Origin of the sequence: Rothia sp. HC945 (assembly GCF_051370785.1) — a bacterium.
GTDB lineage: Bacteria > Actinomycetota > Actinomycetes > Actinomycetales > Micrococcaceae > Rothia.
Map to the genome: position 1 here is coordinate 57672 of NZ_JBFCSN010000003.1, position 57671 is coordinate 115342.

50 protein-coding genes and 1 riboswitch (2 of these 51 cut by a window edge) are annotated in these 57671 nt (G+C 64.3%); of the genes, 23 read left to right on the forward strand and 27 right to left on the reverse strand.

Translation table 11 applies throughout. The features are described from left to right. Positions 1-237 carry the final stretch of a response regulator gene (locus tag AB0Y14_RS10285; protein WP_436589169.1) on the forward strand. Its footprint begins 531 nt before the window's first position, so 237 of the gene's 768 nt are visible here — the last part of the coding sequence; its start codon lies off the left edge, out of view; the stop codon is at positions 235-237. Positions 238-260: 23 nt separating this feature from the next. Here the strand turns inward: AB0Y14_RS10285 and asnB are convergent, their stop codons facing one another. Continuing rightward, entirely contained in the window at positions 261-1814 is a 1554-nt protein-coding gene (gene asnB / locus AB0Y14_RS10290; RefSeq protein WP_436589170.1) for an asparagine synthase (glutamine-hydrolyzing), read from the reverse strand. Between the two features lie 79 nt (positions 1815-1893). Here asnB and AB0Y14_RS10295 point away from each other — a divergent pair, with 79 nt between their 5' ends. Beyond that, positions 1894-2670 (forward strand): IclR family transcriptional regulator, encoded by a 777-nt coding sequence (locus tag AB0Y14_RS10295; protein ID WP_436589171.1) that lies wholly within the window; start codon positions 1894-1896, stop codon positions 2668-2670. Between the two features lie 36 nt (positions 2671-2706). On the opposite strand, the gene AB0Y14_RS10300 is transcribed toward AB0Y14_RS10295, so the two are convergent. Continuing rightward, positions 2707-3720: a zinc-dependent alcohol dehydrogenase gene (locus AB0Y14_RS10300; protein WP_436589172.1), complete on the reverse strand. Its 1014-nt coding sequence runs from the start codon at positions 3718-3720 to the stop codon at positions 2707-2709. 71 nt (positions 3721-3791) lie between these two features. Continuing rightward, a complete protein-coding gene (locus AB0Y14_RS10305) occupies positions 3792-4808 on the reverse strand; it encodes a 2-keto-3-deoxygluconate permease (RefSeq protein WP_436589173.1) in 1017 nt (338 codons plus the stop codon). Positions 4809-5138: 330 nt separating this feature from the next. Between AB0Y14_RS10305 and otnK the strand changes: the two genes are divergently transcribed. The 5 genes from otnK (at position 5139) to mgtE (ending at position 10257) form a co-directional block, all read left to right on the forward strand. Further along, complete coding sequence (otnK, locus tag AB0Y14_RS10310; RefSeq protein ID WP_436589174.1) at positions 5139-6461, forward strand: 3-oxo-tetronate kinase; 1323 nt, start codon at positions 5139-5141, stop codon at positions 6459-6461. Next, on the forward strand, positions 6448-7245 hold the full coding sequence (locus AB0Y14_RS10315; protein WP_436589175.1) for a DeoR/GlpR family DNA-binding transcription regulator: 798 nt from the start codon (positions 6448-6450) through the stop codon (positions 7243-7245). Before otnK ends, AB0Y14_RS10315 begins: the two co-directional genes overlap by 14 nt. A 64-nt stretch (positions 7246-7309) precedes the next feature. Further along, the gene (gene otnC, locus AB0Y14_RS10320; RefSeq protein ID WP_436589176.1) at positions 7310-7930 is read left to right on the forward strand and encodes a 3-oxo-tetronate 4-phosphate decarboxylase; all 621 of its coding nucleotides are present in this window, start codon (positions 7310-7312) and stop codon (positions 7928-7930) included. Between the two features lie 85 nt (positions 7931-8015). Next, positions 8016-8603 (forward strand): PepSY domain-containing protein, encoded by a 588-nt coding sequence (locus AB0Y14_RS10325; protein WP_436589177.1) that lies wholly within the window; start codon positions 8016-8018, stop codon positions 8601-8603. 295 nt (positions 8604-8898) lie between these two features. Then, the gene (mgtE, locus tag AB0Y14_RS10330; RefSeq protein WP_436589178.1) at positions 8899-10257 is read left to right on the forward strand and encodes a magnesium transporter; all 1359 of its coding nucleotides are present in this window, start codon (positions 8899-8901) and stop codon (positions 10255-10257) included. A 417-nt stretch (positions 10258-10674) separates the two neighbouring features. On the opposite strand, the gene AB0Y14_RS10335 is transcribed toward mgtE, so the two are convergent. The 3 genes from AB0Y14_RS10335 to AB0Y14_RS10345 all read right to left on the reverse strand — a co-directional run bounded on the left by AB0Y14_RS10335 (position 10675) and on the right by AB0Y14_RS10345 (position 13720). Next, positions 10675-12216 (reverse strand): sulfatase-like hydrolase/transferase, encoded by a 1542-nt coding sequence (locus tag AB0Y14_RS10335; protein ID WP_436589179.1) that lies wholly within the window; start codon positions 12214-12216, stop codon positions 10675-10677. Between the two features lie 236 nt (positions 12217-12452). Continuing rightward, positions 12453-13274, reverse strand: coding sequence for an NAD-dependent dehydratase (locus AB0Y14_RS10340; protein WP_436589180.1), 822 nt, complete (start codon positions 13272-13274; stop codon positions 12453-12455). After that, a complete protein-coding gene (locus AB0Y14_RS10345) occupies positions 13271-13720 on the reverse strand; it encodes a MarR family winged helix-turn-helix transcriptional regulator (RefSeq protein WP_436589181.1) in 450 nt (149 codons plus the stop codon). Before AB0Y14_RS10345 ends, AB0Y14_RS10340 begins: the two co-directional genes overlap by 4 nt. 81 nt (positions 13721-13801) lie before the next feature. On the opposite strand from AB0Y14_RS10345, the gene AB0Y14_RS10350 reads away from it, so the two are divergent. Further along, positions 13802-14221: an organic hydroperoxide resistance protein gene (locus AB0Y14_RS10350; RefSeq protein ID WP_436589182.1), complete on the forward strand. Its 420-nt coding sequence runs from the start codon at positions 13802-13804 to the stop codon at positions 14219-14221. A gap of 23 nt (positions 14222-14244) precedes the next feature. Here the strand turns inward: AB0Y14_RS10350 and AB0Y14_RS10355 are convergent, their stop codons facing one another. Next, positions 14245-15279: an alpha/beta hydrolase family protein gene (locus AB0Y14_RS10355; RefSeq protein ID WP_436589183.1), complete on the reverse strand. Its 1035-nt coding sequence runs from the start codon at positions 15277-15279 to the stop codon at positions 14245-14247. A 373-nt stretch (positions 15280-15652) separates the two neighbouring features. On the opposite strand from AB0Y14_RS10355, the gene AB0Y14_RS10360 reads away from it, so the two are divergent. Next, positions 15653-18928, forward strand: coding sequence for an LPXTG cell wall anchor domain-containing protein (locus tag AB0Y14_RS10360; protein ID WP_436589184.1), 3276 nt, complete (start codon positions 15653-15655; stop codon positions 18926-18928). A gap of 96 nt (positions 18929-19024) precedes the next feature. Next, positions 19025-19759 (forward strand): class F sortase, encoded by a 735-nt coding sequence (locus tag AB0Y14_RS10365; protein ID WP_436589185.1) that lies wholly within the window; start codon positions 19025-19027, stop codon positions 19757-19759. Positions 19760-19775: 16 nt separating this feature from the next. Here the strand turns inward: AB0Y14_RS10365 and AB0Y14_RS10370 are convergent, their stop codons facing one another. After that, positions 19776-21224 carry an APC family permease gene (locus AB0Y14_RS10370; RefSeq protein ID WP_436589186.1) on the reverse strand — a complete coding sequence of 483 codons (1449 nt, stop codon included), beginning with the start codon at positions 21222-21224 and terminating at the stop codon, positions 19776-19778. A gap of 254 nt (positions 21225-21478) precedes the next feature. On the opposite strand from AB0Y14_RS10370, the gene AB0Y14_RS10375 reads away from it, so the two are divergent. Next, entirely contained in the window at positions 21479-21868 is a 390-nt protein-coding gene (locus AB0Y14_RS10375; protein ID WP_436589187.1) for a VOC family protein, read from the forward strand. 50 nt (positions 21869-21918) lie between these two features. Then, the gene (locus tag AB0Y14_RS10380) at positions 21919-22464 is read left to right on the forward strand and encodes a CE1759 family FMN reductase (protein ID WP_436589188.1); all 546 of its coding nucleotides are present in this window, start codon (positions 21919-21921) and stop codon (positions 22462-22464) included. A gap of 46 nt (positions 22465-22510) precedes the next feature. Here AB0Y14_RS10380 and AB0Y14_RS10385 read toward each other — a convergent pair whose 3' ends face one another. The 4 genes from AB0Y14_RS10385 to AB0Y14_RS10400 form a co-directional block, all read right to left on the reverse strand. Beyond that, positions 22511-23674 carry a M20 metallopeptidase family protein gene (locus AB0Y14_RS10385; RefSeq protein ID WP_436589189.1) on the reverse strand — a complete coding sequence of 388 codons (1164 nt, stop codon included), beginning with the start codon at positions 23672-23674 and terminating at the stop codon, positions 22511-22513. Beyond that, a complete protein-coding gene (locus AB0Y14_RS10390) occupies positions 23671-24807 on the reverse strand; it encodes an amidohydrolase family protein (RefSeq protein ID WP_436589190.1) in 1137 nt (378 codons plus the stop codon). Before AB0Y14_RS10390 ends, AB0Y14_RS10385 begins: the two co-directional genes overlap by 4 nt. Further along, a complete protein-coding gene (locus tag AB0Y14_RS10395; RefSeq protein WP_436589191.1) occupies positions 24797-26095 on the reverse strand; it encodes a glutamine synthetase family protein in 1299 nt (432 codons plus the stop codon). The genes AB0Y14_RS10390 and AB0Y14_RS10395 overlap by 11 nt, the downstream gene beginning before the upstream one ends. Before the next feature lie 139 nt (positions 26096-26234). Then, positions 26235-27137, reverse strand: a complete 903-nt coding sequence (locus AB0Y14_RS10400) for a MurR/RpiR family transcriptional regulator (protein ID WP_436589192.1) — start codon at positions 27135-27137, stop codon at positions 26235-26237. A 161-nt stretch (positions 27138-27298) separates the two neighbouring features. On the opposite strand from AB0Y14_RS10400, the gene AB0Y14_RS10405 reads away from it, so the two are divergent. Then, a complete protein-coding gene (locus AB0Y14_RS10405; RefSeq protein ID WP_436589193.1) occupies positions 27299-28726 on the forward strand; it encodes an APC family permease in 1428 nt (475 codons plus the stop codon). Positions 28727-28737: 11 nt separating this feature from the next. On the opposite strand, the gene AB0Y14_RS10410 is transcribed toward AB0Y14_RS10405, so the two are convergent. The 8 genes from AB0Y14_RS10410 to thiO all read right to left on the reverse strand — a co-directional run bounded on the left by AB0Y14_RS10410 (position 28738) and on the right by thiO (position 36435). Next, complete coding sequence (locus tag AB0Y14_RS10410) at positions 28738-30054, reverse strand: Nramp family divalent metal transporter (RefSeq protein ID WP_436589194.1); 1317 nt, start codon at positions 30052-30054, stop codon at positions 28738-28740. 225 nt (positions 30055-30279) lie between these two features. Further along, positions 30280-31014: an HAD hydrolase family protein gene (locus AB0Y14_RS10415; RefSeq protein ID WP_436589195.1), complete on the reverse strand. Its 735-nt coding sequence runs from the start codon at positions 31012-31014 to the stop codon at positions 30280-30282. Positions 31015-31143: 129 nt separating this feature from the next. Beyond that, positions 31144-31725 (reverse strand): hypothetical protein, encoded by a 582-nt coding sequence (locus tag AB0Y14_RS10420; protein WP_436589196.1) that lies wholly within the window; start codon positions 31723-31725, stop codon positions 31144-31146. Between the two features lie 36 nt (positions 31726-31761). Continuing rightward, positions 31762-32439 (reverse strand): hypothetical protein, encoded by a 678-nt coding sequence (locus AB0Y14_RS10425; protein WP_436589197.1) that lies wholly within the window; start codon positions 32437-32439, stop codon positions 31762-31764. A 533-nt stretch (positions 32440-32972) separates the two neighbouring features. After that, entirely contained in the window at positions 32973-34124 is a 1152-nt protein-coding gene (gene moeB, locus AB0Y14_RS10430) for a molybdopterin-synthase adenylyltransferase MoeB (protein WP_436589198.1), read from the reverse strand. Beyond that, positions 34121-34951 carry a thiazole synthase gene (locus tag AB0Y14_RS10435; protein WP_436589199.1) on the reverse strand — a complete coding sequence of 277 codons (831 nt, stop codon included), beginning with the start codon at positions 34949-34951 and terminating at the stop codon, positions 34121-34123. The genes moeB and AB0Y14_RS10435 overlap by 4 nt, the downstream gene beginning before the upstream one ends. Before the next feature lie 12 nt (positions 34952-34963). Continuing rightward, entirely contained in the window at positions 34964-35203 is a 240-nt protein-coding gene (thiS, locus tag AB0Y14_RS10440) for a sulfur carrier protein ThiS (RefSeq protein ID WP_436589200.1), read from the reverse strand. After that, positions 35200-36435 (reverse strand): glycine oxidase ThiO, encoded by a 1236-nt coding sequence (thiO, locus tag AB0Y14_RS10445; RefSeq protein WP_436589201.1) that lies wholly within the window; start codon positions 36433-36435, stop codon positions 35200-35202. The genes thiS and thiO overlap by 4 nt, the downstream gene beginning before the upstream one ends. Before the next feature lie 175 nt (positions 36436-36610). Here thiO and AB0Y14_RS10450 point away from each other — a divergent pair, with 175 nt between their 5' ends. Both AB0Y14_RS10450 and AB0Y14_RS10455 read left to right on the forward strand, forming a co-directional pair. Beyond that, the gene (locus tag AB0Y14_RS10450) at positions 36611-37393 is read left to right on the forward strand and encodes a thiamine phosphate synthase (RefSeq protein ID WP_436589202.1); all 783 of its coding nucleotides are present in this window, start codon (positions 36611-36613) and stop codon (positions 37391-37393) included. Positions 37394-37462: 69 nt separating this feature from the next. Then, positions 37463-38848 carry an NAD-dependent succinate-semialdehyde dehydrogenase gene (locus AB0Y14_RS10455; RefSeq protein ID WP_436589203.1) on the forward strand — a complete coding sequence of 462 codons (1386 nt, stop codon included), beginning with the start codon at positions 37463-37465 and terminating at the stop codon, positions 38846-38848. 143 nt (positions 38849-38991) lie between these two features. On the opposite strand, the gene AB0Y14_RS10460 is transcribed toward AB0Y14_RS10455, so the two are convergent. Then, positions 38992-40227 carry an ABC transporter permease gene (locus AB0Y14_RS10460; RefSeq protein WP_436589204.1) on the reverse strand — a complete coding sequence of 412 codons (1236 nt, stop codon included), beginning with the start codon at positions 40225-40227 and terminating at the stop codon, positions 38992-38994. A gap of 66 nt (positions 40228-40293) precedes the next feature. Between AB0Y14_RS10460 and AB0Y14_RS10465 the strand changes: the two genes are divergently transcribed. Continuing rightward, positions 40294-40890: a TetR/AcrR family transcriptional regulator gene (locus AB0Y14_RS10465; RefSeq protein WP_436589205.1), complete on the forward strand. Its 597-nt coding sequence runs from the start codon at positions 40294-40296 to the stop codon at positions 40888-40890. Positions 40891-40959: 69 nt separating this feature from the next. Here the strand turns inward: AB0Y14_RS10465 and metE are convergent, their stop codons facing one another. After that, positions 40960-44310 carry a 5-methyltetrahydropteroyltriglutamate--homocysteine S-methyltransferase gene (metE, locus tag AB0Y14_RS10470; protein ID WP_436589206.1) on the reverse strand — a complete coding sequence of 1117 codons (3351 nt, stop codon included), beginning with the start codon at positions 44308-44310 and terminating at the stop codon, positions 40960-40962. A 119-nt stretch (positions 44311-44429) separates the two neighbouring features. Further along, positions 44430-44535: riboswitch (SAM riboswitch) on the reverse strand. Positions 44536-44934: 399 nt separating this feature from the next. Here metE and AB0Y14_RS10475 point away from each other — a divergent pair. The 3 genes from AB0Y14_RS10475 (at position 44935) to AB0Y14_RS10485 (ending at position 48229) form a co-directional block, all read left to right on the forward strand. Next, on the forward strand, positions 44935-45525 hold the full coding sequence (locus AB0Y14_RS10475) for a hypothetical protein (RefSeq protein ID WP_436589207.1): 591 nt from the start codon (positions 44935-44937) through the stop codon (positions 45523-45525). A gap of 1072 nt (positions 45526-46597) precedes the next feature. Continuing rightward, positions 46598-47215 (forward strand): phosphate transport regulator, encoded by a 618-nt coding sequence (locus tag AB0Y14_RS10480; RefSeq protein ID WP_129315641.1) that lies wholly within the window; start codon positions 46598-46600, stop codon positions 47213-47215. 3 nt (positions 47216-47218) lie between these two features. Next, positions 47219-48229 carry an anion permease gene (locus tag AB0Y14_RS10485; RefSeq protein WP_436589208.1) on the forward strand — a complete coding sequence of 337 codons (1011 nt, stop codon included), beginning with the start codon at positions 47219-47221 and terminating at the stop codon, positions 48227-48229. Between the two features lie 39 nt (positions 48230-48268). Here AB0Y14_RS10485 and pstB read toward each other — a convergent pair whose 3' ends face one another. From pstB to pstS, 4 genes are all read right to left on the reverse strand, one after another. Continuing rightward, positions 48269-49048 carry a phosphate ABC transporter ATP-binding protein PstB gene (pstB, locus tag AB0Y14_RS10490; RefSeq protein ID WP_436589209.1) on the reverse strand — a complete coding sequence of 260 codons (780 nt, stop codon included), beginning with the start codon at positions 49046-49048 and terminating at the stop codon, positions 48269-48271. A gap of 28 nt (positions 49049-49076) precedes the next feature. Further along, complete coding sequence (gene pstA / locus AB0Y14_RS10495; RefSeq protein ID WP_436589210.1) at positions 49077-50183, reverse strand: phosphate ABC transporter permease PstA; 1107 nt, start codon at positions 50181-50183, stop codon at positions 49077-49079. Continuing rightward, positions 50180-51202, reverse strand: a complete 1023-nt coding sequence (gene pstC / locus AB0Y14_RS10500) for a phosphate ABC transporter permease subunit PstC (protein ID WP_436589211.1) — start codon at positions 51200-51202, stop codon at positions 50180-50182. The genes pstA and pstC overlap by 4 nt, the downstream gene beginning before the upstream one ends. A gap of 108 nt (positions 51203-51310) precedes the next feature. Next, positions 51311-52414 carry a phosphate ABC transporter substrate-binding protein PstS gene (gene pstS, locus AB0Y14_RS10505; protein WP_436589212.1) on the reverse strand — a complete coding sequence of 368 codons (1104 nt, stop codon included), beginning with the start codon at positions 52412-52414 and terminating at the stop codon, positions 51311-51313. 245 nt (positions 52415-52659) lie between these two features. Here pstS and AB0Y14_RS10510 point away from each other — a divergent pair, with 245 nt between their 5' ends. From AB0Y14_RS10510 to disA, 3 genes are read left to right on the forward strand one after another with little or no spacing between them, the layout of a single operon-like run. Continuing rightward, positions 52660-53859, forward strand: coding sequence for an FUSC family protein (locus tag AB0Y14_RS10510; RefSeq protein ID WP_436589213.1), 1200 nt, complete (start codon positions 52660-52662; stop codon positions 53857-53859). Between the two features lie 30 nt (positions 53860-53889). Further along, entirely contained in the window at positions 53890-55371 is a 1482-nt protein-coding gene (locus AB0Y14_RS10515; RefSeq protein ID WP_436589214.1) for a DNA repair protein RadA, read from the forward strand. 44 nt (positions 55372-55415) lie between these two features. Further along, positions 55416-56486, forward strand: coding sequence for a DNA integrity scanning diadenylate cyclase DisA (gene disA / locus AB0Y14_RS10520; RefSeq protein WP_436589215.1), 1071 nt, complete (start codon positions 55416-55418; stop codon positions 56484-56486). A gap of 74 nt (positions 56487-56560) precedes the next feature. Here disA and AB0Y14_RS10525 read toward each other — a convergent pair whose 3' ends face one another. After that, positions 56561-57391: a hypothetical protein gene (locus tag AB0Y14_RS10525; protein ID WP_436589216.1), complete on the reverse strand. Its 831-nt coding sequence runs from the start codon at positions 57389-57391 to the stop codon at positions 56561-56563. A 67-nt stretch (positions 57392-57458) separates the two neighbouring features. Here AB0Y14_RS10525 and AB0Y14_RS10530 point away from each other — a divergent pair, with 67 nt between their 5' ends. Next, positions 57459-57671 carry the 5' end (the start) of an A/G-specific adenine glycosylase gene (locus tag AB0Y14_RS10530; RefSeq protein WP_436589217.1) on the forward strand. 792 nt of this gene lie beyond the right edge of the window, so 213 of the gene's 1005 nt are visible here — the first part of the coding sequence; its start codon is at positions 57459-57461; the stop codon falls past the right edge of the window.

Here is a 57671-nt window from a genome sequence, read left to right on the forward strand (position 1 = left end):
GGGCTCACTACCCGTGAGTGGGAAGTGGGCCGGCTCGTCGCCCAGGGACTGACCAACTCGGACATCGGGGACGCCTTGTTTCTGTCCCTGCCGACGGTGAAGACTCATGTGGCCCACTTGTTCGAGAAACTCCAGGTGACCAACCGCGTGCAGCTGGCCCTGAAGGTGCTGGAGATCGACGACGCGTGCTGCACAGGTCCTCCCTTTCCGGGACGTTCTCCTTCCCGGCCACGGTAGTTCGCGAACGGCGCGGTGAACGTTCAGGCGACGGCGAATCGGGTCAGGGCGGCGTCAGGACGAACCTCGGGCAGAGCGGATCTGAACATCCGGTAGTAGGCCAGTTCTTCCTTGCTGCGGATCTCGGGGGCGCCGGGTGTCGCGGTTTCCGCGGAGAACTCGGCGTCGTCGATGTCATGACCAACCCGGTCGAGGATCCCTTGGGCTCCGCTGCCGGTCCCGAATTGTTCCTTGCGCCGGAAGAGAAGATGATCCGGGAGCCACCCGCGGAATGCCCTGCGCAAGTGGGCCTTTTCCATTCCGTCGCTCTCGAGCCCCTTGAGACGGGCCGGCAAGGACATGGCATGCGCGATGACATCGCGGTCGAGGAAAGGCACGCGGGCTTCCAGCCCGTGGGCCATCGTGACCCGATCGCACCTCTGAAGGTTGAGTCCGTGCAATCCCTCGATGGTGCGCCTCAACTCCTCGTGGAGTTCCGCGGGCGCGGCGAACTGCTCATGGTAGTACCCGTACCCCGCGAACAGTTCGTCCGCGCCCTCGCCCGTGAGAACGGCTTTGACGTGGCGGGACGTCATCTTGGACAGGAACCAGTTGGGCACAGCGCTGCGGACCAGGCTCGCGTCGAAGGATTCGATGGACCCGACGACGTCGGGCAGGGCTTCTCGAGCGGCGCCTTCGTCCAGCAGTTCCTCGTGGTGGTCCGTTCCCAGGTATTCCGCGGTCTCCCGTGCCGCGAGCAGGTCGGGAGAGGTCCGCGTTCCCACCGCAAAGGTTTTCAGTGTTCTGCCCTCACGAGCACAGTGGTCGGCCGCGATCGCCGCGACCAGACCAGAATCGAGTCCGCCTGAAAGGAAGACCCCGACCTCGACGTCGGCCATGAGGTGTCTCCGCACCGAGTCCGCGACGACGTCGAAGGTGGCCTGCTCGAAGGCTTCGTCCGAACAGCCCTGGCCCTCGCCCGATGCCCCGATTCCGTCTTCCTCCCGATCGGGAATCGCCTCGGCAAAACGATGCAGCCCATCGTGCGGGGTCCACCAGAACCCTGGAGGGAAGACCTCGACCAGTGGCTGCACCTCGGGATCGAAGGCCTTGAGTTCGGAAGCGAAGACGGTGCCTTCCTCGGTGCGCGCCCAATAGAGGGGCTTGATGCCGACGGCGTCCCTCGCCGCCACGAACTCTCCGTCCTCGGTCGCCGCGCAGAGGGCGAACATCCCGCGCAGGCTTTCCAGCGCGGCCGGACCACCGGTTCGCAGGACCGCGAGCGCGGCCGCGGAGTCGGAACGCGAGTTGAATGCCCCCGGCATCTCTTCGCGGAGGCTCTGGTGATTGTAGATTTCCCCGTTGCACACCAGGACCCAGTCGGAGGGACCGCGCGTTCCGCCCAGGGGCTGGTGCCCACTATCGACGTCGACGATCGAGAGCCGACGGTGGCCCAACCACGCCGTATCTCCGACGTGCTGGATCCCGACGTCGTCCGGCCCCCGGTGAGCGAGCTTGTCGAGGGCCCGCTGTCCCATCGTGTCGATGCCTGCCGTCGATTTTTTTGCGTCATTGAAGACGCCCACTATGCCGCACATGGTTTCGACCGTAGGACCTCACGGCCGGAACGAACAACGCCGGTTGCTGTATACGCACGCATGGTGCGAGAATGTGCGCATGGTCGGCGACAATCTCTCCAGCGTGCATCGGGCGCTGACTATCCTTCGGATGCTCGGCGAAGGCCCCCTGGGAGTCCAGGAGGTGGCAACCGAGATGGGCAAGGAAAAGAGCCAGGTCTCCAGGACGCTGAAGGTCCTGGCGGAAGAGGGGTTCATCGAGCGCGACCCCCGGACACTTCGGTACGGCATCGGGTGGCAGGTCCTGGCGCTGGCGACGTCGGCTGGGGACGAGAGGCTCCAGCGTGAGGCGCCTCGGGTGCTCAGGTCACTGGCGCGCGGCGTCGGCGAGCCCGCCTACCTCACGGTGCTGTCCGGCCGCGGCGCCATGACCCTGCTGACCGAGAGAACCTCACGCGGCATCCAGGCCCACGAGTGGGTCGGACGAACCTCTCCCCTGCCTTGCACCTCCGCCGGACGGGCGCTCATGGTCGACATGGACGAAGCGGACCTGCGCTCGGTCCTTGGCGACGACGCCGACCCGCTTCCCGGCACCCGATCGGCGCCACAGGACATACCGGCCCTGATCAGACGCTTGCGACGCGAGCGTGCCCGGGGCTTCGCGGTAGCCCGCGAAGAATCCGAGCCCGGGCTGGTCGCGATTGCCGCACCCGTCCGCAACCACCGCGGAGAGGTGGCCGCCGCCATCAACGTCTCGGCCCCCGCGTTTCGCATGCCTCGAGCAACCATCGAGGCGGCGGCCCCGCTGGTGGTCGCCGCGGCCGACGAACTCTCGGCGGCCATCGGTTCCTCGACCGAAGTCTCGGCGGACCACTGAGCGCTGTGGGCTTGTTCCGGGGTATGGCTCCGTCGGTTACGGCTCCATGATGAGTTTGATCGTCGTTCCGGGACCGTTGGAGGCCATTCGAGTGATGGCCTCCGCTCCTTCGGCCAAGTCCATCCGGTCGGTGACCATGAGTTCCGCGATGTCCGGGCGCTCGGCCAGGAGCTCGGCAGCTACGTCGAAATCTTCTCGGGTGTACATGGCGGTACCCACGAAAGCGATCTCCTGGACCTGGAGTTCACCGACGGGGACGGGGACTTCCGTATTGAACACGGCAACCTGGACCACCGTTCCTCCCGGGGCGCACCGACGGACCGCTTCGGCGACCAACGGAGCGTGTCCTGCCGCCACGAAAACGGTATCGAACAGCTCCCCTCCTTCCGAGACGGCGTCCGGCTGAAGCACGTCTGAGGCTCCCATGGCCTTGAGCATGTCGGAATTCTGCCCTCGCGGTTCGCTGACCGTCACCCGGCCGGGAGAAACATGCTGGAGAACGGCCGTGACCAGCGCGCCGATAGTTCCGCCTCCCATCACCAAGTGGCTGGGCTGCCTCCCCTGCTCAGGCGTGGTCCGGACCTGACGCACGGCGTGGGCCGCAACCGCCAGGGGCTCCACGAGAGCCAGCGCGTAATCCGGTATGCGGTCGGAAACGGGCAACACGGTGTACGACGGCACACGGACGTATTCCGCGAAAGATCCGTCCCATTCGGCTATTCCGAGCATCTGTTTCTTCGGGCACAAGTTGTGTCGACCCGTCGTGCAGTACTCGCAGGTTCGGCAGAAACGCTGAGGCTCGACGACGACACGTTGTCCGACCAAGGTGTCGTCGCCCTGCTCGCCCACTTCCGTGACGACGCCGCCCACCTCGTGCCCTGAGATGAGCGGCGGGAACCTGAACGGGTGCGTCCCGCGGAGCGCGGAAAGATCAGAACCGCACGAACCGGTCGACAGCACATGGACCACGACGTCCTCGGGCCCCGGGCTCGGATACGGGATGTCGACCACGGATGCCGTTCCCTCGAGATCGAATTCAATAGCGCGCATTTCTTCTCCTCATCATTTCTTCAAGCGGTCGGGGCGAAGGCCCGGACTCGAGCCGAGCGGGGCACAATCCTTCACTCGCCCACAACCCCGTTGAGAGCCGGATCTTCGTATTCGTGCGCGGGGTCGATCCCGCGTTTCATTTGCCAGCGGTAGAACAGGGCCGTGACCACCGGGGTGAGTAGTGCCGTGATGACCACGGACCCGGCGACCTGCACAGTCGCCGTCTCGACGATGGAGCTCATGGAGGGGTCGGCCGCGGCCACGACCGCTGGTGTTGCCACGGCGGCTCCGGCCGTGGAGGATTCGGCGACTCCCGCAATGAGGTTTCGGCGCGGTCTGGGGCGTCGGGACAGCACCTGAACCAGCCAGAGCAGAAGAACGGCGAAGCCACCGGAGAGCAACAGGGTGAAGAACCCGAGCAAAATTCCGGAGGGACCCGCAGACGCGATGTCCCGGAAATTGATGCCCGCGCCGAGGGGGAAAGCGAAAAACGGGATCAAGAGCTTTTCCCCACTCTTCAGGAACCCCCGGATATCCGGGTCGAGGTTCCCGAGAACGAACCCCAGAAAAACTGGCGCCAGCACGGCCACGAAGGACAACAGCGGGATATTGGCCATGCCCGCCGCGCCGAGGACGAGCAGCGTGAGAAATGGGCCGTCATTCAGGCAGATGACCGCAACGGCCCCTCGATCTGTTTTGTTCCCGAATTCCTGGGTCAGAGCCGCGTAGAGGCCCGTATTCGAATTGCTCATGGCAGCGACGATCGCGAGCGGCGTCAGCGTCCATAGCGTGCCGTCCGGCATGAAGACGCCGGCGACGATCCCGACCAGGATTGCGGCCAATAGCTTGCCGACGAGAATCGCGAATCCCTTCTCCGCGACGGGTGCGGCCGCGCGGACAGGCAACTGCGCCCCCATGCACACCAGGAAGACGCCGATGACCGCCATCGCACCATCCTTGAACAACGCCTCGGTGAACCCACCGATTTCCAGCGCGCCGGGAGCCAAGGTATTCAGCAGCGCCCCCAGGAGCAGGGGCACAATCATCAGCCCACCCGGTATCTTCTCGACTCTCGCGAGGATTTTCATAGCTCTCCTTTGAGTACCGATGGGCCAAGCGAATCGCGCGGCACTGCGTCGATGCTGATTCGTTCTGTTAGCTGTTCGACAAGTATTCACATTTTCTAACATATGGTCAAGGGTCGGCCTCATTGATCTCACCAGTGATTTCACAGGTCCACCCACCCGGTCACCCCGCAGAAGGTGACGCGACTCGCAGATCAGGGCGGGCAAATGTTAATTGTTGTGATAGCGTGGCAGGTGTTCGCCGGAACATCGCCGGGACACGAACAATCACCGTGTCGTGGCGAACAGTCGACCAGCGAGCGCACAGCTCATATGACCACGGGAGGTACACCCATGAAGCTTCGTCTGGGAGTCATCGCGGACGACTTCACTGGCGCGACCGACATCGCCGGGTTCTTGGTCTCTGCGGGATTGCGTACCGTCCAGCTCAACCAGCCGTCCGTCGAGGAAGTTCTTCGCACCGCCGAAACGTCGGAAGCCGAAGCCATCGTCGTCGGCCTGAAGACACGGTCCGCGCCGCCTCGTCAGGCCGTGGACGCGAGTCTCGAAGCCGCCCGAGCGCTGCGCAACGCCGGCGCGACACGGTTCGTGTTCAAGTACTGCTCGACCTTCGACAGCACGGCACAGGGGAACATCGGGCCCGTCACGGACGCACTTCTCGATGATCTCGATCTCGATTTCACCGTCGTAGTCCCCGCTCTGCCGGTCAACGGCCGAACGGTCTACCGCGGGCACCTCTTTGTGGGCGACGAGCCGCTCAATGAATCCGGGATGCGTCACCATCCGGTAACGCCCATGACGGATTCGAATCTCGTGAGGCTCATGAGCGCACAAAGCAGAGGGCACGCAATCGCTGTCCCGTACGACGTCGTCCGCCAAGGAGCTCAGGCCGTCAGGGCTTCTCTGGACGATGCACGCTCCGGTGGGGCCAGATACGCGGTCCTGGACACGCTCGATGACGACCACCTTCAGACCATTGGCGAGGCCTGCAAGGAATTGGTGCTGGTCACCGGCGGTTCGGGGGTCGGTGGTGCCATAGGTCGAGTGCTCTCCTCAGACATGGGCCGACCCGCATCACAGCCCGCACCCTCGGATTCTTGGACCGGAACCCCCGGCTTCGGCATAGTCCTGTCGGGCTCCGCTTCGCAGATGACCAACCGCCAGGTGGCCCGGTATCGCCAGCTTGCCCCTGCCCTGCCCCTGGACGTCAGCAGAATCATTGCGGACGGTCCCGACTACCTCGAGGAAGTCCTCACCTGGATTGGGGACAACGGCCGGAGCGAGAATCGGCCCGATCCCCTGGTGTACGCCACCGCAGGGGCTGAACATGTGAGAAGCCTCCAGGAGAAGCACGGTGCCGAGGTGACGTCGGAGGCCATCGAAGAGTTCTTCGCTCAGATTGCCCATAGGGTGCTCGAGGACGGTTACACGCGGTTCGTCGTCGCCGGCGGCGAGACCTCGGGAGCCGTGACGCAGGCATTGGGCGTCAGCGCATTCCGTGTGGGGCCCCAGATCGCCCCTGGGGTCCCCTGGACGAAGAGCACTGACGGGCGGCTTGACTTGGCCCTCAAATCCGGGAACTTCGGCGACGAAGATTTTTTCTCGTCGGCGCAGAACACCATGCGGGAAGGACGCGACTTCCATGATCCCCGATGAAAGACGACGCCGCCTGCTCCACATCGTTGAGGAGCGAGGGTCGGTGAGCGTGGCAGACCTGACCGAGCATTTGGGCGTCTCCCACATGACCGTCCGTCGGGACATCAGGCTTCTGGAGGAATCCGGTCGTTTGCGATCCGTCGCGGGCGGAGTCTCTCTGCCGTCCCGTCTGGAGCTCGACGCACCCCATCACGCGAAGATCGGCATGCGACCGGATGAGAAGGACGCCATCGCCAGGGCCGCCGTTCGACTCGTCGCGCCCGCAGACCTGGTTTATCTCGACGCGGGGACCACTACCTTGGCGATCGCTCACCACCTGGCTCGCGAGGCGACGCAGGCGGCGGATCGTGCATTTGCGCCGTCCGTGGTGACCAACGATCTGGCCGTTGCAGGAGCCATTGCCGAACACTCCGGCCTCCGTGTCCACCTCTTGGGCGGACAGGTCGACAACGCCAATCTGGCCACGCACGGAGCGACCACCGCCGAGGAGCTCCGGGGCCTCAACATCGACTTGGCCTTCGTTTCCACATCGTCCTTCGACCTCCGAGGCATATCAGTACCTACCGAGGAAAAACTCGTGGTCAAAAGGGCCATCAGCGAAAGTTCCCGCCGGCTCTATCTGACGACGGACAGCCGCAAGTACGGCAAGGTCGCCGCCTTCAAGGCCATCCCTTTCGAATCGTTCGACGGAATCATCACCGATTCGGATTTTCCCCCTTCGGCCAGGGACCATGCTCGTCAACTGGGTGTGGAGGTCGATTGCCAGTCTGCGGCCGCTCCGTGACCCGCGTGTGCCGGCGGCCGGTATCCTCCGCCTTCTCGACCATCGACTGAAAAGGACGTCACCTGTGGGAACGCACGACATCAAGGAAGAGATTGCGACACTCGGAGCAAGCCTGTTTCACCGAGGGTTCAGCGTGGGCAGCGCGGGGAATATCAGCGCGCGTGCGGACGACGGATTCCTCATGACCCCCACGAACTCGTCATTGGGGCGTCTCTCGCCCTCGAACCTGGCTGTCCTGGATTCTGCGTGGCGCCATACGGGAGGTCCTCGCCCTTCCAAGGAAGTTGTCATGCATCGAGCGATGTACGATGCTCGCCCCTCCGCGCGAGCCGTGGTGCATTTGCATTCGACGTACGTGACCGCGCTGAGCTGCCTCGAGTCCCCGGACGGCGTGATTCCCCCTCTCACCCCGTATTTCGTCATGAGGATAGGCCAGGACGTTCCGACGGTTCCGTACTATCGCCCCGGCTCTTCGGAGATCTACGAAGAGCTCCTGGACGCGGCCCGAACCGGGCCTGCGGTCATCCTGAGGAACCACGGTTCCATGGTTGCCGGCGAATCGCTCGAAGAAGCCGTCAACACGGCCGAGGAGTTGGAGGTCTCCGCCCAATTGGCCTATCTGCTGCTCGACAAACCCAAACGCCCCCTGACCGGGCAGCAGGTACGCGAGCTCACGGGACGGTAGCGGCGAAGGTTCTTGGACACTAGCTCCTTGGCCCCTCCTTGAACTCGCGTTGTAACCTGAAGGGAACCTCGCGAAGGAGAGTGGGATGCGACGAACCATAGTAGTGGGAGCCTCATTGGCGTTGGCCGTGGGCCTCGCCGGGTGCGGAGACGACGACACCGATGCGAAGTCCTCATCGTCATCCAGCGCCAGCGCCAGCGCCTCGGGAGCTTCCTCGGAGGATCTTTCAACCAAGAAGTTCCCCGTCACATGGAATGACGCCCTGAAGACTGCCCAGGAGAAATTCGACGGCGATGTCAGCAAGATCGAGTTGGAAAAGGGCACTTCGGGCAAGTACGAGTACAAGATCGAATTGCTCTCCGATCAGCAGAAGTACGCCATCCAGATTGATGCGGATTCCGGGGACACCGTGAACGAGAAGACAGATGATCTGGACAAGGACGAAGTGCAGTCCGAGCGGAAGTCCGACCGGATCGACATGTCCTCAGTGATCTCGCTCGACGAAGCGATGAAGAAGGCCAAGGAAGTCCAGGACGGCCCGATCAACAAGTGGAAGATCGAGGGCAAGGACCGTGGGCCCCAGTACGAATTCGATATCGACTCGACCGGCGGTTCCGAGGACCACGAAGTCCAGATCGATGCACACAGTGGGGACCACATCAAGGACAACTAGCCCGAATGCCGCGTAATACCGGCTCCGGTCGGCCCGGCCCCCGGTCGCGGCGTGCGGCAATTCATAGGGCACCGGGCCGCACGAACGTGCTACTTTACTCATTGGTTCACAAGCTATCGAACAGGAGGTGAGGCGCAATGGACAGTGAAAGTTCTGGCTATCCGTTACCCCACGCCCCCTCCGGCATCGTCACCAAGGACTGACCGGGTCCATCTGCTGGGGCGGGCACCATCATTGACAGCACCGCCGGGATGCACAGCATCCGTGCGTGCTTTTCCACGCCCAAGGATCCAGCATGAATACCCCACAGACCACAGAAGTCGCAGACACCGTCGCGGACATCCAGCCCTACGTCCAGGCCAAGGACTTCGCGGCGATCGTCGACGCCATCTCACCACTCACGTCCGAGCAGGTCGCAGCCCTCCTGGAACGTCTCCCCGTCAACCACCTGGCCATCGTGTACCGGTTGTTGCCGAAGGAGAAGGCCCTGGAGGTCTTCGAACGCCTTTCGCCCAGAATGCAGGGCGATCTCATTGATGGGCTTCAGGACTCGGAAGTCACCGCACTGTTCGCCGATCTCGATCCCGACGACCGCGTATGGCTTCTCGACGAACTCCCCGCGGCCCTCGCACCCCGGCTCCTTCACGGCCTCTCGACCAAAGACCGGGAACTGACCTCCGGAGTCCTGGGGTACCCCAAGGGCTCGGTCGGTCGACGCATGAGCCCGGAATACGTCTCCACCAGAATCGACCACACCGTCTCCGAAGCCCTCGACCGGGTCCAGCGTCACATTGCCGATGCGGAGACCATCTACACCCTCCCTGTCTTGGATGGAAGCCGCCGCGTCGTCGGCGTCGTGAGCCTCCGCGACCTCATGGGTTCGGAACCGGACCAGACGATCTCCGAGCTCATGCAACCGGCCAAGACCACCTCGGCCTACCAGTCCGCGGAGGAAGCCGCACGCCGCAGCACCAATCTCGGTCTCCTGGCGTTGCCTATCGTGGACAAGGAAGGCCGCTTGGTCGGCATCCTGACCTTCGACGACGCCGTCCGGATCCTCGAGCACGAAGAGACCGAGGACTCCGCTCGCCAGGGCGGCGTCGAGCCACTGAGGCGGCCCTACCTCGCGACGCCCATCCGAGCGCTTGTGAAGTCCCGCATCGTCTGGCTATTCGTCCTAGCCATCGGAGCGACCCTGACGGTCCAAGTGCAGTCCCACTTCGAGCCGACGATCGAACAGGTGACGGCGCTCGCCCTCTTCGTGCCCCTCCTCATCGGAACGGGCGGCAACACCGGCAACCAGGCGGCCACGACCGTGACTCGTGCCATGGCACTGGGCGATATCCAGCCACGCGACCTGCTCAAGGTGCTCCTCCGAGAGCTCGGAGTCGGTTCCTCGCTGGGCGCGGCTCTGGGAATCATCGGGGGCACGATCACGGCCCTCGTGTTCGAGCCCCGCATCGGTGTCGTCATCGGGCTGACATTACTAGCGGTTTGCTCCTTGGCCGCCACCGTGGGAGGCATCATGCCGATGGTAGCCCGTGCCCTGCGCGTCGACCCGGCCGTCTTCTCCAACCCGTTCATCAGCACGTTCGTGGATGCCACGGGCCTGATCGTCTACTTCCTGATCGCCCGAGCCGTACTCCAGATCTGAGTCGAAGCCTGGCGACGGGCTGGCGCCCCTCGGGGCCGGCACGGGGTGTTGTGCTGCATGGGGGTGCACGAGGGGGGGGGTGCTGCACGAGGGCCTGCGCGTCATGCGGGACCGTGTCTGGAGCCCCGCCGAAGGTGGTTGCGGCCCCGCCAAGGTAGTTGCGGTCCCGCAGAAGGTGGCGTTTACCCGATTAGGCGGCGTTTACCTTCGCCAGGTGGGGCTTTAACCCCCACCTGGCGAAGGTAAACGCCACTCGCGCGGGCAACCCCCACCCAAGAACGCCACTCGCGCGGGCAACCCCCACCCAACAGGGCGCACCGGGAGGCCGACGTCGTCGTTGACGCCTGGCCGGACCCAACGAAGAAGGGCCGGGGCTGTTCGCCCCGACCCTTCGATCGTCATTCGCTCCATCGTCGACTACTTCGACCAGGCTCCCGCATAGAAGTCCTTGGACCGAGAGTCCAGGAGGTCGCGGTAGGCATCCGGATCGAGTGCCTGTGCGGAGTCATCAGGGACCTCGTCCGCGAAGGCCGAGACGCCCAGCCCTGCCTTGTGGTCCTTCACCTCGAGGCCCGCGGCCTCGAGAATCGTGGGATACATGTTCAGCTGGTCGATATTGGGCCGCATCTGGCGGTTCTTGTTCTCGCCCGGCACCCAGACCCTGTTGAAGATCGAGCGGTTCGGGTTGTTGTCCAGCTGCTCGTGGAAGGCATCGCCGGCGCTCATGTGCTTCAGGTGGTCACCCATGATCACCACGGCGGTGTCGTCCAGGTAGCCCTTTTCCTTCATGTAATCCACGTAGCCGGCAACCTGATCCATCGAGCAGGCGTACACGGAGGTCACGTCACTGTCGGTGTCCTGCTTGCAGTAGTCGTACATGTGGACGGGCTCGTGCGTGTCCAGGGTCAGCATCGACAGGTTGAACGGCTGCCCGGTCTGCTCGGACTCTGCGTGCAGACGATCGATCTCGTCGCGGGCGTGGGCCATAAGACGCTCGTCGCTCAGGCCCCAGTCGCTGCGGAAGTTCTTGGCGTCCTCTCCCATGGAGCGCCAGGTGTTGAGATCTTTCTCCTCGTCGAAACCGTGGCTGCTCAGGAACTTGTCCTTGGAGGCGAAGGAACCGTTGGCTCCGCCCAGGAACTCGCTCTTGTAGCCATGGTCGGCCAGCACGTTGCCGGCGCAGTTGAGTCCGCCGAGGTAGTTGTCCTGGGTTCCCTCGGACTGCCCGATAGAGCTGCCGCTGCCGATGATTCCGGGGCCCTTGAGCGGGACGCCGCACTGGGTCGAGGTCAGACCGGCCATGGTCCATCCTCCGCCCTCGTACTGCTGGAAGTTGTCCACGCTCTTCCAGCCCTCAGACTCCTGGGTCGAGTTCTGGAGCGAGGAGAACGCGTTCTTCTCAAACAGGCTCTCGTCCGTCAGCGTTTCTTCGCCGGACTCGAGGTAGATGGTCACCACGTTGTTCTTCTTGGAGTCGTCGGTGATCTGGGGCTCGGCGTAGTAGTCATTCATGTCGTACTTTGAGCTGGCGGACTTGATGTAGTCGCCCATGCCGACGGTCGTGGCAAAGGCCGACCCTCCGCCGACCGTCAGGGCGACGACCAACACGGTGGAGATCGACCGCCGGATCCACGGCTTGCGCCGCTTCGTGTGCTCCAGGCCGTTCTTGCGAAGTTTGCGGAGCCGGAGGTGGCGGAACACCGCGATGCCGATCGTGATCAGAACCGGGAGGACGCCGATGCCGAAGATGCCCATCCACACAATGGCGCCTCCGCCTCCGTCCGTCTGCACGGACACCAGGTTGAGGAGCATCTGCCCCACCGAGATCTTGCCCCAGAAAAAGCGAATACCCAGCCCCGCGATGAGCAGGACCAGACTGAACCAGATCAAGATGTAGACCAGAATGCCGCCGATGACGGCGCCTGCACGCCGGCTTACTTCGACAAACCGACCGGACATGTTTTTACCTCGCGTTCGCTGACTGAGTGGCTCCCCCAAATTCATGGCCGCATGTAGTAAAAGGGCACATTCAAGGATCTTGGCAACAATACACTACCCGTTTACGCGCCATTTACCCATAGTCGGCGTGTTCTTGGGCACGTCAGCGGCCTGAATCCGAAAGGACCCGAGCCTCCGCAGTGCGCTCCACGCGGTGCAGGGCGGCGGTCCGGGCACCCGCTTCCTCCCGGTCGGTGTCACCCCAGAAGTGAGGCGTATCCCTCTCGATACGAGGGGTAGCGGAAGTCCGTCAGTGACCGCACCAGCGAGCCATCGATTGACTTGCCTCGACCTCCCCCGCTCCCGGAGGCGTCGGGCGGAGCCGGAACCCCCAGAAGTCCGGCGATGTGATCGGCAACGTCCCCCAGGGGCGCCGGGCTGTGATCGACCGCGTGCACCAGGGCCGGAGGATTTTCGGCTCCAAGGACGGATTCGATGACCGAGACGAGATCGTCCCGGTGGATGCGATTGGTCATGCGATTCCGCACCACGGGCTCGCCGCGAGCAACTCGGTTCGCCAATGCTGTTCGGCCGGGCCCATAGATCCCAGCGGGCCGCACGATCACGATGCGCGGGAAGAGCTCCATGGCAAGGAGTTCGGCAGCCCTCAGGATTTTTGCCGTCTCCCGACTCGGCGAGGGATCGGTCGCTTCGGTCACGGTTTCGCCGTCGTTCTGCCCGAAAACTCCGGTCGAGGACACCAGGACGACGAGCGGTTCGACCCCGCCCGGGCCCCGAGGAAGCGCCCGCCTCAGGCCGCGCAACCCGTTCAGGTACGTTCTCTCATAGGCATCCGCGTCGGGCGAGTCCGCCGTCAGCGTGACGACCACGGCGTCGGCCCCCGGAAGGTCCCCTTCCCGCGCGCCCGTCAGGTCCAGAGCGAGACCCGAGATCTCGGAGGGAAGCAGGTCGGCTCGACGTCGAACGCCCGTTGCACTCCACCCGTGGGCGACCATTCTCAAGCCCGTGGCGATTCCGACGTCGCCGCACCCGGCGAGAAGAACATGCTTGCGCGTCATTGGCGTCCGGCACCGAAAGCTTCGGCAACACCGTTGAGCTGGTTCTTGAAATCGTTGTAACCGTCGAGATCGAGCGAGACCGTGGCCCAAATCTTCTCCGGCACTCCCTCGGCGTCGTGCCGAAGCGCGGCGCCTGCCTCGGTCAGAGCAATGAGGCGACGACGTTCGTCTTCCGGGTCACGAAGCCGCTCGAGCAGTCCCCGTTGTTCCAGGCGGCGGAGGACCGGAGTCAGCGTTCCACTGTCCAGTCCGAGAAGATCGCCGATCTGTCCGACGCTCTGCGCCTCCTCGGTCTGCCACAGGGTCAGCATGACCAGGTACTGCGGATACGTCAGCCCCAAGTCCTCCAGGAGGGGCCTATAAGCGCGCACCATGGCGTGACTCGCCCGGTAGAGGGAGAAGCACAGTTGGTTGTCCAGAGCCAATGGAGAGTTCGATGTCGACACAAGCTCATCCTAACAAACCCATTGACGCATTTATATTGTGCTCATTATAGTTGTTTCGTAAGCAAATGCGAGGAGTTGATCATGGAACCTCTATACACAGCAGAAGCCCTGAGCACGGGAGACGGCCGCTCCGGCCACGTGCGTTCGAGCGATGACACCTTTTCGGTCGATCTGGCCCCGCCCAAGGAAATGGGCGGTAGCGGTCAGGGAAACAACCCTGAGCAGCTCTTCGCGGCGGGATACGCCGCGTGCTTCCATTCGGCACTCCAGATGGTGGCCAAAGCCGACCACAAGAAACTGGGCGATTCCGCGGTAGGTGCACGCGTTTCCATCGGCAAGGAGGGCGAGGGGTTCGGCCTGTCCGTTGTCCTGGAGGTCGTGGTTCCCGACCTGCCCGTTGAGGAATCAAGAGAGCTGGCCGAGAAGGCCCACCAGGTGTGCCCCTACTCCAGGGCGACTCGCGGCAACATCGACGTGGAGCTGGAAGTCACCGACCAGTAGTCACCCAGGCTCGGGGAGGCTCATCAGGTGTTCTGGGTCTCCCCGACGTCGCCGACGTCCGCGTCGGCCGTCTCGTCAATAATGTTGAGGATGTGCTGGAAGTGAGCCGAATCCGGCTCAATCAATGACCCGTGAGTGTCCCCGTCGGTCAGGTGAAGGCTCCCCCGACCGCCGGCCTTCTTGACCGCGTCGATATAGCGTCGCGAATTCTCCGGCGACACGACCTCGTCGGCAGTCCCGTGCACGGCGACGACAGGCAGGGACGTATCAATGTTCTGAATCGGATCAACTTCGGAGTACCGCTGAGCGAGCTGCTCCGGGGTGCCACCCAGGGCATCGGTGATATTGACGTCGCCATGATCCGCCGCGTACTTCATATCCAGAGGACCTGCCAGGGAGACCACGCGCGTCGGGACGAACTTCGGATGGGCACCGAGTTCATGCTCTTCCTTCGAATCGCGCGTGCCGGCCCACATGGCCAGCTGCGCCCCTGCACTGTGACCGACAACCAGTTCGTCATCCGTCGTGAACTCGGGGTGTTCCTTGCTGAGTTCCGGAATGAAGTCCAAGGCCGAGGCCACGTCGGTGAACGTCGTCGGCCAACCGCCACCCGAACCCACGCGGCGGTATTCGATGTTGTACACGGCCATGCCGCGATCCACGAGCGACTCCGCGTAGGCCTCGAAGTCCTTGGCGCCGATCGAACTCTGCCAGGCGCCACCATGGACCAGAACCACCAGCGGAACGGACTTGGCCTTGTGGTTACCTGCCGGAAGGTACAGGTCGCCCCAGTTCTGCGAAGGGTCCCCCTCACCCTTGACCGGGTAATTCACCCTCTTGTACAGCGGCTCGTCCCGCTGCACCACCGATTCCGCCTCCGCCTTGGGCGCCGATGACGACGCAGAGGATGCCGAGGGTTCCGAACTCGAGGTTTGCGCCCCTTGATCGTTCTCAGGGTCCCCGGAAGAACACGAGGCCAGGAGGAACGCGAAGATCACTCCCATCGCAACTTTGCGCGCCCTCGGTAGCCACCTGCGGTCGGAATTCGCATCGGTCATCGGGGACTCTCTTCCTGATACGGATGCGGTGGTGTCCGGCCGCATCGTGATTCGGGGAACCTGTATTCACGTGCTATGGATCACTGTATCAGTGGCGCTATTTTTCTCGTCAAGAGGTGAACGGCCCACTTTCCGATGTGGTTTCCGTTGCTTTGCAATATCCACAATTTCGAACATTGAGCCCTACGAATCGGAGACGAATCTAGACTTTCTGCCCAAAGACGCGCCGACTGGCGCGCCGGTCGGACCTCTTCAGCCCATCCGCGGTCTTGGCGGGATTCGCTCGCCTGCATCGTGCGACGCCATCTCGAGACGAAACAATCCGGGCCCCGATGGGATGGGGAATTGTCGAACCTTTGGGGGAAGGTGTTTCATGCGTTCTCGTCGGGAACAGAATTATTCATGTCGTCACGGACAGAGCAGGACGCGGGCGCGATCCGTCCGCGTTTCCACGCTCAGTGGCCTGCTGATAGCGGCCGCCGCGACGAGTCACTATGCGGAGGCCGCCACTCCGCAGCACGCCGCGGCCGTCACCAACCGAGAAGCGTCGAATCATCGTGAACGTGTCCCCCTGGACAGCTCGGTCCTGGATGACGCCGTGGCCGCGGCAGAAAAGGCCGGAGTCCGGGTGGAGCGGAGGACAGCTTCGCCCGACGTCGTGGACCCGGACTCGGTTCGGGAACGCCAAGAGTCGATTTCGCGGTCCTACCGGGAGCAGGCGAATGCTCTCGGCTCGGTTGCCGAGAAAGCCCGGAACGAGCGCGAGAGGCACAACCAGCGGGTTGCCGAATCGGAGGCCCGGTACCGGCAGGCCAGCGAAGCCTACGAATCCGAGAAAAAGGCTTACGACGCCGCCAAGTCGGATTACGATGCCCGGAAGGCGGCCTACGACGCACATCTCAAGGAGCAGATCACCGACGCGAATCCTGACGTGGCTCTGACACCCGGGAAGCTCGTGTACGAACAACCCTTCGAGATCTCGGAAAACCGGAACAGTCTCGTCTCGGTCGAAGGCATCGAGAATCACCCGGGGCGAGCGAATCAGTTCGACCGCCACAACAATTACAATTCGGATTCGGTGACCCACATCAATCCGGTCGACGGTTCGAGCTTCACCATCACGTACAAGAACGTTGCCAAGGACAAGGCTTCCGGTCGTTCTCTGGATGCCCGGATCCTGGTCTCGGACGTCGTCACGTCGACCACGAACGACGGCGAACCGGCCATCGAGGTCTTTTCGAACTATTCGGACAACCTCGCGCTGTACAAAGTCACCGCGCTCAAACAGACCATCACTTTCGTCTACTCCGACACCGGAGAGAACTACGCCAATAACTACTACGTTTCCTTCGGTTCTCTGAACGGCCAAAGCGGCGATGGGGCTTCCCGTTACGAATTCGCCAGCGGAACGTACACCGCTGGCGGGGACGGGGTCATCGCGACGTTCCTCAATCCTGAGTCAGAGATCTCCCCACGGTCCCAGCCGGTCCACTTGGCGTCGCACCGGGAGGTCCCTCGAGCCTTCATGCTGCCTCAGGGAAGCAACCAGTCACGAAGCATTGCGGACACCGACCCGGAGATCATGCGGCGACTCGGCGTGACCTTCCTGGCCCACAATGGGTCGTCCTTCTGGGTGGGGACCTCGGGCGGCTCCGACGGGCGCGATCCCGACGACGTCGGCGGCATCACGGCGACGTACAACCACGTGATGCTCTCAGCCGACACCGTCGCTCCCACAGAGTCACTGCCCGCGCCGCCCACCCCGCCGAAGCCTCCCGTACGGGAGGTGGTCCCCGATCTGGACCCGATCGTCGCCTCCGTGGAGTACCACGAGCTCTGTGCCCGCGGTTCGGGGACGGTGAAAACGGCTCCCGGCGAGGGAAAGTTCGTTCTTCCCGGTCAGGTGACCCATCAGACCGTGACCAAGCGGACCGGTTTCGAACCGCTCCGCCAGTTCGTGGTGGGAGACAACATCTTCGCCACCGAGGACGGTCGGATCCCGGTGTCCGTGGACATGTCATCGGTCCGTGTCACCTCGGATTCGCGGGACGTCTCGGGGTCCTTCCGCCTCTCACAGGAGGAGACGGAGTTCCTGGGGAAGAAGGTCCTGCAGATACGTGCGGAGGCCATCGACCCGGCGTCATTGCCGATCAACACCGAGTTCGCCCTCCACATCGCCCCCATGGCATTGGCCGATGGAAAGGCCGACGACCTGGTGGATGCGGGCTTCGGGATCGTCAACGGCAGGCTCGACTACACCGAGCCACACACCTACCATGAGCCCTCGATTGAGCCGCACAAACATGGTCTGGTTCCTGGGACGAGCACGAAGGCCGACGGCCGAACCGTCACCGTGGGAGACACCATCGAATACAGGCTGCTCCTGGATACCTCCCAGCTGACCGACGTCGCCGAACCGATCACACGGTTCGGGATGCTGGATGACTACGACGAACGACACGGCCGCATCCCCGCATCGGCGGTCCGTGTTCTCAAACTCCCTGCCGATGCAGACATTGCGCCCACAGCGCCCTTGGACGAACTCGCCCGACACGGCGCGGAGGACGTCACGGACACATTCGACGTGACGGATTCGGGGGCTCAAGGTATCTCGATCATGGCGAAGATCGTGGATGGTGCACCGCTTCCCCCGCTCGGTTTCAAGTACGCCATTTCCCTGCCGTACTCGGTATCAACGAATAGCGATGGTGAGATCCAGAATTCCGCGTGGGAGATCGTTAACGATCACAAGGTCCAGGCCGAGACCGTGGCCAATGTTGTGAAAAGCATCAGGCCGCACAAGGACATCGTGGTTTCCGCCAAGAACCAGTCCTCATTGGACGGGAAGGAAATACACAGTGGGCAAACGTTCGAGTACAGACTGGATTCCTCCGTCCGTCCGTCGCACTACGCGGGGCGCACTGTCGAATGGTCCGTGTTCGACGACTACGACGAGTCCCACGACCGTTACGACGGAGACTTCACAGTCCTCTCCCGCAGCGACTTCGTTCTGGAGGACGGAACCGTCGTGTCCGCCGGGCAGGACATCACCCGCTTCTTCACCCAGAAGATCGACGACCGGTCGGGGGCTGTGACCTTCACGGCCACGGAAGACTTGCTGAAGGTCCTCAACCTCGAAAAGAATCTCGAGAAAGAACAGTCCTGGTCGGTGTACGCCCGCATGACCCGAATCGCGGCCGGCGACGTCGAGAACACCTTCACCGAGTCCTACAACGGTGCGTGGTCAGCCTCCAACACGGTGCGGACCCGAACGCCCGAACCGCCCGCGCCGCAACCTCACCCGAAGGGCCCGGAGCAACCTCCCATGCCGTCCCCGGAGCCTTCCGCCACCCCCGAGCCTCCGGCTCCGCCGGTTCGGCCGCCCGCCGGGCCACCCGACATTCCGGAGGCGTCAGGGACTGCGGAATCTTCGAGACCATCGCCGGGCGAACCGACCATCGGCCCCCGTTCTCCCGGCCCTGCCGCCTCGACTATCGCGTACGAACCTTCGGGCAAAGGCCCAACCGCCCACACGGGCAATACCGGAGAGGACGGCCACGATCCCGTCCTCGCGGGAGGCGCGGCCCTTGGGGGAACTCTGCTGGGGTACGGCGTCTACCGCGCACGCCACCGAAGGATTGAGGAATGAATGCCTCACCCACGGGCGGCCTCGTGGCCGAGCCATACTTCCCGGAACACCTCTGCACGGCCGGTTGCGGAACGCTGCCCTCGCCGTGGACGAGCAATGATCTGCGCCGGGCTCCTGATTTTGCTCCTGACGGCCCTGGCACAGTGCGCAAGCATACGGAATGTTCCACTCCTGCTGCGCCACCCCGAACTCATGTTCCGCTCCGTCTCGGTCTCGCCCGAGGGACACCGACTCGTGGACCGCGGGCCCGACCGAACCGCTCTGGACGCGGACACCGGTGGTCAATATGCCCCACGGCCTCACCGCGCGTTCCGTCATGCTTCCTGCACCGGAACCACCGGATCGGAGACGGTGCCCCCGATCGAGGCGAACAGCTGGCACGCGCCGTCGTTGGGGGCACAGGCGACCTTCGTCCCCGTCAGAACCGACGAATCCGGCGAGGTTCCGTTGCCGTCCGCCCCCGGTGGCGCCTGGGACGATCGGTCGGCCCCGGCCGGTTCCCCCACCGGGTCCACGTTCCTGGCCGGACACGTGAATCATTCCTCCGGGCGGCTGTCCCCGTGGGGGCGGTTGCACGATCTGGAACCGTGTGCGCCCATCGAAGTGGCCGATGCCAACGGTGGCATCCACACCTACCGCGTCACCGACCTCTACGTCGTGCCCCAGGAAGGACTCAAGGACCTCACTGCTCTGGTGGCAAAGACGGGGCCCCCGAGGCTCAACCTCGTGACGTGCTCCGGCCCAGAGGTCTCAGAGGTCGCGGACGGCCGGTTCGATTACCGGGACAATCTAGTGGTCCGGGCCGAATCGGCCGACGAACCGCCGAGATGACCGTTCGTGAGGGGCTTCAGTCCTCGAGGTGCTCGATGTCGCCGAAGGTCTCGGTCTTGTCGCCCTTGCGATGCACGAAGAACCAGTTGATCAGTCCCAGCACGATGCCGATGACCAGCAAGGCACCGGCAATTTCGTACTGGATCCAGGCCGACCGGTCCCGGACCCACGGCCCGGCCAAGTAAATACACGTGATAACGCCAAGGATGGGGACGATCGTGGGAGCCCGGAATGCACCGGAAGGAGTGGGATCGCGCCTGAGCACGAGGAGCGCGACGTTGACCACGGCGAAGACGCACAGCAACAACAGTGCGGTCGTTCCGCCGAGGGCTCCGACGATGCTCTTCTGCCCACTGAGATTCACATACACGATCAGACCGATGGCCAGAATCGTGGTGAAGATGATCGACACCCACGGCGAGCGACGCTTCGGCAGCACACCCGCGAAGGGTTTGGGCAGAACATGCTGCTTGGCGAGCCCATAGAGAAGACGGCTTGCCATGAGCATGTTGATCAGGGCGGTGTTGACGACGGCGAAGATCGTCAGGAACGGGAAGATCACATCGACCGGGATGCCCGGGGCACCCACGCGCACCACGTCGAGAAGAACGCCGGCATCCGGGTTCTTCGGGTTTGCGATGTCCCCCGGGGGAATCACGATCGTTACCGTGACCGCAACGAGGATGTAGATGATCACGCAGACACCGAGCCCAGTCAGCATCATCCGGGGCATGTCCTTCTTCGGGTTCTTGCATTCCTCGACCAGGTTGACCGAGTCCTCGAAGCCGACCATCGCAAAGAAAGCCACCGACGTCGCCATGGTGACAGCCGCGAACATATTCCGGTCGCTGTGGTTCTCGAAGACGACAATGCGTCCGAGATCGCCCTGGCCACCGATGATGGCCGCAAAACCGATCGCAATGACGATCCCCATCGCCAGCAAGGTCACACACGTGAGGATCACGTTGAACTTCACGCTCTCACCGATACCGCGAAGGTTCACCAGACCCAGCACCACGATGATGGCGATGGCCGAGAGCATGGAGGCCGTAGGACCGTCAGGGATGCCCGGGATGAACTGGCCGATACCGATCAAGAGGTTCTTGCCCACCAAGGTCGATGAGGTCGCCGCGCTGGTGATACCCGAACACGCGACCGCGAAGGCCACGATAAAGGTCACGAAGTGGATGCCGAAGGCCTTGTGTATATAAAGCGCCGCACCGGCAGCCTGTGGGTACTTGGTCACCAGCTCCAAGTAGGAAAAGGCAGTGAACGTGGCAACCACGAAAGCCACGAGGAAGGGCAACCAGGCCACGCCGCCCACTTCTTTGGACACGGGACCCGTGATGGCGAATACGCCCGCCCCGATCACGTCCCCAATGATCAGGAGGACAAGTAGCTTCGGACCGATGACTTTTTTGAGCTCCCCCGGTTCGGTGCTCGTCTCAGCTGCTTCGGTACTCACGGGAGAACCCCTCTTATCAGTCGATGCGCGTGTCTTGCACGTCACTCTACGGTGTGGCGTGGCATGCAAGGGCACAATTCAATCACGGATTCACCGACATTAACCTCTCCCCCTTTTGACCGACCGCCCCCGGCCGCCGGCTCCCAGCCCAGGCACCATTCGAGACCTACCGCGTTTCCACCAAGGGGCGCAGTATGGGAGCAAGGCAACAGAGACGTGCATCACTATTGAACCCGAGGAAGAGGACTGAACAGATGAAGATCGTGAGCTCAACCGTCGCATTCGACACGAACGACATCGAGACGGAGACGGCCTTCTGGGCCGCGCTGATCGGGGGCGAAGTCGACGAGGAGGACCGCGACGACCCGCACTGGCGAGACATCCTGGTGGACGGTGAATTGCGCGTCTCCATTCAATACGCCGAGGACCATATTCCTCCGACATGGCCGCCCGAAGAAGGAGATCAGCACCAGCAGGTGCACATGGATTTCAACGTCGAGCCGGAAGACTTCGAGGATGCGTGCCGCGAGGCGCTCTCACTGGGAGCGACCTCCATCCGGGAACCCCGCGACAAAAACGCCTCCCACGGCTTCCACGTCTTCGCCGACCCATCGGGCCACCCCTTCTGCATCTGCTGGGGGTGACGATACGGCTCCGTGCGATGCTGGGACGAGGCATCAATCCCGGGAGGGCCATGAAAACCACGAGTATCACCATGATCACCGGAGGGCTTGCCCTCCACTCCTCGTCCGCACAGCTGGCCGACCGCTTCAAGGACGCGGTCAAGGAAGAGATCTCCGGTCGCGGACTCGAACCGAGAATCCGAACCCACCACCTCAGCCAGTTCTGCTATGAGATCGCCGACTTCATCACGAACGGATACCCCGAGGGCGAATTGGAGAGTCTCCTCAACGAGGTAACCGCCGCCGACGGCGTCATCACCGTCTCCCCGACGTTCCAGGGCAGCTATTCCGGGCTCTTCAAATCCTTCTGGGACCTGGTCTCGGCCGAGGACTTCGAGGGCAAGCCTCTCCTTCTGGGAGCCACGGGCGGTTCGCCGCGACAGTCCATGGTCCTCGAATACTCGATGCGACCACTGTTCACGTTCCTCCACGCCGACGTCGTCCCGACCGGCGTCTACGCAACCTCGACCGAGCTGTCCTCAGAACACATGCTGGAGGACCGCATCGGACGAGCGGCACGGGAGTTCGCACTGAAGGTCATCCCGGAGACCGAGTAGCTCCTCCCCCGGAGACCACGACGGCGGGCAACGACCCCGCGGTGAATCAGGCCGAGAGGATCCCACTGGCCCCGATATAACCGGCCATCATGGCTCTGGCGACGTTGCGAACATCGTCGTCGTCCGGGAGGAACGTTGAGGAATGCAGGCTCTCCGACGTGCCGGTGCCAACGAACAGCATGAGAGACGGAAGCGATTCGGCGTAGAACGCGAAATCGTCCGCCCCCAGCGATCTCATATCCTCGATGACCGAGAAGCCGAGGTTCACCAGAACCTCGTGGGCGGATTCGGTCATGGAGGGGTCGTTGAACAGTACTGGCTCGCCCGCGGTGATGCGAACTTCCGCCGTGCAACCATGCACCTCGGCGGTCCCGTTCGCGATGTCGCAGACCTTCTGCCGCAACTGCTGCCGCGTCCGCTCGTCCAACGACCGCAACGTGCCGGAAACCGTAGCTTCGCCCGGTACCACGTTGGCCGCCTCACCCGCGGCAAAGGAAGAAACACCCAGCACTGCGGGACTCATCGGATCCACCAATCGGCTCACCACGCTCTGGAGCCCAACCACAACCTGCGACGCGGCGAACAATGAATCGTTGGTCAAGTGAGGGTAGGCAGCGTGGCCCGGCGTTCCTCGGATCGTCATATGAAACTCGTCAGCGGCGGCATTGACCCCACCGGGAGTGCAGGAGACATACCCTGCGTCCAATGTCGACTGCACGTGGGTTCCGATCATGGCACCGCACTGCTGGTCCGCCAGAACCCCCGATTCCGTGATGTCCTCGGCCCCCGAGGGATACGTTTCTTCGCGCGGCTGGAGCACAGCCAGAGCCGGCCAGGGGGTTCCCGCGTCGCGCACCGCCGACAAGACGGCGACCAAGGCCGCCATGTGGACATCGTGCCCGCACGCGTGCATTGCCCCCAGGTTCTCCGACCGCCACGAGGCCCCGGTTTCTTCACCGACCGGCAAGGCGTCCAGCTCCGCACGCAGTCCCACGGCCGGGCCGGGTCCTCCGACTCGGCACACTGCACCCGTGCCGGCGAGGTGAGTCACCGACTCCGGATCAACCACCCCGGCCAAGTGTTTGAGGACGATATCCCGGGTCCCAGCCTCCTGGCCGGAGACCTCCGGGACTCGGTGCAGAGTTCTTCGAAGCTCACAGGCCGCCGGTACGTGAGCGTCCAGGGCTTCCCACAACTGGTTCTCGTTCATGCATCCAATCCATAGACACGTCGTGCATTGTCTCGGGCCACCATCTCGGCAACGCGGCACGCGTCCGAGGCCGACCACTCGCCGTCCTCAACCCATTGCCGAAGGACTGTGGCCGTACCGCGCCGCCACAGCACGGACCCCAAGTAGTGGAGCTCGGGCGGACCCCACGCATCCGAGGAGTAGAGAAGCTTGCCGAACGGTGCCAGCTCCATGCTTTCGGCAATGATTCTGGTCGAAGCGGCGCCCGTGTAGTTGATGCCGAGCCCCACGTCCATGTACACGTGCGGAAACACGTGGGAGAGGTACCCCGCCATCCGGTGGTACGGGTAGCAGTGCAACAGCATCACGCGCACGCCGGTTGGCTCCACGGTCCGCAGCCACTCGGTCAGCAGAGCGGGATTGCACCGGTGCATGTCCAGGTCCGGGTCTCCGAATCCCACGTGCAATTGCAACGGCATGCCGGTGTCGCAGGCGGCGAAGAGCAGAAACCGGAGAAGGACCGGGTCCTCGACACGCGGACGCGTACCGGGCTCGAACTTCGCCATCCAGGCCCGGGCCGCGGCGACCACCTCGGCACTCGTCGGGCGGGTTGGCTCGAAGTCGAATCCGTACCTGTACGCCACGATGGATTTCCAGCCGACCGCGGTTCGCGCCGCTTTGTCCAGGGCCTCCCGAAACCGTTGTTCCAGGTCCTCCGGCTCACAGGTCAGGGCGAGGTCCTCGAGCGTCGATTCCAACCGGACGATCTCTCGAGACCGCCCATCGAGCTCGGCTTGCATACGCTCCACGCCCCAAATCTCGTCCGCCGAGAAACCGGTGTCGACCACCCAGTCGTCGACACCGGCCGCGCCCAGGAACAGCCTCGCCAGTTCCCCGGACGACCAGGTCGTTCTGGCGTCCCAATAGTCGTTGGCGCCAACGCGTTCCGGAAGCCCCAGCAAAGGGGCGCAATGCCTTCGCACGGCAAAACCCAGCTGGGAATCGAACGCAGTGAGCCCGGGCGGCTGGGGCCGGTCGGACTCGGAGATCAGAGATTCGAAGCCATCGCGGCCGACCTCCAGGGCCAGGGGGCCGTGGACGTGGTGGTCAACGAGACGAACCGTCGCCAGTGTTTCATCGAGGTCAGTAGGCATGAGCCACCTTTCGGCAGACCTCGAGCCGGTCGAGCCCATCGACCTCCGCGAGGTCCGCCTTCTTGACGTCCACATACGTCTGAAGGAGTTTCGGATCGAACCAGGAGGCGGCGACGTCGTCCGAGGTCAGTGCCGCCAGCGCATCGTTGACGTCGATCGGCAATTTCGGTGTTCGGGCGAGATCTTCCGTCGGGGCGTCCTCGTGCCAGATTCTCTCCCTGCGGTATTTTCTCCGGATACCTTCCATTCCTGCACGGACGATGGCACCCACGGCCAACCACGGATTGCTCGTCGCGTCGGCGGCACGGTACTCGAGGTTGAACTGGTGCTGGGGGCGGCCACCACCCAACGTACTCGTCGGGCAGATGCGCACCAGAGCTTCCCGGTGGTACTCGCCGAGGAAGACGCCGCCAACGCTCCACCGGTTCGGGCTCAGCCGCAGGTACGAGGACGGGCTGCACGCCGTCAGCGCCGACAGTGCCCGGGCGTGCTTGATGATTCCGGCCGCGAATTGGGCGCCGACCTCAGCCAGATCGGAAGGTTGTTCGGGGTCGTGCAAAACGGGGGCTCCGGTGGCGCTGTCCCGGAGAGAGAAATGGATATGGACGCCGTTTCCCGATCCCTCGGGGTCCAGAAGGGGCGCGAATGATGCGGTGCGGCCACGTCGTCGCGCGAGATCCCTGACCAGGTCTCGGAGGACGACGGCGCGGTCGGCCGCCTCCAGGGCGCCGGTGGGACGGAGGGTGATCTCGAACTGGTCCCTGCCGTACTCGGGCAACCACGTCTCCGGCTCCAGACCCACGTGATTGAGAAGTTCCACCAGGTCGGTCCCGAACGGCTCCGCAGCCCGGAAGCGTTCGAAGGAGAACGGGGCGGTCTCCTCGGCACCGGTCATGCTGAACTCGTGCTCGAAGGAGGCCACGACCTCCAGGCCGGTCAGCTCCTTGAATTCTTCGAGAGCGTTGCGCGCGAACGTCCGCGGGCAGCAATCCCACGGGGAACCATCCGGAAGGGTCTGGTCCGCTAGGTAGAAGTTCAGGCCAGGAGCGTCGCCGTCGGCAGGCACCGTGACCACGGAACCGGCGTCGGGAATCAGGCGCAGATCACCTGTCGCCCCGAAAACATTGTCCTCGGCGATGCTTCCGAACGCACCAATGGCCAGGTTCGCCGGAACCCATCCGACGCCTTTGGTCAGCACCGAAGGCGTCTCCTTCCCGGGAACCGAACGTCCTCGGGTCTGTGCCGAGATGTCGTTGGTTGCGATGAAAGTCAGGGGTGATGTTGGCATAATTTTCCGCTCGTCCTCGAAGGAAAGATGCAATTCTGAATCTTATGTTTCACGAACCGCATTTAGTCGTCCTACGGTAACGCACATTACACGATCAGAGAGACGCGGACCACATGAGAGGACCTGAGGGCCGCCCCCATCACCCCTCTCCCAGCAGCTCTTCGAAGGCAACGACTCTCTGCCTCCCCGAGTCCCCGAGTCGCTCGGTGACCGCGCCGATCAAAGCCTCCGTCAGCGCTGTGGCGGCGGTCAGCGAGTCGAAGGGCGACGCGGATTCGACCTCGCTCGAAAGCACCGTCCGGGCCACATCGGATACCGGCGACAGCCGGTGATCGGTCATCAGGCACACCGAGGCACCGCGTCCATGAGCCAAATCGGCCAACCGGGCGGAATCGGACGAGTACCGGCGGTAATCGAACAGAATCAGCACGGAGGCGTCGTCCATATCCAAGACCCCGCTCCGCCAGGAATTCTCATCGCGCTCCAGGACGGTCACTCCGCGCCGCAGCATCTTGAGATGGTCCGCGAAGTATCCCGCCAAGTAGTGACTGAACCGCCCCCCGCTGACCACGATGCGACGTTTGGGGTCGGACAAGAGATCCACCGTCGCAGAGAACTCCGACTCCGGAACCTGCTCGAACGTGGTCGAGAGCATGTGCGAGAAGGACTCGAGAGACCGCTCGAGCACACCCTCTCCCCCAACCCCCGACTTGCGTCGATACTGTGCCACGGGGGATCCCTGGGCATTGATCTCGGCCACGAGGCGGCGCTGGACGTCCGGCCACCCGGTGAACCCAATCCGTGAGGCGAAGCGCAGAACCGTCGGCGCACTCACACCGGACATGGTCGCGACTTCGGCCACCGTCGTGAGACCGGCACTCGGGTAGCGCGCAAGCAGCACACGGGCCACTTTCCGCTCCCCCTTGGTCATGCAATCCATCCGTTGGCGCACCAGCTCTCGCACTTCCGTGCACCCGTCGCCATCGACCCCGGATGTCTCCCCCTCTGAGCCTTCCTTCAAAGATTCACTACCAGAACCCATGCGCATCTCTTTTCCTCGTCTACCGGAGCGTCTCCAGTGTCGCACCACGCCGAAGGACAACGCGAAATATTTTTTACACTCTTGCCCTAGACGATCCAACCTGTAATGTGTATAACTCAACCTGACCAACTGTGATCCGCACCATATCGTAGGTGAGTAGCATGCCCGATTCCTCGACCACGCGCCCTCCTCGCAAGATCTCTTCCATCGAGGCGGCCGCGCTCTCCGTAGGTTTCATGGGTCCGGTCATGGCCATGGCTCTCAATGGCATTGGCGTGGCAGACCTCGTGGGAACCAAAGTGCCCTTCACATTTCTCGTTGCGGCGATCGGCGTCGTGGTGGTGGCATACGCCTTCTTCCGCCTGACTGGAAAATATGCGCACTCCGGCTCGGTATATGCCCTCACGGGGGTGACCATCGGCCCTCGGGCCGGATTCTTCTCCGGCTTCGCCTTGCTCGGGACTTACCTCTTCTTCGTGACCTGTATCTTCGGCGCGTGCGGAGTCTTCTTCAACGCATTCCTGGCGACTCTCGGACTCGACTCATCGCCGCCCTGGCCGCTGTTGCTGCTGATCATTGGGGTCCTGGTTTGGACGATCGGTTCGAAGGAGGCCCCGCTCGTCACCCGCGTCCTGCTCCTCATCGGCGGATTCGGCCTGGCCTTGATGGTCGTTCTGACCGTGGTGGTACTGGTGACGGTCGGCGCCGGCAACGGTTCGCACCCCGGAGCCGAGGGCCCGGGGCTCGAACTGGCACCCCTCCTCCCTCATGGCGCCTCCGGATCTGCCGTCATGACGGCCTCCGTCTTCGCGTTCATCTCCTGGGCGGGTTTCGAATCGTGCACATCATTGGCCGAGGAGACGAGGAACCCCAGACGAGCCATCCCCTTCGCCCTCATGGGATCCGTGATCCTGTGCGGAGTCATCTACGTTCTGGTCATGTACGCGCAGACGATCGGGTTCGGGGCGACGGAGGCGGGCGCGAAGTCCTTTGCCGCCTCGGAGTCGTCACTCATCGATATCGCCCTTCAGTACACCAATCCGTTCTTCGCCCAGCTCCTGGCCTTCTCCGCGTTCGCGGTAGCCTTCGGATCGGCGCTGAGTTCGACGTCGGCCGGGGCCCGCCTCCTGTTCGCGCTCGCCAGAGACGGGTTCGGCCCCAAGATTCTGGCCAGGACCCGGGCCGACCAGCGCACTCCGCGCCATTGCGTGACGGCCGTGGTGGTCATTGCCTTGCTCCTGTCCCTCGTTCTGCTGGCGGTCCGGGCAGGGCCGTTCGAAACGTACTACTGGTACGCCACCATTGCCGTGCTCTGCCTGCTGGTCGCCTACGCCATGACCTCCCTCGGGGCGCTCTCCGCCATCCTGCATCGGACGACGAATATTCCTCGGTGGGAGATCGTCTTCCCCGTGGTCGCGCTGATTTACCTCGGCTACGTCTACTTCGTCCAGGCCTGGGGCCAGGAGGCCCCGTATAGCTACTTCCCGTGGGTAGCAGGCCTGTGGTGCGCCGTCGGGCTCGGGATGGCGTTGCTTCGACCCGATATGGCCAGGAACATCGGGGATGAGCTGATCCAGGCGGACGACTGAGGCCCCGACCGCTACGCTTCGCCCATCAGGGTCAGCACCACCAGCAGGACATTGAGCACCACGATCGCCACGGCCACGACGAGGGCAAGAACTCGGACCACCCACGGATTGGCCCACCGGCCCATCAGCCCACGGTCGGCCGTGTACCGGGCGAGCGGAATGATGGCGAAAGGAATGCCCAGCGACAGGACGACTTGGCTGATGACCAGGCTCCACGTGGGGTCCCACCCGATCCCCAGGACCAGGAGCGCAGGTATCAGGGTGACCGCACGGCGCACGAGCAAGGGGACCCGGATGCGCAGGAGACCCTTCATGATGGCCGAACCGGCATAGCAGCCGACCGACGTCGAGGCGAGCCCGGACGCGAGCAGTCCCACCGCGAAAACGAGCCCGACCGCGGGACCGAGATGCTCGGAGATGGCTGCGGCGGCCCCCTCGATGCTGTCGGTTCCCGCAACGCCAGGGAGGGACGCCGCCGCCATGAGCAACATGCCGATATTGACGGACCCGGCGATGATCAGCCCCAGGACCACATCCCAACGGGTCGCCGACAACAGGCGCGACGTCGTCGTTTCGGAGCGTGACTCGGGGCGCCCGTGCCGGTCCCGGACGAGCGCGGAGTGCAGGTAGATGGCGTGGGGCATGACGGTGGCACCGAGCATACTGGCTGCCAGGAGCACGGATTGGGAGTCCTGGAATCGAGGGATCAGCCCTTCGGAGGCCGCGCCCCAGTCCAAGGGGCTCACGACCAGCCCGGACATGAACCCGATGGTGATCACGACCAGCAGACCAACCACCAGCACCTCGAAGCGCCGTGGATTCCTGCCGTTCTGCACGGCCAGCAACACCATCGAGACGGCGCCGACCAGCACACCTCCCCAGAGCATCGGCATACCGAACAGGATGTGCAGGGCAATAGCCCCACCGACCACCTCGGCGAGATCGGTGGCCGCCGCGACGATCTCGGCCTGGGCCCAGAACAACAACCGCGGACCCCGACGCATGCGAGCCCCGAGGAGATCAGGGAGGCTCTCACCCGTCACGACGGCGAGCTTCGCCGAGAGGTACTGAACCAGAACCGCCATGAGGTTGGCCAGAACCGGCACCCAGACCAGGAGATATCCGTACTCCGCCCCGGCCGAGAGGTTCGAGGCGACGTTGCCGGGGTCCACGTAGGCAATCGATGCAACGAACGCAGGACCCAGCAGGGCGATCCACCGTTGGCGCGGAACACGTGGCCGCGAGGCGGAGGAATTCGAGGGCCGCGACACACCGCCCGATTCGGTTCCGGAGCCGGCGTGCACCGATTCGGCCTGCCTCTCGCTCATCGGTTCCCAGCCTCCTCAGATGGTTTTACGCCCTGCCTGACAGGAAGACTACGCCCGAGCGAAGTCGATCGCCACCCGATGAACGCGCCCCAAGGAGGGCGCCCTCAGGAATGAGCCGGCCAGCCCCGTGAATGCGCATCATCGTTCCGGAGAAGTCGATGCCGCGAGGGCGGTGCGGAACGATGACGAAACCTCGGATCAGCCCCGCCGCAGGGTCGAACGCACTCAGTCTCGAGCGAGCCCGAGGATCGCCGGGGCGACGTCGTCCGGCTCCAGGTGATGGTCCGCGAAAGCCAGGAGTTCGTGGTGGCCGATGCAGAAGCTGGCATCCGCATGGCGCAGGAGGTCGACGTCGTTCGCGTCGTTGCCGAACGCCGTATACCCGCCGCCGCAAAGTTGTAATTTCACGAGCGCCGCATGCTTGGAGATACCCGACGGGGCGATGTCGATGAGGCCCTCGGCCGGGTGATGCGTCACGGCCAGGCCGGCCGAACGAAGGCGTTCCTGCACGGACTCGTCCTCGGTGAACAGCACCACCTTGGAATAGGTGCCCATCTCGACCCGAGACACCGCGGACGCCAGGGCTCCGGCGTCGAGCTGTCGATAGATCCGATGATTCGCTTCGCCCGTGTAGGAGTAGTTCCACTCGCCATCGATCAGATAAGCGCATCCGGTCGCCTCGATCAGCCCGTCCACCAGGTCCCGCTCGGAGGGCGCGAAACCAACGACATCGATGCCCCCACCCCTTCGCTGCACAAAGGCACCGTTGCCACCGATGAGTGCCTCCTTGCGGAGATCCCGCGGCAGAACCGGGTAGAGATCACGGATCGGCCTGGCCGAAGCGAAGACCAGGGGCCGGACGGACCGCAACACGCGAAGGGCCTCGAGGATGTCCGCGGAGATAGTGCGCCCGTCGAAGCACAGGGTGCCGTCCACATCGAAGACTGCGGGTTCATTCATCACCTCACACCTTATAAGCAGGGACACCGCTCACGAGTGCCCGCGCCCGGCGCGCACGAATGCGGCCGGGAGAAGACTCTCCCGGCCGCATCCATGTCTGCGCGTGGCCGTAGCGCAATAGCCGTTGCCCTAGAACACGCCGGCGTTGGCCTTGCCGGTGTCAGTAGTCGTGTTCTGGCGCGAGTCCACGTTCTGGTCGTTGCCCGTGGTCTTGTCGTCATCCAGGCGGCCGACCTGCGTCACGGTCACGTAATTCTCCAGGCGGCCTTCCTTCGTCAGCCCGTCACCGAAGTCCAAATTGGCGATCAGCTGGTCCTGCCCCACCTCCACCGGGTTGGCCAGGGTGACCATGAAGGAGCGGGTTGATGTCTTCTCGTCGAAGCCGAGGTCCTGGGTGTAGGCCCCGTTGAACCAGCCCGGCGTGATGACCCGATCGACGCCCTGGGGGCCCTTCTCGGTTTTCACGTCGATGCGGAAGCTGATAGCCGGGAACTCCGAGTAGTAGCGTTCCGATCCGACGTTCTTGGCATGAACGGCAACCAGGCCGGCGTAGCCCTTGGCCTTCATACCGGAGACGGTGTACCCGACGCTCAGATCATGGGCCGGCGTCGCCGTCTCGTCCGCCTGCGCGGCACCCGCGCCGAACGTGGTGATTCCAAGGGCGAGAGCTGCTGCGACCGCCGTCGTGCGGCCGATGAGCTTGTTCTTCATGATTGTTCAGTCTCCGTTCCGTGAATCAGCGATGGTCTAGGAATCAGCCGGGTTGTTGTACAGCTTGACGTCGACCTCGTTCTTGACCGGAACGAAGGCATTCCAGGCCGTCGGGTTGGTCCAGGTACCGTCCGCGCCGCAGATCTGCTGCGTGCCGGACATGGTCACCGTGCGGAAACCGTACGTGGCCTCACCGGTGTATCCCGGGGGAACGTCGTAGGGGCCGACCGTCTGACCGACGTTCCAGGACAACTCGTAGGCGGCCTCGAAGCCGACCTTCTTCGAAATTTCGGTAGCGATACCGAACGTGCCGCCGTCCTTGGAACCGCTCGCGTTGATCGTCGTGCTATTGCCCTGCTCGCCGTTGACCTTGATGTTGATCGATTGGGACTTGGAGGTCTCCTGCGTCAACGGGATGTTCTTGTCCGTGTTGTTGGCCGTGGAGATGGTTCCGACCGGCGAGAAGTTGTCCTTGACCTCGTAGACCACGGTGCGACGGTCTTCGAGCGCGTTGCACACCGGGTGCGGGTTGAGGACGTTCGGTTTGATGTGGTCCGATCCGTGGTAGGTGTTCACGATCGGCAGGGTCGGGTTCAACTTGGGCGTTTCGGGATAGTGGTTCTCGATGGTCGTGGCGTTCGCGGGCATCGCGGCGAGACCGACCAGCAGCGCACTGCCGCCCAGAATTCCAGCCATCTTTCCTGTCAGCTTCATAGGTGCTCCTCGTTTGGACCTTGATCTGCGGATCCCGGCAACCAACACCGCACGCTGTGCGATGCACGAGCCCCATCCGTCAGGAATGAGGCCCTCCGGCCGGCATCTGACCGGAACGATACATAGCCAAGCGGCCTTTTTGTACTGCCTAGTACATATGCACTTTTCGAGCGCGCCGCAACCATTGGAAGCGGCATCGCGGGGATCCACACAGAAACCCACGCAAATGCATGTATTCCGCAACCACTCCACGAACCCCGCGCTCGAGGGCGGAGCAAAAGAGAGGAGCATCGGAACATCCGAGGACTCCGAAAATGGTTTGTACCGAGCAGTACACAACGACGGACAGAAATCCCGTCGATTCAAGATTTAACGTATGGGTTTGGTTTGCCTTACCCGGAGGTCATGAGAACCCCACGAACGCGGCCAGCGCAGGTCAACCACCCCATATTACGTTTTATGAAGCGGCGGTCTCAGCCGCGAAAAGTCCGACCGCGGACCGCCCCGGGACTCGACCGCATCGGAGTTCTCGATCACGCCCCGGATGAGGCCCACCCGTCGTACCCTCCGGAAAGGCTCCGAATATCGACGTCGGGCCTGGCCGCCGAGACTATTTCCATAGCCTTGCGGGACCGCGCGCCGGACTTGCAGTAGAAGACGGCCGGGCCCTCGGGGTCGAGCCGGGAGCCGAGCTCAACCCCGGAATCACGTTCGATCTCCCCCAGCGGAATGTTCTCGGCTCCGGCGATCGCTCCGAGTCGGCTCTCCCAGATTTCCCGCACGTCCACGAGCGTCACGTCCCTTCTTTCGGCCAGAAGCGTTCGGAGGCCGTCAGGTGTGATCTCATCCTCCGGCACCGTCGGTTCGGACCCGCCTTGCAGGGAACAAGCGGGGCCCACCACAGATTCGTCCAGGTCTGGGGCCACGGTCGTGACTCGAGGACGCCCCGGATCGGGTGCGAGCCGCAGCTCCTGGAAGGAGGCCGCGAGCGCGTCGTACACGAGCACGCGGCCCAGCAACGGCTCGCCGACGCCGGCGATGACCTTGATCGCTTCGGTGGCCATCAGAGTCCCGATCACACCGGGAAGGACCCCGATCACGCCCGCCTCGGCGCAGGAAGGTACCTCTCCTGGCCCGGGGGCCTCCGGAAAGAGGTCCCGGTAGGTGGGCCCATGCCCCGACCAGAAGACCCCGACCTGTCCCTCGAACCTCAGGATTGCCCCGTAAACCACGGGCTTGCCCACAATCTCGGCCGCATCGGAGACCACGTAACGGGTCAGAAAATTGTCCGATCCGTCGATGACCAGGTCGACCGATCGCACCAGGTCCAACGCGTTGTCCGACGATATGCGCACGCGATGCTCGACGACGTCGGCCTCCGGGTTCAGGCCCCGAACCACGCGCGCCGCGGATTCGGTCTTGTACCGTCCGATGGTGTCCTCCGAATGGATCACCTGCCGGTGGAGGTTCGAACGGTCCACGACGTCGTCGTCCACGATCTCGATGTGTCCGACACCCGCCGCTCCCAGATACTGGAGTATCGGGGAACCGAGACCGCCGGCACCGACCACCAGAACCCGCGAGTCGAGCAGCTTTCGCTGGGCCTCGGGTCCGAAACCGGCCAGACCGAGATGCCTCTGGAAACGTTCGAGCTGGGCGTCGCTCCAATCCTCGATGCCGCTCATATCCTTTCCTCCGCACGGACCCTGCCTTCGCGCGGGGACGAGGCGAGCGCCTCCGTCCGGCGCGGAATCCTGCCCGCCTCACGAGCCAGGTACCCGGCCTCGACGCCGCGACGCATGGCAAGACCCATCGACCGCGGATCGCGGGCCCTGGTCACGGCGGAAGCCACGAGCACGGCGTCGCACCCGAGCTCCATGGCCTGCGCGGCCTCGGAGGCCGTACCGATACCCGCGTCGACCACCACCGGGACCGTCGCGCGGGCCGCGATCAGTTCGATGTTGTACGGATTCAGGATTCCCAGTCCGGTCCCGATGGGCGAGCCCAGGGGCATGACCGCCGCGGCGCCGGCGTTCTCGAGCCGGATCGCGACACCGGGATCGTCGGTCGTGTAGACCATGGGCGTGAAGCCCTGCTCCGCGAGCGTCTCGGTCACTCGCAGTGTCTCGACCACATCCGGGAGCAGCGTGTCCTCGTCGGCGACGACCTCGACCTTGACCAGATTCGTTTCGAGGGCCTCCCTCGCCAGGTTCGCGGTGAGCACGGCGTCCCGCGCGGTGTAACACCCGGCGGTGTTGGGCAGGACATCGATGCCGAGCCTCTCGAGGAGCGCAAAAACACTGGTCTTGGTCGACGGATCGTAGCGGCGTACGGCCACCGTGGTCAGGGTCGTCCCGGAAGCAACCAACGCCTTCTCGAGTGACGCGAGGTCGGTCGCACCGCCGGTGCCCATGATGAGTCGGCTCGTGAGCTCGTAATCCCCCACCCGGACCGGAGACAAATCCGTCGCGGTCCCGGCGTCCGATGCCATGGTCTGTGTTGACTGTTCCATGCGAATTCTTCCTTATCCTCCTTGGACGGCGGTGACCAGGTCGATCTCGGTTCCGTCGTCGACCACTCGTTCTTGCCACGCGGTGCGGGGCACGACCTGGCCGTCGATGGACACCGCAACACCGAGGCGTCCGCCGTCGGTCGGACGACCGTCCGGCTCCAGGTCGCGGTCCAGAACCTTGCCGACCACATCCACCAGCGTTGCCCGATCGTGCACGCTGATCTGCCGTTCGTTGACTTTCACGGATTTCATGCGGGTATTCCTCCTGCAAGGCGCTCGCGCGCCGGTCCTGCCCGCTCGCCGAAGCGAGTGGGGTCCATGGTCTCGAGAAGCTGGGCGTCGTCTTCGCCCAATGGTTCGTGGGTCAGAAGGGCCGCCCCCAGACGCGCGCCGAGGGGTGAGAGGAGAATTCCGTGGCGCGAATACCCGGTCGAGACCACGACGCCGGGGGCGTTCGGGACACAACCCAGATACGGGATGTCGTCGGGTGTGCCGGGGCGCGCTCGAGCCATGGTCTCCACGAGCTCCATATCTCTCACCCCCGGAGCCACGGTCACGGCGTCCTCCAGCAGCTCCTGCACGCACCCGGCGTTGACTCCGGACAGGCCGTCCTCTCGAACGCTGGCGCCGACCACCAGGCCGCCATCCGCACGGGGCACGAGGTAGACCTGGCGGCCGAGGACCGTGGCCCGAACGGTCGCATTGACCAGGTGCCTCTCCCCCGGCGCAAGGTATCCCTCACGAAGCCGGAGCCTGAGGACGTCCCCGTGGACCGCTCTCAGGTCCAGCGGAAGCCCCTCCGTCACGCCTTCGAGGCTTCGATATCCCAAGCCGCAGGCGACGAGAACCCGGTCGACCCGGTGCGCCCGGCCCTCGGCCGTCGTGAGATCGTGCGATATCCGGTCCCCGTGGGACTCGTCGATCCGGACAACGGTCTCCTCGCAGACTGCTGCGGCGGGGCCGACGCCGGGAAAGTCGCGAGGGTCGAGTTCCCCGGACAGCGCATCCTTGAGCGCTCCGAGAAGGAGACGGGGGTCTATCTGGTGATCGCTCGGAACTTCGAATCCCCCCGACAATCGGGGGTTGAGACCGGGTTCCGCCTCGCGCAACTGCTGTTGCGAGATCGGCCTCGTGTGCATCCCGTGCTCTGCGTGGACCCGTGCGTGGTCGGCCACCCGAGTCAGATCCGCCCGGTCCCCGGCCACCAAGAGCGTTCCGTTCTCGAGGTAACCGTGCGGTCGATCCGTGGCCCGAGCAAGGCGAGCAATGTGCTCCGGATACTCGCGGAGCGCGGCGAGCATCAGGGGGTACAGCCTGTCCTGTCCGAATTGGACCTCGCTGATGGGCGCGAGCATTCCCGCCGCGGCGCGCGTTGCCCCATGGCCGGGGTCCGGGTCGAAAATCGTCACGCGATGCCCGCGCAACCGCAGTTGCCAGGCGGTCTGCAGGCCGACGACGCCGGCACCGACAACACCGATATGCATCGGTTGATCCTCCTCACGGCGGCATGATCCGCATCGAGTCCTGATGGTCGGCGGTATTGCCCTCTCAGTCCGGCCGTCCCGGACTCCCATGTGCCTCAAGTCTAGGCACACTCGACCGGGGGTGCACACCGCCGGTCCGCCCGAGTTCGGGACCGTGGTTGCGGGGTGGGTTAATGTGGCTTCCGTGACGACCTTCAAGAATTCACCCCGCCGGGGCCCACTGACGTCTGCGGATTCCCCTTCGTTGTCCGCGACCCGGGCCACCCGACTCGAACGGCTCCGCAGCGCCCGCCTCTACCTCTGCTGCGACCTGCAGAAGTTCCTGGCCACGGCTCCCGGGCAGGATAGCGTCGAACGGCTGGATGCCGACCGGCTCGAACTGTTCTTCCGGTCGGCGTTCCGTGGCGGCGTCGACATCATCCAAGTCCGGGACAAGAAAGTCTCGATCCGCACCGAGTTGGAGGCCCTCCGCCTGCTGGTTCGCGTCGCGGGGCAAGAGGGCGGGCTCTCCGCGGCCAACGACCGCGCGGATGCGGCCCTCCTCGCGCGGGTCGACGTCTTCCACGTGGGCCAGACCGACCTGACCACGCACCAAGCCCGGGCAGTGCTCGGGGACGACGTCCTCCTGGGCCGCTCGTGTCACACCCGCTCGCAGGTGCTCGCGGCCTCCGAGGACCCGGGAACGGACTACTACTGCACGGGTCCGGTGTGGGAGACACCGACCAAACCGGGCCGGCCCGCCGTCGGACTGGACCTCCCCGCATTCGCGGCGGACCTCGATCCCGTCTGCGACACGTCCTCGACGCCGTTCTTCGCGATCGGCGGTATTGACGAGGAAACCGTCTCCCAGGTCAAGGCCGCGGGTGCAGGAAGGATCGTCGTCGTGCGCGCCATTGCCGATGCCCCAGCCCCGGAGAACGCCGCACGTCGGCTCGCGGACGCGCTTGGGGCGGAGTAAAAACCCGAAACATTCCGCCGATGTCGAAAAGGTCTGGACGCGCCGCCGCACATTGGTTTTGCTGTATACATGAGTACTTTTGCTGTGACCAATCCGAACACCGGCGAAGTCGAGCAGACTTTCGATTCCCTCACCCCCGAGGAGATCGCCGAAGTCATCGATACCGCCGACCGTGCCTTCCAGGACTGGAAGGAAACCCCCGTCAGCAAGCGCGGCGAGGTACTGAAGGCCTTCGCCGATCTGGTCGAGGGCAAGGCAAGCGAACTGGCCGATCTCATCGGCAAGGAAATGGGCAAGCCCAAGAAGCAGGGCGAAGCCGAGGTCAAGAAGGTGGCCTTCACGGCCCGCTGGTTCGCCGAGAATTCGGAGAAGTTCCTGGAGGACACCCAGCTTCCCGACGCACAGGGCGCGGACCAGACCTACGTCAAGCACGATCCGCTGGGCGTACTGCTCGGAATCATGCCCTGGAACTTCCCCTACAACCAGATCGCCCGTTTCGCACTGCCGAACATCATGGTCGGCAACGCCATTCTCATGAAGCAGGCCGCTATCTGCCCGACCTCGTCCCAGGCCTTCCAGGACCTCCTGGAGGAAGCCGGGCTGCCGAAGGGCGTCTACACCAACGTGTACCTCAACAGCAGCGACGCCGAAGAGGTCCTGAAGGATTTCCGAGTCAAGGGCTTCTCCCTGACCGGCTCGGAAGAGGCCGGCTCGTCGGTCGCCAAGATCGCCGCGAAGTACTTCAAGCGGTCGGTTCTGGAGCTCGGCGGCAATGATCCGTTCGTGGTCCTGGACACCGACGACGTCAAGGGACTCGCCCAGAAGGCCGTGACTCTGCGGACGGCGAATGCGGGTCAGGTCTGCACCTCCCCCAAGCGCCTGATCGTCGTCGAGGAGTACTACGACGACTTCGTCGCCGCAGCCAAGGAAGCCGTGGAGAACGTGACCGTCGGCGCCTACGACGACCCCGCGACCGACATGGGACCGCTCTCCTCCGAGGGCGCCCGAGACGAGGTCGTGGAGCGGATCCAGAAGGCCTCCGAAGAGGGCGCCACCCTGCACACGGGTGGCGAGAAGTTGGACCGCCCCGGCTGGTTCATGTCGCCGGCACTGCTGACCGACATCGACCCGAAGTCGGATCTCGGGTGCAACGAGCTCTTCGGGCCGGCCGTCATGGTCTACAAGGCCAAGGATGAAGAGGACGCCCTCCGGATCGCCAATGACACGCAGTACGGCCTGATGGCTTCGGTGTGGACCACCGACGCGGAGAAGGGCAGGAAGTTCGCCGAGCGGATCAACGCGGGCATGACCTTCGTGAACACTCACATGGACTCCAGCCCTGAGTTCCCCTTCGGCGGGATCAACCGTTCGGGCTATGGTCGCGAGAACGCCCAGTGGGCACTCCAGCAGTTCACCAATGAGCGGACCGTCCGTGTGAACAACCAGCAGCTCTAGTCTGCTTTCCGTGTCGGAGGCACCACCGCTCACCAGGTCCGCCTCCAACGGATAACGAGGGGTCGGGCACCGATACCGGGAAAATCCCCGGTCGGCGCCCGGCCCCTTGTTGCATCCGGTCACTTCCAACCGTCACCGGTCCATCAGTCGACGTCCGCCTCGGGGCCTCCGCGACGATGACGCGGTGCAGGGTGGTTCCCCGTGGCGAGCTCGGACTCGCCACCGACCCGACGCGCATCGGTCTCATCGGGATCATCGTTGATGCGGTTGTGGCGGAAGTGCCCCAAGGCGGTCAGCGCCACCCCGGCCGCGACCCACACCATGAGGGTCCACCACTGCTGGGCCGTCGGGGCATCGGGGAAGTAGCTCAGGGACCTCAGGAGCGTGTTGGACGCGCCGGGCACCAGATACTGTCCGATCCTTCCCCAAGGCTCAACCATGAATTGCCACGGGGCCTGCGCCCCGGACAGCGGATTGCCCAGGAGCATGGTCACGACGGCGCCGATACCGATACCGGGCGCCCCGAGAATCGCCGTGCACCCCAGGATGAAGGTTGCCGTCGCCATGGCCGAGAGCCCGAAGGCCAACCACACGAGCCCGAAGTTGCCCTGCACGAAACCGAACCACGTGTGGAGGATCAGGGTCAGGCTGAGGCCGCAGGCCGCACCATAGGCCACGGCCGCGATCAGCCGCCGCCACACTCCCTTGACCAAGAATGTGATCAACACGCCGCCGAGCATGCCACCGAGCACCAGCGGGAAGGCCGCCGCGGCCAGCCCAGACCCGTTGGAATCGTCGTCCGAAAGGGGCACGACCTCGGTCTCGGCCACCTTGGTATCGGCGGCCTTCTCCTGCATGGCCAGGGCCTTCTGCGCCTGCTCGGGTTTCAGCTGACCGCCCGAGGCGGCCTTCATCTGCTCGACCTGGCCGGTGATCTGGCCCTTGGTCTGCTGCGTGAGTTGATCGGCGATGCCGCTCATGACCTGCGTGGCGGCCGAATTCGACGCCGGTGCGGTCAGAACCTCCGGGGCCCCTGGCTGCTCGGCCAGGATCACGGCGCCGTAGGTCTCGCGGTGCTTGATCTGGTTGACGGCGTCATCGCGACTGTCGGCAGACACGAAGTCGAAGGTGTCCCCCGACTTTTCGCTGATCTTGTCCTCGAACTGGTCCACGGTCTTCTGCGGACCAGCGACACTGACCGGCATGTTGTGTGCCTCGGAGGTCTTGGTCGGCCAGGTGAAGGCCAGGACGAAGACCGTCACGATCAGCGCCGCGAGCACCGAAACCCCAAAAACCTTGCCGAGGTGGCTTCCGACGTGCTCTTTCGCGGTGGTGGTTGCGGATTCGGCGCCCGTGCGCCGCGAATCCTGAACGCTCATAGCGGCTCCTAAACAGAATGATCCTTCTAGTTGCGTTCACAATAACAGAACAGGTATTCTTTTTCCATGCCGAGGTTGTCAGAGTCATCAAAGATCGAGCGGCGTGAGCGCATCATCGCCGCAGCGCGCCGTTGCTTCCTGAACAAGGGCTTCTCCAACACCTCCATGGCTGACATCGTCGCGGAGTCCGGGATGTCCCCCGGGTCGATCTATTCCCACTTCGATGGCAAGGCATCCATCATGCGCGGCACCGCGGAGCACATTTTCGGCGCGACCCTCAAGGATCTGACCGATATGGAGACTGAAACGGGGGACCCACTGGCCCTCTCGGAGGTCGCCCGGTTGCTGATCGAAACCTTGTTCTCGATCGACTTCGGTCCGCTGCTCCTCCAGTTCGTCGCGGAATCTACCGTGAACTCTGAGGTCCACGAGGTCGCCCAGGAAAACATCCGCCGGGGCCGCACACTGCTTGCGGGAGTACTCGAACCCTGGTCGGAGATGAAGGTCAGTCAGGGTGCCGACCCGGACGACGTCGTCGCCGACCCCTCCCGACTGGCGAACGTCCTCATGCTCCTGTTCCACGGCCTTCTGATCCGCACCGCCGTGGACACGGATGCAGATCGGGATCAGCTCATTGAGGACGCGCTGAAATTGATCCCGTAGGACCGTTTCGGGCGGTAAGGCCCGGCCGGTCCGCATCGATGCGAACCGGCCGGGCCCGTGAAACAACCGTCAGACCGTCACGGCCGCGCGCAGACGCCGAGCGGACTCGACGAGTCGAGCCAGGGCCGCGGTGGTCTCCTCGTATCCGCGGGTCTTGAGACCGCAGTCGGGATTCGCCCAGAGACGGTCGCGAGGGATCGCTCGGGACGCCGCGGAGAGCAGGTCCTCGATTTCCCCGACCGTGGGCACACGAGGTGAGTGAATGTCCCACACCCCCGGTCCGATGCCTCGCTCGAATCCGATATCCGCGAGCGGGTCCAGCAACTCCATCCGCGAGCGCGCCGCCTCGACGCTCGTGACATCGGCATCCAATGCGTCGATGGCGGACAGCACCTCGCCGAACTCCGAATAGCACAGATGGGTGTGGATCTGGGTTTCGGCCCGAACCCCAGACGTCGCGATCCGGAAGGACCGGACCGACCAGTCAAGATAGTCCGGCCTGTCCCGTTCCCTGAGCGGGAGCAGCTCACGCAGGGCGGGTTCATCCACCTGGACGACGCCGATACCGGCTCTCTCGAGGTCCTCCACCTCGTCCCGGAGAGCGAGGGCGACCTGCTGGGCCGTGTCCGCGAGCGGTTGGTCCTCACGGACGAACGACCAGGCCAGGATCGTCACCGGGCCGGTCAGCATGCCCTTGACCGGCTTGGTGGTCAGCGATTGGGCGTAGCTGATCCACGGAACGGTGATGGCCTCTCCCCTGACGCCGGGTCCTTCGCGGCTGACGTCCCCCCACAGGATCGATGGCCGGGTGCACCTGGACCCGTAGGACTGGACCCAGCCGTACCGGGTCACGTCGAATCCGTCGAGGTTCTCCGCGAAGTACTGGACCATATCGTTGCGTTCCGGTTCGCCGTGGACCAGAACGTCCAGCCCGAGGTCCTCCTGGAGAGAAATGACCGACCGGATCTCCTGCTTGAGCCTTTCGACGTATTCCGCCTCGCCGAGGCGGCCTGCCCTGTAGTCTGCGCGCACCGACCTGATGTCTGCGGTCTGGGGGAAAGACCCGATCGTCGTCGTCGGGACATCGGGCAGGTTCGCTGCGATGCCGTCGGAGGCCTGCTTCCGTTGGCGCTCTACCGCGGTCTCCCGATGGCAGTCGGCCTCGGTCAGACCCGAGACCCTCTCGCGCACATCGGCATCGCGCGTGCCCCGGGCCTCGGCGCGGTGCCGAATGGCCTCATCGGACGCTTCGAGGTGATCGGCGATCGCCTCGGATCCTTCGGCCAGCCCCTTGGCCAGGATCACGGTCTCGCCGACCTTTTGGTCTGCGAACGCGAGCCACCGGAGCGGCTGATCGTTGAGCCGGTCCTCCCGGGAGGCGTCGTGCGGGACGTGGATGAGCGACGTCGACGTGCTCACCGACACTCTCGCCCCCGCCTCGTGCAGCTCCTCGAGCAGTGCGAGCGTTCTGCGCAAGTCGGTGCGCCAGATGTTCTGTCCGTTGACGACGCCGGCCACCAGAACCGGGGCATCCGCGGAAGTGAACAGCGCGAGCTGATCCGCGCTCGGTTCGCGGAGCCGTCCCCCGTCCGGGCCGGAGACCAGGTCCACGTGCACGGCATCGACCCCCGCGTCGACCAGCGGCTCCAGGAGATCCTCTGCGTCTCCGTAGGGGGTCGCGACGAGGATCGACGGGTCGTTGGGCGTCCGTGCGGCCGTCAGGTGCCGATACGCGTCACGGATGCGACCAGCCAGGTCGGACCGGTGATGCTCGGTCACGAGTGCGGGCTCCTCGATCTGAATCCACTGCGCTCCTTCGGCCGACAACTGGTCGATCAGCCGTCGATAGACCTCGACGAGATCATCGAGCCGGTCCAGAGGGTCGAAGCCTTCGGGGGCGGCGTCATCTGCCTTCGACAGCAGGAGGAAGGAGACCGGCCCCAGAAGCGCGGGTCGCAGTGGGGTATCGGAATCTCCGTTGCCGGCACGGAACTGCCCGATGAGTTCCCGCGGATCCGCGGCGAACGGGGTCTGTGGTCCGATCTCGGGAACCAGGTAGTGGTAATTGGTGTTGAACCACTTGGTCATTTCCAAAGGCCCCCGGGCCTCGTCGCCTCGGGCCAGAACGAAGGATGCGTCCCGGTCCAAACGTCCGTCCTCATCGGCGAGGTCTGCGAAACGCGTGGGCACTGCACCCGTCGCCAGGATGGCGTCGAGAACCTGATCGTAGAGGGCGAACGAGGCCGGTATCGACGAGTCCTGAGTGAGGCCGAGATCCGCGAGCCGACGCACATCCCGCGCACGCAGGGCGTCGACGGAATCGGTCAGCTCACGGGATCCGCTGCCGGAAGCCCAGTAGGATTCGAGGGCCTTCTTGAGCTCCCGGTCGCGCCCGATCCTGGGGTAACCCAAGATGCTCGCTCCAGGGAAAGGACGGCCACGGGTGGCCGACGGGCTCTCGTCGGTGATGGGGTTCGGGGCGTTGGTTTCGGTCACGGTGATCTCCTCACGTTGTTTTCTGTCGACGGACGGGTGTTTCAATGGCGTACCCCGACGCAGACCGAGTCGGTCCACGAGCTCGAGTGCTGCCGGGTGCTCGTTGAAGGTGTAGATGTGCAGGCCGGGCGCCCCGGCGTCGAGGGCCCGACGGGCGAATTCCTCGGCCGAGTCCACCCCCACGGCCAGGCGTTCGGCGAACGACCCGGCCGATTCGAGGCGGGAGGCGAGCTCCCGGTTGGGCTCGATGCCCGCCAGATCGCACACACGCAGGTACCTGCGCAGGCTGGTCACGGGCAGGATGCCGGGGATGAGCGGCAGGTCGACGTCGTTGGCGCGGGCCCGGCCGACCAGCCCGGCGTAGTCTTCCGGATCGGGGTAGACCTGGGTGATGGCGAAGTCCGCTCCTGCCCTCTGCTTCGCGAGCAGAACTTCGGTGTCGTGGTGGATGCTCGAGGATTCCGGGTGCCGAACCGGGTACGCCGCGACCCCGACCGCGAGGCGCCCCGCACACAATTTGGCCGATCCTCTGGCCTCGACGCGGCGGATGAGCTCGACGAGATGTCGGGCGAAGGGCAATTCGCCCTCGCGGAGCGAGTAGCCTTCGGGCCTGTCTCCGCGCAGGGCCAGGAGCCCCCGGACCCCGAGAGCGATGATCTCCTCGACCAGATCCTCGAGTTCGGCGGCGTTCTGCCCGGTCGAGAGGATATGGGCCAACGGCTTCAGATCGGTCTCGTCCACGAGGTGGCGCAGGAGGTCGATGCTCTGCCGTCTCCTGTCCCCTGCCAAGGCGGCCGTCACCGACACATAGTCGGGGCGCGTGGGCTCGAGTTCGGCGATGGTGGCCCTCAGGGCCTCCGCACTCAGGCTGCTGTGCGGCGGATAGAGCTCGAAGGACAGTGCTGGTCCGTCTTCACGTTTCACGCCGGGTCTCCTTTCGGTACACCCGACGGAGGCGGCGTCAGTCGATACGCGGGCCCCACGACCGAAAGCACGGGATCGGCCGGGGAATGCGCCCGGCGTCGTCGAAGGACTACCGATACACTCCATCGGACCTGGCGGGAGCACCGTGCCTCGGAACCGTTGGGGTGCACGAGGCGGTTGCTGCGGCGTCGTCGAGCCAGGTCTCTCGGCCGCTCTGGATAGATACGCAAGTATTCAAACCCGGTCTCCTGAGCGGCCGCAAGGATGAGGTGTCTTTGACGCCACGTGTCGCGTCATTGAGCACAACGACGGGCCGAAGAAATACCGGTGTCATATAAGGACGACCCACGTTTTTATGACTCAGGCACGTAAGGTTCCACGTTTTTCTCGCGCGGGAGCGACACTCCGTGAGGCTTCCGATGTCGGCGAATCGCCGTACGTCGTCGGGAACGAAACCAATTCGCGACCGAATCGTGACCATTTGTTGATTTATTTCCCGGGCTGGGCGTGAAAATCATAAATAGGCGATTTCGCATATGCGCGTTCCGGCCTGGATTCATTGTGGGTCGGTACTCCCTCATGTTTTGATGGGAAGGTCAGTTCAATCACCATTGAGAGGAAAGCATGACCGAGAATCACGAGTCCCCGGCCGGGAACCAGCCTCCTCAGTACGGGAGCAACCCCAGCGGCGGACAGCCCCAGTACCCGGGCGGACAGCCCCAGTACCAAGGCGGCGACGCAGGAAACGGTCATGGTCCTCTCCAGAACCAGGGCGGAGATCTGGCCGCACCCAAGGCCGTGAACACCGCCGCCCGGCTGATCTACATTTCAGCGGCCATCAGCCTGATCAGTTTGATCATCTCCCCGTTCGTCCTCATGGGCACCGACGAGTACAAGTCCCTGCAGGACCAGGGGCAGGGCGGCTACGCCTGGGGCATCCTCGCCGTTGGGGCCGTCTTCTCGCTGATCCTCATCGTCCTCCAGGTGCTCTCCGCCAGGGCGGCAACCCGAGGCAAGAATTGGGGCAGGATCGTCCTGCTCATTCTCGCAATCCTGAGCCTGCTCGGCCTGGGCGGTGCCTTCCAGGACGCCCCGGGAATCATTGGGGCCATCGGAACCATTCTCCTGATCATCGGCACGATCATGTTGTGGGTCGGGGAGAGCGGACGCTGGTTCAAGGAACTCAAGCAGCGCCGGAACCCCATGAATCGTTGATCCTCGGAGTGCTTTGACAGCCTCGGCAAACGAGGACCACACTGGATACAAGGCACTGGGCCGCAGGTTGCCCCGGGCTCCATTATTTAGCCGCTACGAGCGGCCTTCCGCCGAGAGGCGCACCCGGTCCAGTGCCCCATACTTCGAAAAGAACCCCCGCTTCGGCGGGGGTTCTTTTCTGTCCGGGTTCCGCCGTTGGTCGACTCTCCTCCAGGGGGGGGTCCCTCGGGGGCCAGGTCGCACACGTCGTGCGGCATGTGTCTGTCCTGCGGCCCCGGATCACGGCGCGAATGAGCTCCTCCTGCGTGGGCGTGCCCGCCCTCTCACGCGCGCCCACCCTTGTGCCTGGCCGCGCTTCTGCCCGGCCGGGCCCGCGGCGCGACGACCCCCGGCGTGCCCCCCCCCCTGCGATGACGGCCCCATTCCGGCGTGACGGCACAATCTTGTGTGAAAGCACCCGATGCCCCTCCTGCTGCGTGGCGGTTACCCAATGGAGAGGCGGTTTCCTTCGTTAGGTGGTGTCTAAACCGCCACCTAACGGAGGAAACCGCCACCGAATCGGGAAACCGCCACCCAACAGAGGATCGAATGCCACGGATTCCGGCCTCTTTTCGCCGGTAACCGGCACCGAATCGGGCAATCACCTCCTAATGAGGCAGGCCTGCTCCCTGAAAACCGTCCGTTTGTGCAGGCAACCACCTCTCTCTTGGGGAACCGACTCCCAACGTGGCCTCAACGCGACAACCCCGGACAGTTCCTGCCGGAAACCGCCGCCGAATCGGGGAACCGCCGCCCAAGAGGGAACCCGCGAGAGTCTTCCGGGGTGCGAACGTCCGCAAGCTCCCAAACGCCGGGCTATCGTCCCAAGCCCCGGGCTAGTGACCCGAGCCCCAGCCCAACACCCCGGGCCCCACCCCAGCGCCCCGCGCGACCCACGCCATCGACCCGCACGCCCCGTGCGCCCGGAGCACCCGCCCGGCCCCGTTCGTCATGAAAGCCCCAAGTCGAGCTTGTTAACCAAGTGCGGTTATCTTGGGAATGATCACCACACCACCATCTTGGAAGGCAGAGCGTGGCACTTCGCTTATTCCCCCAGGAGAACAAGGCCCTCGAGCTGCTCTCGGACATGGCGCAACTGGTTGTCGACTCGACCTCCTCGGCATCCCGCATGATGGGGTCTCCGGTCTCCGACCATGACCAGGGCTTCGAACAGGCCCTGGAAATCGAGGGACGCTCGACGGACGCGTTCTTTGCCCTGATGACCACGGTGCGCAGCGCCTTCGTTCTGCCTCTTCCTCGCGCCGACCTGTACCGGCTCGGTCAACGTCTCAATCAGGCCACGGAATCCCTCACCTCGGCTTCGCACATCATCAAGATCCACAGCCTGGACCGCTTTTCGAATCGGGCCTCCGATCTCCTGGACCTCCTCCAGCGCCAGGCCTCCCTGACCGCCGAAGCGATGCGTCACCTGTCCGACCTCGAAGGCCTGGACGAGTACTGGGTCGAGGTGCTGCGCATGTCGAAGCAGTCGATTCGGACCACGAATCTGTACCAGGCGGACATGATGGACCGCCTCAAACCGGCCGCCTACATCAAGGAAGCCCAGTTCACGGCCCAGTTGCAGGCGGCGTCACTCAGTGTGCGGGAGGTGGCCACCGACGTCGGCCGCATCCTCGTCCAGGAGTCCTGAGGCGTGGAGTACTTCCTTTTCGTCCTGTGCGGTCTCTTCCTTCTGGGGTACACCGCCATCGGGTGCTTCCACGATGCTTCGAATGCCGTGGCGGTCCCGGTATCGGCCCGCGCCCTGACGCCCAAAGTGGCGCTCATCGTCTGCGCTGCCTTTAACGTGGTGGGGCTGGTCGTGGGATCGGTGACCCTGTCGCTCACCTCTGACCAGTGGCTCACGATTCCTCACGACGACGTCGGGCTCGCGGTGCTGACCGCGGCTCTGCTGACCGTGATCTTGTGGGAAATCTTCACCTGGTGGCGGCGTTCGCCGTCCTCCTCGACCAATGCCCTGATCGGTGGCATCTTCGGGGGACTCTGGGCAACGAACCAGGTCGGTCTCGGAAACCACCTGCATCTCGGTCTGACCATGGTCGGCGACGTCATCCTGCCCCTGGTCCTGGCCCCGCTCGTGGCCTTCGGCGTGGCCTGGGCCGTGGTGATTCCTCTGGTGCGCTTCCTCCAGCACACGAGTCCCCAACAAATCCATCGTCGGTCACGGTATGTGCTGTCGCTGAGCACATCCCTCATCTCGCTGGGCCACGGCATCTACTTCGGGCACCGCAGCCTGGTGATCGGAACCCTGATGTGGTTGTCGATCGGCCGAGACATCAGCACACCCCAGACGACCCTGCTGTGTGCACTCCTGGCCCTCATGATGGCCGCCGGAACCCTGCTCGGCAGCTGGCGCATCGGACACACGTTCACGGATCGCCTGGTCGCCCTGGATCCTTTCCGCGGGGCAGTGGCCCAGGCCGTGACGAGCGTGCTCATCTTCGGCACGGGGGCCGTGGCCCGGGATCCGTTCTCGTCCTCGCACCTGGCGGCCTCGGCCGTGCTCGGGGCCGGATCCAATCAGCGATTTCACGCGGTGCGGGCCAATACGGCGTTTCGCTTGGTGGTGACCTGGATCGTGACCATACCGGTGACCGTCGTGGTTTCCGCGGTCTTCTTCCTCGCCCTGTCGCCGCTCCTGTAGCCGCCCTGGCTCGGGCCGCGGGCGCATAATGGCCCAGGGTCAGCCAAAGCGGCCGGACACGTAATCCTCCGTGGCCTTGTCCTGGGGTTTGTTGAAGATTTCCTGGGTCGGCGCGTATTCGATCAGCCGGCCGGGCTCACCGGTGCCCGCGATGTTGAAGAACGCCGTCTTGTCGGAAACCCGCGCGGCCTGTTGCATGTTGTGCGTGACGATGACGACCGTGTACTCGGCCTTGAGCTCGTTGATGAGGTCCTCGACCGCGAGGGTCGAGATGGGATCGAGGGCAGAGCACGGTTCGTCCATGAGGATCACGTCGGGGCGGACCGCGATGCTCCGAGCAATGCAGAGTCGCTGCTGCTGTCCTCCCGACAGCCCGGAGCCCGGCTTGTCCAGCCGGTCCTTGACCTCGTTCCACAGGTTGGCGCTCCTGAGAGAGGATTCCACGAGCACGTCCGCGTCCGATCGCGCGATTCTGCGGGAGTTCAGTTTGACACCGGCCAACACGTTGTCCCGGATGGACATCGTCGGGAAAGGGTTGGGCCGCTGGAAAACCATGCCCACCTGCGACCGCACCCGAACCGGGTCGACGCCCTTGGCATAAAGGTTCTCGCCGTCAAGATTGACCTTGCCTTCGACGTACGCCCCGGGGATGACTTCGTGCATCCGGTTCAGGGTGCGCAGGAACGTCGATTTGCCGCACCCGGACGGTCCAATGAACGCCGTCACCGCTCGGGGCTCGATCTGCATGGTGATGTCGTCGACGGCCAGGAAGTCCCCGTAGTAGACCTTGAGGTGTTCGACGTCGATACGCTTTGACATGATTTTCCTTTGCTGCGGTTCGCGGGATTCAGCGACCGGTTTTGGGGGCGAAGATTTTGGCGATCAGGCGGGCGACGAGGTTGAGGATCATCACCAGGACGATCAGGATCAGGGCGGAGGCCCAGGCGCGATCCTCGGAGACCTGCGGATTGGTCGGCGACGTCGGGTTCATGATCTGGTAGTAGATGAACGTCGGCAACGTGGTCATCCATCCGCTGAACGCGTTGAAGTTGATGCTCGCCACGAAGCCGGCCGTGACCAGGATCGGTGCGGTCTCCCCGATCACACGGGCGATGGCCAGGGTCACGCCCGAGGAGATGCCGGACATCGCCGTCGGGATCACTACTTTGGTGATCGTGCGCCATTTCCGGACGCCCAGTGCGTAGGATGCCTCCCGCAATTCGTTCGGAACGATCTTGAGCATTTCTTCCGTGTTGCGCACGACCGTGGGAATCATGAGCACGGACAGCGCGATCGACGCGATGAACCCGAATCTCGCCGAAGGGTCGCCCAGGACCTGGACGAAGAGTGCGACCGCGAACAGGCCCGCCACGATTGACGGTATTCCCGTCATGACGTCGACCAGGAACGTGATGATCCGTCCCATCCACCGGAAGGCGCGATTGCTGTCGCTGTATTCGGTCAGGAAGACGGCCGTGAGCAGTCCGATCGGGACCGACATGAGGGTCGCCCAGAACGTGATCGTCACTGTCCCCACGATCGCGTGATAGGCGCCGCCGTAGGCCGGTCCGCCTTGGGCGGCCTCGTTGTCGGTGACGCCGCTGACGCCGTTCATCGACGTCCCCAACAGATTCCCCGAGAGGCCAGGAACGCCACGGCCGAGAACCACCCAGATCACCGAGACCAGAGGTATCAGGGCCAGCAAGAAAGCACCGTATATCAGGTAGCGGGCAAAGGCGTCCTTCCCCTTGCGCGAGCCTTCGAGCATTCCGACGGCGAGGGGCCCGGCGATCACGAAAAGGAGACCGGCGAAGACGGCCCACAGGCCGATGCTGAACCCGATCAGAGCGGACAGCGCCGCGCCCAGAATCAGCGCGCACAGGCCAATGACCAGGGGCAACCATCGGGGCGCCTGCCGTCCGATGAGTTTCGAGGAGGTCGTTGCGGTACTCATGAGTTGGCTCCCGAGAATTCCTTGTACCGGCTGATCACCAGGCGCGCGAGCAGGTTGACCACCAGGGTGATCACGAACAGAACCAGACCCGCCGCAATCAGCTCATTGAGTCGCAGGCCGTAGGCTTCCGGGAAGTTGAGGGCGATCTCGGAGGCGACCGTCTGGTTTCCGGACTGGATGAGCGAGGGGTTGAATGGGCCGCCGGAGAGGACAAGCGTCACGGCCATGGTCTCCCCCATCGCGCGCCCGAGGGCGAGCATGACCGAGGAAATGATGCCGGCCCTCGCGAAGGGAAAAACTGTCATGCGGACCATTTCCCAGCGGGTCGCGCCCAGACCGAGCGCGGCCTCCTGTTGCAGAACCGGCGTCTGAGCGAAGATTTCGCGGCACATTGCGGTGATGATCGGCAGGATCATGATCGCCAGAACGATCCCGGCGGTGAGAATGGTCTTGCCGGTCGCCGTCGGCGGCCCTTCGAAGATCGGCAGGAAACCGAGGATTCCGGACAACCAGTCGTAGAAGGGAACGATCTTCGGCGCCAGCACGGAAGCACCCCACGCTCCGAAAATCACCGAGGGGATCGCCGCCAAGAGGTCGATCACGTACCCCACGCCCTTGGCGAAGCGGGGCGGGGCATAGTGCGAGATGTACAGGGCGACGCCGATGCCTACCGGCGTCGCCAGAAGGAGCGCGAGCACGGAAGCGATCAGAGTTCCGACCACGAGCGGCCAGATGTAGGACAGGAACCCTTGTCCACCCGTTACCTCACTCGAGGCCGCACCGAAGATCGGAGATGCCTGCCAGGTCAGGAAGAAGGCGACGGCTGCCAGGACCACCAGAATGATCGCACCGGCGACCAACGTGACGCCGGCGAACACTCTGTCCTGCGCCGGGCCACCCTTGGCGTCCCCGATCGCGACGTGGCCCTCACGTCGATGGTCGCTACTCTCGTCCCCTCGCCCGGGTTGGTCCCCGGTCGGTGTGCTGAACTCGGGAACCGTCGAAGAAGAGTGAGACATGAAACCTCGAGTACTCTCTGCTGGTCGGTTGCGGTCGGTGCGCCGAATTCCCACCAGGACATGCTATGCCCCGATGGGAATACGGCCGAATGGGATCCTGTGGGTCCGCTACTTGGTCGTGATCGAGTCGATGGCCTTCTTGGCGTCCTCACGCATACTCTCCGGGAGGACTGCCGACTTCGCTGCGCTGGCGGCCGACTTCTGTCCGTCCTCGCTGACCACGTAGTTCTCGAAGGCCTTGACCAGATCCGCGGTCTCCTGGTCCTTGTAGGCGGAGCAAATCACGTGGTAGGAGACCAGGACGATCGGGTAGGAACCATCGTTCGGGGTTCGGTTCAGCTCGAGGGACATGTCGTGCTCGCCGCGCCCCTGAACCTTGTCGGACTGCTCCACAGCCTTGGCCGCGGAATCGGCGGACACCTCGACGTAGTCGTCGCCGTCCTTGACCTTGGCGGTGGAGAGGTCGCCGACGGCGGACTCATCCGCGTACGTGATGGCCCCGTCCGTACTCTGGGTCGTGGAGACGACTCCCGATGTCCCCTTGTTGGCCTCGCCCTTGAAGTCGCTCGGCCAATCGCCCGAAGGCTCCTTGTCCCATGCTCCGCCGGAGGCCTTCGAGAGGTATTCGGTGAAGTTCTCGGTCGTGCCGGAGTTGTCCGAGCGGTGGACGACGTTGATCGGGGTGTCCGGCAGCTTGGCTTCCTCGTTCTGCTTCTTGATCTCCGGGTCGTTCCATGTGGAGATCTCGCCCTTGAAGATCTTGGCGATGGTGGCCGGATCGAGGTTCAGCGAGTCGACGCCCTTCACATTGAAGGCAACGGCGATCGGGGACACGTACACGGGGATGTCCATCGCGCCGTCGGGGCCGCACTGGTCCTTGGCCTGGCTGTATTCGTCGTCGTCCAGATGCGCGTCGGAGCCCGCGAAGTTGGCACCGCCCGAGAGGAAGGCCTTGCGTCCCGCGCCCGATCCGTCCGGCGAATACTGGACGTTGGCGCCGGAATTGTCGCTCTGGAAATCCGTCTGCCATTGGGTCATGGCGGCCTGCTGGGCGGATGACCCCACGCCGGAGAGGGTCCCTTTGACGTCCGTCCCCGCCGAGGAGGACCCGGTGCCGGCGTCGCCCGTGGCGTTGTCCGAGCCGCACGCCGTGAGCGCGATGGTTCCTACTGCTGCAATAGCGGCGAAACGCCCGATGCGAGAGATCTTCACGAAAGGTACCCCTTCAAGAGTCGTCGACCGTCCTCCGCTGCTGGTCGCAGCGGATCGGAACGGCTCAGTGATTGTGATGTGACCGGTGCCTGGCCTGCCCGGAGCCGAGCCGGCCACGTGGCCGGAGGCTCCCGGCGCCCGTACTCGGCACGCTACGGAGGACAGGTATCCCCCGGACCCGGATCCGGTGAACTGCGGATGAACTCTGGAACGAAAGCGCAAGGCCGACAAACTATGATTGCCCCATGAGACGAATCTCGGTCAGGGAGAGGGTACGGTCCTCGCGCCGTCAGCTCGTCTCGCGCGCGCGTTTGGGAATGTCGCGAGTTCGCAGCGGCCTGTTCCAGTCACTGCAGATCACGGTGGCCGCCGTCGGCGCCTATTTCATCGCTGAGGTCCTGTTCAGCCACCACCAACCACTTTTTGCCGCAACGGCGGCGATCGTTTCCCTCGGGTACGTGCGCGGCGGAAACCACATGCGCCGCATCTTGGAGGTAGCCATAGGCTGCACCCTGGGCATCGCCGTGGGCGACTTCTTGATGTATTTCCTCGGCAGGGGTCCGCTCCAGGCGTCGCTGGTCCTGTTGTTCTCCCTGCTGCTCGCGCGGTTCCTGGACAATGGGACCATCTTCTCGACCCAGATGGGGTTGCAGGCCGTCCTGGTGGTACTGCTTCCCCCGGCCGTCGACGGCCCATTTGCGCGGAGCCTCGACGCCATCGTCGGAGGCCTGTGCGCCCTGCTGGTCATGGCCCTGGTGCCCCAGGACCCGAGGCGTCAGCCCAAGGACGAGATGAAGAATTTGGTCCGAGAATTCTCACGAGTCCTGAGGGAAGCGAGCGAAGCCATCGGCGACTACGACGCCGCCATGGCCTGGCAGGCACTGATCCGCGCGCGCAAGACCCAGCCCCTCCTGGACCAGGTCGAGAACTCGCTCAAGACGAGCAAGGGGATGGCGCGGGTCGCGCTCACACGACGGCAGGCGCTGAGGGACATTCACGATTACGAGCGCACCCTGCACGGAATCGATTACGCGATACGCAATGCGCGCGTTCTGATTCGACGGATCGCCAACGTGATCAACACGGTCCAGTTGCGCGACGAAGCAATTGCTTCCCTCCGAGACGTACTGCTCGAGCTGTCGGAAGCGGTCGACATTCTCGGGCTCTCGCTGAAGTCCGATACCGAAGACGCACGAGACGTCATGCGCCGCCGGGCTCGCGTGGAGTTGAGCTCGACGGCGGCCAAACTCGATCCCCAGACCCTGGGGGTGCGGACGTATCAGGGCGAAGCGCTCGTGATGATCATCCGTCCTCTGACGGTGGACCTGCTGGTCATGACGGGGATGGACGAGAAGTCCGCGGGCAACGTGCTGGCCACGATCCGTCAAGAACTGACCGAGGCGATCGAGGTGATCGACCCGGAGGACGACGACCACGACTCCTAAGTTGTCAGTCGACCCCCGTACGATTTCGGTATGAGCCCCGCACGGAAGACATCCAGAAACACCAATACCTACCGTTGCCGCGAATGCGGTTGGACCACGGCCAAATGGGTCGGCCGCTGCGGCGAGTGCCAGCAATGGGGAACCATCGAAGAGGCCGGAGGACCCACGGTCGCACGGACCAGCGCGGCACGTACGGTCGAGACCCCGGCCCGTCCGATCGCGGACGTGGACGCGTCTCTCGCCCAATTCTCCAGCACGGGAATCCAGGAATTCGACCGGGTCCTCGGCGGCGGACTGGTTCCCGGGGCCGTGATCCTCATGGCGGGAGAACCAGGTGTCGGCAAGTCGACCCTGCTCCTGGACGTGGCATCGACGTTCGCGCGCGGAACGTCGGTCAGCAAGGGAGCCGATGCCTCCGAGTCCGGTGCGGCGTCGTCCGGTTCGGCGTCGTCAGGGGCGGATCCCAGCGAGGGAGGCCACCGGGCCCACGATGTCCTGTATGTGACCGGCGAGGAGTCGGCGGCACAGGTCAAACTCCGGGCGGATCGTATCGGAGCGGTGGCGGACACGCTGTTCCTGGCGTCGGAGACCGACTTGGGTGCGGCTTTGGCGCACATGGACAAGGTCTCCCCCAGCCTATTGGTCGTCGATTCGGTTCAGACCCTGGCGAGCGCCGAGGTGGAGGGCGCCGCCGGTGGCGTGACCCAGGTCCGTGAGGTCGCCGCCTCGATCATCGCCGAAGCCAAGAAACGGAACATGACCACGTTGCTGGTGGGGCACGTGACCAAGGAGGGAACCATCGCCGGTCCCCGCCTCCTCGAGCACCTCGTGGATGTCGTGTGCCAGTTCGAGGGAGACAAGAACTCACGCATCCGCATGCTCCGTGCTGTCAAGAACCGCTTCGGACCCACGGACGAGGTCGGCTGCTTCGACCTGCTCGAGGACGGCATCGAAGGCGTCTCCGATCCCTCAGGGCTTTTCGTCTCCAGGACGGCTCATCCGGTCGCCGGAACGTGTCTCACGATCACCATGGAAGGCCGGCGCCCGCTGCTGGCGGAGGTCCAAGCACTTCTGGACGAATCCGCTACTGCCCAGCCCCGGCGGGCCACGGCCGGCCTGGATTCCGCGCGCACCGCCATGCTCCTCGCCGTGCTCCAACGGCGTGCGGGGTTCAACGTGGGCAAACTGGATTGCTATCTCTCGACGGTCGGTGGGGTGCGGCTCAATGAACCCGCGGCCGACCTGGCCACGGTCATGGCGCTCGCTTCCGCGGCCGAGGACAAGCCTCTTCCCCGCCGGCTCGTAGTATTCGGTGAGGTCGGGCTCGCTGGAGAGGTCCGGGCGGTCCCCGGAATTCGTCAACGCATCAACGAAGTCGCGCGGCTCGGCTTCACCCACGTCATGGTCCCAGCATCGCCGGCGGGTGTCGGAGAGGTACCGGAGGGCGTGCACGTCAAGGAAGTGGCTTCCGTCGTGGACGCCGTCGACACGCTCTTCCCCTCACGCTCCTGACCGCGCTGAGCCGCAGACGCACGACCACACGATAGGCTGGAATCGTGGCTTCTCCCCGTAATGATCAGCTCAAGAAGACGTTGGCCCTGTTGGCCCCCGGTACACAGCTCCGGGACGGCCTCGATCGCATCCTCCAGGGCCGCACGGGCGCTCTGATCGTGCTGGGCAAGGACCTCACGGTCGAAGAGATCATCAGCGGCGGGTTCAGCATCGACACCGAATTCACGGGAACCCGTTTGCGCGAGCTCGCCAAGATGGACGGAGCCATCGTCTGTGATCGAGAGGTCCGCACGATCCACCACGCGGGCGTCCAGCTCATGCCCGACCCCGCCATCACCACGGAGGAATCCGGCACGCGGCACCGCACAGCCGAACGCGTCGCCAAACAAACGGGGTTCCCCGTGATCTCGGTGTCGAAATCGATGGGAGTCATTACCATCTATGCGGACGGTGAGCGGTACCCGCTGGAGGGCTCCCAGGAAATCATGGGCCGAGCCAACCAGGCCATCCAGACCCTCGAACGGTACACCGTCCGCCTCAACGAGGAGCTCAACAACCTCTCCGCCCTGGAAATCGAATCCGATGTGACCGTCCGCAATGTCGCCCTGGCCCTTCAGCGCCTGGAGCTGGTCAGGCGGATCTCCGAAGAGATCGGGGACAACGTCGTCGAGCTCGGGGCCGAGGGACGAATGATCGCCATGCAACTCGAGGAACTGGTACTGAACCAGCCGACCGCGGAACTCGTGTTCAAGGACTACCTGCCTTCGGGTCACGAGGCCCAAGTCACCGAACGGGCCCAGGCGAGCCTCTGCAGCCTCTCCCCCGTGGAACTGGCCGACCCCATAGCGATTGCCCGGGCCGTCGGCCTACCGGGTGGAGGGGACCTGGACTATACCTTGCAGCCTCGTGGCTACCGTCTGCTCAGCGGTGTCAAGTCCATTCCCCACACGGTCTCCGAACGCCTGGTCAACCGTTTCGAAGGCCTGCAACCACTCATGGCCGCCAACGTAGACGACCTGCGTAGCGTTGAGGGCATCGGAGAGTATCGGGCAAGAAGCATCCGGGAGTCCCTGGCGCGCATGGCGGAGACGAGCCTGCTCGACCGCTTCATGTAGCCCGCGCGCCGGGGTTGCCCGACGCTCTCAGGGCGGCCGTCTCGTGGGCGAGGCGCCCCCGACGGCCTGCTCCTCTATTCGAGAACGATCTGTTGCTTCTCGCTCGGGACGCCGTTCACGGACACCGTCAACCAGTAGTAGCCGGACTGAGCCGGTTGGGCGGCGTCGCCACAACCAAGGGCATTGATGGACCGGTCCCAGGACTGTGACACGGTCTGAGCCGAACCTGCTTCGAGAGTGGACTGCTTGGCCGCCCCATCGCCACCGCACTTGGACGTGCTGTATACCTCGGCCGAACCTGACGTGATCTCATAGGTCACCTTGTTGGCGCCGAGATCGACGTTGCACGGGTTGTCCCCGGAATTCTTGACCGTCGTACTCATGACGGGGTTCTCGCCCTGACCGTACGCACCCTTGTCCAGATTGGCGCTGACCTGGATATCGGACCCACAAGCCTGAGGCTGGGCCGGTTTGGACTCGGTCGGTGTCGTGGTCGCGGCGGCTTCAGCCTTCGACTCGTCGGGATCAGGCTTATCGCTCTGGTCTCCCTCCGCCTGGTCCGATGGCTTGTCGGAGGCCGACGCACCATCCGAGGAGGACGCCGACGCGGAAGGTCCCGCCGACCCGCTCGGACCTGACGAACCCGAGGCCGACTGGGAGGGCCGGGCACTGAAGCTGGCGAAGTTGTCGGTCGAGGACTGTGAGGCTTCCCCGCCCGAACCGCCACCGATGCTCGCGGCGATCTTGTTCACCGCGAAGACGACTCCCCACACGACCAGCACGATCACCAGGAGAGCAAGGATCAGCGCGATGATCCGACGTCGGCGGTAGACCGCGGGCGATTCGCGACGGTACCCGCCCTGATTGCCGCCGTTCTCCGGTGTGGGGTCTTCGTACTCTGTCATGCGTCCTAGGCTACTAAAAGGAAAGGCCAACCCAGGGACGGACCCGGCACACTACAGTGGTCACGTCATGAATTTTTCGAATCCTCCGGCCACAGCGTCGGATCAGGCCGGCGTCGCCACGGACCACGCCCCCTGGCCCGACCCGGACACCGTCCATACGCTGCATCGGCACATTATCGACTGGTTCGCGCGGAATGCCCGGGACCTGCCGTGGCGGGCACCGGACCGCACCCCCTGGCAGGTCATGGTCAGCGAGTTCATGCTCCAGCAGACCCCGGTG

Coding starts and splice junctions, on each gene's coding strand:
- asnB (WP_436589170.1), bottom strand. CDS start 1,814: ATGTGCGGCATAGTGGGCGTCTTCAATGACGCAAAAAAATCGACGGCA.
- AB0Y14_RS10295 (WP_436589171.1), top strand. CDS start 1,894: ATGGTCGGCGACAATCTCTCCAGCGTGCATCGGGCGCTGACTATCCTT.
- AB0Y14_RS10300 (WP_436589172.1), bottom strand. CDS start 3,720: ATGCGCGCTATTGAATTCGATCTCGAGGGAACGGCATCCGTGGTCGAC.
- AB0Y14_RS10305 (WP_436589173.1), bottom strand. CDS start 4,808: ATGAAAATCCTCGCGAGAGTCGAGAAGATACCGGGTGGGCTGATGATT.
- otnK (WP_436589174.1), top strand. CDS start 5,139: ATGAAGCTTCGTCTGGGAGTCATCGCGGACGACTTCACTGGCGCGACC.
- AB0Y14_RS10315 (WP_436589175.1), top strand. CDS start 6,448: ATGATCCCCGATGAAAGACGACGCCGCCTGCTCCACATCGTTGAGGAG.
- AB0Y14_RS10325 (WP_436589177.1), top strand. CDS start 8,016: ATGCGACGAACCATAGTAGTGGGAGCCTCATTGGCGTTGGCCGTGGGC.
- mgtE (WP_436589178.1), top strand. CDS start 8,899: ATGAATACCCCACAGACCACAGAAGTCGCAGACACCGTCGCGGACATC.
- AB0Y14_RS10335 (WP_436589179.1), bottom strand. CDS start 12,216: ATGTCCGGTCGGTTTGTCGAAGTAAGCCGGCGTGCAGGCGCCGTCATC.
- AB0Y14_RS10340 (WP_436589180.1), bottom strand. CDS start 13,274: ATGACGCGCAAGCATGTTCTTCTCGCCGGGTGCGGCGACGTCGGAATC.
- AB0Y14_RS10350 (WP_436589182.1), top strand. CDS start 13,802: ATGGAACCTCTATACACAGCAGAAGCCCTGAGCACGGGAGACGGCCGC.
- AB0Y14_RS10355 (WP_436589183.1), bottom strand. CDS start 15,279: ATGACCGATGCGAATTCCGACCGCAGGTGGCTACCGAGGGCGCGCAAA.
- AB0Y14_RS10360 (WP_436589184.1), top strand. CDS start 15,653: ATGCGTTCTCGTCGGGAACAGAATTATTCATGTCGTCACGGACAGAGC.
- AB0Y14_RS10365 (WP_436589185.1), top strand. CDS start 19,025: ATGATCTGCGCCGGGCTCCTGATTTTGCTCCTGACGGCCCTGGCACAG.
- AB0Y14_RS10375 (WP_436589187.1), top strand. CDS start 21,479: ATGAAGATCGTGAGCTCAACCGTCGCATTCGACACGAACGACATCGAG.
- AB0Y14_RS10380 (WP_436589188.1), top strand. CDS start 21,919: ATGAAAACCACGAGTATCACCATGATCACCGGAGGGCTTGCCCTCCAC.
- AB0Y14_RS10385 (WP_436589189.1), bottom strand. CDS start 23,674: ATGAACGAGAACCAGTTGTGGGAAGCCCTGGACGCTCACGTACCGGCG.
- AB0Y14_RS10390 (WP_436589190.1), bottom strand. CDS start 24,807: ATGCCTACTGACCTCGATGAAACACTGGCGACGGTTCGTCTCGTTGAC.
- AB0Y14_RS10395 (WP_436589191.1), bottom strand. CDS start 26,095: ATGCCAACATCACCCCTGACTTTCATCGCAACCAACGACATCTCGGCA.
- AB0Y14_RS10400 (WP_436589192.1), bottom strand. CDS start 27,137: ATGGGTTCTGGTAGTGAATCTTTGAAGGAAGGCTCAGAGGGGGAGACA.
- AB0Y14_RS10405 (WP_436589193.1), top strand. CDS start 27,299: ATGCCCGATTCCTCGACCACGCGCCCTCCTCGCAAGATCTCTTCCATC.
- AB0Y14_RS10410 (WP_436589194.1), bottom strand. CDS start 30,054: ATGAGCGAGAGGCAGGCCGAATCGGTGCACGCCGGCTCCGGAACCGAA.
- AB0Y14_RS10415 (WP_436589195.1), bottom strand. CDS start 31,014: ATGAATGAACCCGCAGTCTTCGATGTGGACGGCACCCTGTGCTTCGAC.
- AB0Y14_RS10420 (WP_436589196.1), bottom strand. CDS start 31,725: ATGAAGAACAAGCTCATCGGCCGCACGACGGCGGTCGCAGCAGCTCTC.
- AB0Y14_RS10425 (WP_436589197.1), bottom strand. CDS start 32,439: ATGAAGCTGACAGGAAAGATGGCTGGAATTCTGGGCGGCAGTGCGCTG.
- moeB (WP_436589198.1), bottom strand. CDS start 34,124: ATGAGCGGCATCGAGGATTGGAGCGACGCCCAGCTCGAACGTTTCCAG.
- AB0Y14_RS10435 (WP_436589199.1), bottom strand. CDS start 34,951: ATGGAACAGTCAACACAGACCATGGCATCGGACGCCGGGACCGCGACG.
- thiS (WP_436589200.1), bottom strand. CDS start 35,203: ATGAAATCCGTGAAAGTCAACGAACGGCAGATCAGCGTGCACGATCGG.
- thiO (WP_436589201.1), bottom strand. CDS start 36,435: ATGCATATCGGTGTTGTCGGTGCCGGCGTCGTCGGCCTGCAGACCGCC.
- AB0Y14_RS10455 (WP_436589203.1), top strand. CDS start 37,463: ATGAGTACTTTTGCTGTGACCAATCCGAACACCGGCGAAGTCGAGCAG.
- AB0Y14_RS10460 (WP_436589204.1), bottom strand. CDS start 40,227: ATGAGCGTTCAGGATTCGCGGCGCACGGGCGCCGAATCCGCAACCACC.
- AB0Y14_RS10465 (WP_436589205.1), top strand. CDS start 40,294: ATGCCGAGGTTGTCAGAGTCATCAAAGATCGAGCGGCGTGAGCGCATC.
- AB0Y14_RS10475 (WP_436589207.1), top strand. CDS start 44,935: ATGACCGAGAATCACGAGTCCCCGGCCGGGAACCAGCCTCCTCAGTAC.
- pstB (WP_436589209.1), bottom strand. CDS start 49,048: ATGTCAAAGCGTATCGACGTCGAACACCTCAAGGTCTACTACGGGGAC.
- pstA (WP_436589210.1), bottom strand. CDS start 50,183: ATGAGTACCGCAACGACCTCCTCGAAACTCATCGGACGGCAGGCGCCC.
- pstC (WP_436589211.1), bottom strand. CDS start 51,202: ATGTCTCACTCTTCTTCGACGGTTCCCGAGTTCAGCACACCGACCGGG.
- AB0Y14_RS10510 (WP_436589213.1), top strand. CDS start 52,660: ATGAGACGAATCTCGGTCAGGGAGAGGGTACGGTCCTCGCGCCGTCAG.
- AB0Y14_RS10515 (WP_436589214.1), top strand. CDS start 53,890: ATGAGCCCCGCACGGAAGACATCCAGAAACACCAATACCTACCGTTGC.
- AB0Y14_RS10525 (WP_436589216.1), bottom strand. CDS start 57,391: ATGACAGAGTACGAAGACCCCACACCGGAGAACGGCGGCAATCAGGGC.